Annotated in this window: 35 protein-coding genes (2 of these 35 only partly in view); 15 read left to right on the plus strand and 20 right to left on the minus strand. The window is 75.1% G+C overall.

Annotated features, from left to right (window positions below):
- The 10 genes from AB2U05_RS15430 to AB2U05_RS15475 form a co-directional block, all read left to right on the plus strand.
- Positions 1–133, plus strand: the final stretch of a protein-coding gene (locus AB2U05_RS15430) for an SCO family protein (protein WP_369183481.1). The gene continues 554 nt to the left of window position 1, outside the view; 133 of the gene's 687 nt are visible here — the last part of the coding sequence; the start codon falls outside the window, past its left edge; the stop codon is at positions 131–133.
- The gene (locus AB2U05_RS15435; RefSeq protein WP_052707712.1) at positions 130–648 is read left to right on the plus strand and encodes a copper chaperone PCu(A)C; all 519 of its coding nucleotides are present in this window, start codon (positions 130–132) and stop codon (positions 646–648) included. Before AB2U05_RS15430 ends, AB2U05_RS15435 begins: the two co-directional genes overlap by 4 nt.
- A gap of 13 nt (positions 649–661) precedes the next feature.
- Complete coding sequence (locus AB2U05_RS15440; protein ID WP_369183482.1) at positions 662–2,710, plus strand: FixH family protein; 2,049 nt, start codon at positions 662–664, stop codon at positions 2,708–2,710.
- Between the two features lie 4 nt (positions 2,711–2,714).
- A complete protein-coding gene (efeB, locus tag AB2U05_RS15445; RefSeq protein WP_369183483.1) occupies positions 2,715–3,977 on the plus strand; it encodes an iron uptake transporter deferrochelatase/peroxidase subunit in 1,263 nt (420 codons plus the stop codon).
- 121 nt (positions 3,978–4,098) lie between these two features.
- The gene (pheA, locus tag AB2U05_RS15450; RefSeq protein WP_045703786.1) at positions 4,099–5,034 is read left to right on the plus strand and encodes a prephenate dehydratase; all 936 of its coding nucleotides are present in this window, start codon (positions 4,099–4,101) and stop codon (positions 5,032–5,034) included.
- 515 nt (positions 5,035–5,549) lie between these two features.
- Positions 5,550–6,824 (plus strand): serine--tRNA ligase, encoded by a 1,275-nt coding sequence (serS, locus tag AB2U05_RS15455; protein WP_078860897.1) that lies wholly within the window; start codon positions 5,550–5,552, stop codon positions 6,822–6,824.
- Positions 6,821–7,654: an HAD family hydrolase gene (locus tag AB2U05_RS15460; protein ID WP_369183484.1), complete on the plus strand. Its 834-nt coding sequence runs from the start codon at positions 6,821–6,823 to the stop codon at positions 7,652–7,654. Before serS ends, AB2U05_RS15460 begins: the two co-directional genes overlap by 4 nt.
- 129 nt (positions 7,655–7,783) lie before the next feature.
- Positions 7,784–8,290 (plus strand): nuclear transport factor 2 family protein, encoded by a 507-nt coding sequence (locus tag AB2U05_RS15465; protein WP_045703782.1) that lies wholly within the window; start codon positions 7,784–7,786, stop codon positions 8,288–8,290.
- Between the two features lie 96 nt (positions 8,291–8,386).
- Positions 8,387–9,115 (plus strand): FadR/GntR family transcriptional regulator, encoded by a 729-nt coding sequence (locus tag AB2U05_RS15470; protein ID WP_369183485.1) that lies wholly within the window; start codon positions 8,387–8,389, stop codon positions 9,113–9,115.
- 64 nt (positions 9,116–9,179) lie between these two features.
- Entirely contained in the window at positions 9,180–10,430 is a 1,251-nt protein-coding gene (locus AB2U05_RS15475; protein WP_045703777.1) for an MFS transporter, read from the plus strand.
- On the opposite strand, the gene AB2U05_RS15480 is transcribed toward AB2U05_RS15475, so the two are convergent.
- The 8 genes from AB2U05_RS15480 to AB2U05_RS15515 form a co-directional block, all read right to left on the minus strand.
- Positions 10,431–11,147 carry an ABC transporter permease gene (locus AB2U05_RS15480; protein WP_045703775.1) on the minus strand — a complete coding sequence of 239 codons (717 nt, stop codon included), beginning with the start codon at positions 11,145–11,147 and terminating at the stop codon, positions 10,431–10,433.
- 43 nt (positions 11,148–11,190) lie between these two features.
- The gene (locus AB2U05_RS15485) at positions 11,191–12,108 is read right to left on the minus strand and encodes an ABC transporter ATP-binding protein (RefSeq protein ID WP_045703773.1); all 918 of its coding nucleotides are present in this window, start codon (positions 12,106–12,108) and stop codon (positions 11,191–11,193) included.
- Between the two features lie 9 nt (positions 12,109–12,117).
- The gene (locus AB2U05_RS15490) at positions 12,118–13,014 is read right to left on the minus strand and encodes an ABC transporter permease (protein WP_045703771.1); all 897 of its coding nucleotides are present in this window, start codon (positions 13,012–13,014) and stop codon (positions 12,118–12,120) included.
- A complete protein-coding gene (locus AB2U05_RS15495; RefSeq protein ID WP_045710473.1) occupies positions 12,998–14,005 on the minus strand; it encodes an ABC transporter ATP-binding protein in 1,008 nt (335 codons plus the stop codon). Before AB2U05_RS15495 ends, AB2U05_RS15490 begins: the two co-directional genes overlap by 17 nt.
- Before the next feature lie 96 nt (positions 14,006–14,101).
- Complete coding sequence (locus tag AB2U05_RS15500) at positions 14,102–14,689, minus strand: hypothetical protein (protein WP_369183486.1); 588 nt, start codon at positions 14,687–14,689, stop codon at positions 14,102–14,104.
- 97 nt (positions 14,690–14,786) lie between these two features.
- Complete coding sequence (locus tag AB2U05_RS15505; protein ID WP_369183487.1) at positions 14,787–15,485, minus strand: hypothetical protein; 699 nt, start codon at positions 15,483–15,485, stop codon at positions 14,787–14,789.
- Between the two features lie 94 nt (positions 15,486–15,579).
- Positions 15,580–16,404, minus strand: coding sequence for a hypothetical protein (locus AB2U05_RS15510; RefSeq protein ID WP_369183488.1), 825 nt, complete (start codon positions 16,402–16,404; stop codon positions 15,580–15,582).
- Positions 16,401–16,946: an RNA polymerase sigma factor gene (locus AB2U05_RS15515; protein ID WP_244179031.1), complete on the minus strand. Its 546-nt coding sequence runs from the start codon at positions 16,944–16,946 to the stop codon at positions 16,401–16,403. Before AB2U05_RS15515 ends, AB2U05_RS15510 begins: the two co-directional genes overlap by 4 nt.
- A gap of 86 nt (positions 16,947–17,032) precedes the next feature.
- Between AB2U05_RS15515 and AB2U05_RS15520 the strand changes: the two genes are divergently transcribed.
- The 5 genes from AB2U05_RS15520 (at position 17,033) to AB2U05_RS15540 (ending at position 21,653) form a co-directional block, all read left to right on the plus strand.
- On the plus strand, positions 17,033–17,947 hold the full coding sequence (locus tag AB2U05_RS15520; RefSeq protein WP_045703758.1) for a serine/threonine-protein kinase: 915 nt from the start codon (positions 17,033–17,035) through the stop codon (positions 17,945–17,947).
- Positions 17,948–18,003: 56 nt separating this feature from the next.
- Positions 18,004–18,891 (plus strand): LLM class flavin-dependent oxidoreductase, encoded by an 888-nt coding sequence (locus AB2U05_RS15525; protein ID WP_045703757.1) that lies wholly within the window; start codon positions 18,004–18,006, stop codon positions 18,889–18,891.
- Positions 18,892–19,201: 310 nt separating this feature from the next.
- Positions 19,202–19,414, plus strand: a complete 213-nt coding sequence (locus AB2U05_RS15530) for a hypothetical protein (protein ID WP_045703755.1) — start codon at positions 19,202–19,204, stop codon at positions 19,412–19,414.
- A 50-nt stretch (positions 19,415–19,464) separates the two neighbouring features.
- Positions 19,465–20,808, plus strand: coding sequence for a crotonyl-CoA carboxylase/reductase (gene ccrA, locus AB2U05_RS15535; protein ID WP_045703754.1), 1,344 nt, complete (start codon positions 19,465–19,467; stop codon positions 20,806–20,808).
- A 47-nt stretch (positions 20,809–20,855) separates the two neighbouring features.
- Positions 20,856–21,653 (plus strand): thioesterase II family protein, encoded by a 798-nt coding sequence (locus AB2U05_RS15540; protein WP_369183489.1) that lies wholly within the window; start codon positions 20,856–20,858, stop codon positions 21,651–21,653.
- On the opposite strand, the gene AB2U05_RS15545 is transcribed toward AB2U05_RS15540, so the two are convergent.
- The 12 genes from AB2U05_RS15545 to AB2U05_RS15600 all read right to left on the minus strand — a co-directional run.
- Positions 21,635–22,381 carry a 4'-phosphopantetheinyl transferase gene (locus tag AB2U05_RS15545; protein WP_369183490.1) on the minus strand — a complete coding sequence of 249 codons (747 nt, stop codon included), beginning with the start codon at positions 22,379–22,381 and terminating at the stop codon, positions 21,635–21,637. The two genes, AB2U05_RS15540 and AB2U05_RS15545, sit on opposite strands and share 19 nt — an antisense overlap.
- 126 nt (positions 22,382–22,507) lie before the next feature.
- Complete coding sequence (locus AB2U05_RS15550; RefSeq protein ID WP_369183491.1) at positions 22,508–22,813, minus strand: DUF5302 domain-containing protein; 306 nt, start codon at positions 22,811–22,813, stop codon at positions 22,508–22,510.
- Positions 22,810–24,378, minus strand: coding sequence for an MFS transporter (locus AB2U05_RS15555; RefSeq protein ID WP_369183492.1), 1,569 nt, complete (start codon positions 24,376–24,378; stop codon positions 22,810–22,812). The genes AB2U05_RS15550 and AB2U05_RS15555 overlap by 4 nt, the downstream gene beginning before the upstream one ends.
- 147 nt (positions 24,379–24,525) lie before the next feature.
- Complete coding sequence (locus AB2U05_RS15560; protein WP_369183493.1) at positions 24,526–36,282, minus strand: SDR family NAD(P)-dependent oxidoreductase; 11,757 nt, start codon at positions 36,280–36,282, stop codon at positions 24,526–24,528.
- Positions 36,283–36,353: 71 nt separating this feature from the next.
- Positions 36,354–47,882 (minus strand): SDR family NAD(P)-dependent oxidoreductase, encoded by an 11,529-nt coding sequence (locus AB2U05_RS15565; protein ID WP_369183494.1) that lies wholly within the window; start codon positions 47,880–47,882, stop codon positions 36,354–36,356.
- Between the two features lie 166 nt (positions 47,883–48,048).
- On the minus strand, positions 48,049–49,725 hold the full coding sequence (locus AB2U05_RS15570) for a glycoside hydrolase family 1 protein (protein ID WP_157882240.1): 1,677 nt from the start codon (positions 49,723–49,725) through the stop codon (positions 48,049–48,051).
- Positions 49,726–49,853: 128 nt separating this feature from the next.
- Positions 49,854–51,038, minus strand: a complete 1,185-nt coding sequence (locus AB2U05_RS15575) for a macrolide family glycosyltransferase (RefSeq protein WP_369183495.1) — start codon at positions 51,036–51,038, stop codon at positions 49,854–49,856.
- A gap of 31 nt (positions 51,039–51,069) precedes the next feature.
- Positions 51,070–51,582 (minus strand): DinB family protein, encoded by a 513-nt coding sequence (locus AB2U05_RS15580; protein WP_045702651.1) that lies wholly within the window; start codon positions 51,580–51,582, stop codon positions 51,070–51,072.
- A gap of 81 nt (positions 51,583–51,663) precedes the next feature.
- A complete protein-coding gene (locus AB2U05_RS15585; RefSeq protein ID WP_045702649.1) occupies positions 51,664–52,173 on the minus strand; it encodes an antibiotic biosynthesis monooxygenase in 510 nt (169 codons plus the stop codon).
- Between the two features lie 72 nt (positions 52,174–52,245).
- On the minus strand, positions 52,246–53,535 hold the full coding sequence (locus tag AB2U05_RS15590; RefSeq protein WP_052706777.1) for a cytochrome P450: 1,290 nt from the start codon (positions 53,533–53,535) through the stop codon (positions 52,246–52,248).
- A gap of 12 nt (positions 53,536–53,547) precedes the next feature.
- A complete protein-coding gene (locus AB2U05_RS15595; RefSeq protein WP_045702647.1) occupies positions 53,548–54,396 on the minus strand; it encodes an alpha/beta hydrolase in 849 nt (282 codons plus the stop codon).
- Between the two features lie 17 nt (positions 54,397–54,413).
- Positions 54,414–57,671, minus strand: partial view of an amino acid adenylation domain-containing protein gene (locus AB2U05_RS15600; protein WP_369183496.1) — the 3' end only. The gene runs 8,361 nt beyond the window's last position; 3,258 of the gene's 11,619 nt are visible here — the last part of the coding sequence; its start codon lies beyond the right edge, outside the window; it ends in the stop codon at positions 54,414–54,416.

Raw genomic sequence — 57,671 nt, forward strand, 5'->3', positions numbered from 1 at the left:
CTCCACGCACGGCGCGCAGGTGCTCGCCTTCCTCCCCTCGGACGACAAGGCGCACGTGCTCTACATGAGCGGCACCGAGGAGAAGACCTACGAGCACGACCTGCCGCTGCTCGCCCAGGGGGTCAAGGCGTGACGGCGGCGACGGGCACCCGGCGGTTCCGGCGGACGGCGCTCACCGGCGCGGTGCTGGCGACGGTCCTGGGCGGCGGCGCCATCCTGGCCGCCTGCGGCTCGGGCGGCCAGGGCGGCCAGGGCGGCCAGGCCGCCGCCGAGGCGGGGCCGGCGAAGCTGAGCGTCGCCGACCCCTACATCCCGCTGCCCCCGGCCGGCGGGATGGGCGCCGGCTACCTGACCGTCCGCAACGACGGCGGGCCGGACCAGCTGGTCAAGGTGACCAGCCCGGGCGCGGGGTCGATCACCATGCACCGCTCGACCGCGTCCAGCATGGAGCAGGTGCAGAGCCTGGACGTGCCCGCGCACGGCGCGCTGCAGCTCGCCCGCGGCGGCACCCACCTGATGATCATGGGCTGGCAGAAGGCCCCCGCCCTCGGCGACGAGGTGGAACTCGACCTGACCTTCGCCAAGTCCGGCACCATCGCGGTCAAGGTGCCGGTCAAGGAGCTCACCTACCGCCCCGGCCAGAGTTAGAGGACCCGCCAGCATGGAGAAGGCCGCCCACCGCCGCAGCACCAGGCACCGCAGCGCCCGCCGCCGGATCGCCGGGCTCGTCGGGGCGCTCGGCGCGCTGCTCGCGCTGATGCTCGCCGCCGCCGGCCCGGCCGCCGCGCACGCCACCCTGGAATCCACCGACCCGAAGCAGAACTCGGTGGTCGCCGCCGCCCCGCAGGCCGTCACGCTGACCTTCAGCGAGGAGGTCTCGCTGTCGGGCGACTCCGTCCGGGTCCTCGACCCGGCCGGGAAGGCCGTCGACGCCGGCAACCCCGCGCACGCGGACGGCCGGGGCAACACCGCCCGGGTCGGGCTGAACTCCGGGCTCGCCAACGGCACGTACACCGTCGCCTGGCGGGCCGTCTCGGCGGACTCGCACCCGGTCGGCGGGGCGTTCACCTTCTCCATCGGCGCGCCCTCGGACACCTCGGTCTCCGCCACCGCCCTGCAGGGCGCCGACGCGGACGGCCTGGTCGCCGCGCTGTACGGCACCGGGCGCACCGTCGCGTACGGGGCGTTCGCGCTGCTGGCCGGGGTGGCCGCCTTCGTGCTGATCTGCTGGCCGGGCGGGACGGCCCGGCGGCCGGTGCAGCGGCTGCTGATGACCGGCTGGACGGCGCTGCTGGTCTCCACCGTCGCGGTCCTGATGCTGCGCGGCCCGTACGAGCGCGGCTCGGGGATCGGCCAGGCCTTCGACCTGTCGCTGGTGCGCGCCACCCTGGACGAGCGGATCGGCACCGCGCTGGCCGCCCGGCTGCTGCTGCTCGCCGCGGGCGGGGTGTTCCTGTCGCTGCTGGTCGGCCAGCTGGGGCAGCCGCCCCGGCCGCTGCCGGCCCAGGACGCGGAGGTCCCCGCGGAGGTCCCCGCGGAGGAGGACGCCGAGGCGGCGGAGCTGCGCGAGCTGGAGCGGCGGGCCGCCGAGCGGCCGCAGCGCGAGGCCCGGCTCGGCCTCGGCGTCGCCGGGTCGGTGCTGGCGATCGCCCTCTCGGCGACCTGGGTCGGCGCCGACCACGCCTCGGTGGGCATCCAGGTCGCGCTGGCGCTGCCGTTCGGCATGCTGCACCTGATCGCGATGGCGCTGTGGCTGGGCGGCCTGGCCGCGCTGCTGGTCGCGCTGCGCGAGGGCGTCGGCGCCGAGGTGGTGGACCGCTTCTCGAAGATCGCCTTCGGGGCCGTCGCCGTGCTGGTCGTCACCGGCGTCTACCAGTCCTGGCGCGGCCTGGGCAGCTGGGGCGCGCTGACCGGCACCGACTACGGGCGGCTGCTGCTGGTGAAGACCGGCTGCGTGGTGGCGATGCTCGGCGTCGCCTGGACGTCCCGCTCCTGGCTGGCCCGGCTGCGCTCGGCCCCCGACGAGGCCGCGGAGGTGCGGCCCGTCGAGGCGGAGCGGGCCGAGCTGCCCGAGCCGGTCGCGGTCGCCGCGCACGCCGAGGACCCGGCCCGGCAGGCGCAGCTGGCCCGGCAGCGGGCCGCCCGGGAGAGCGCCGGGCGCGAGCGCGGGCTGACCCCGACCCGGGCCGGGCTGCGCCGCTCGGTGCTGGTGGAGGCGCTGGTCGCGGTGGCGGTGCTGGCGGTCACCACGATGCTCACCAACTCCCCGCCCGGGCGGGTGGCGGGCGAGGTCAAGGCGGCCGGGGCCGCGGCCCCGGCGGCCGGCGCGGGCAGCGCGGGCGGCGCCCCGCAGACCGAGCCGGGCCGCACGGTGGAGCTGAAGCTCCCGTACGACACCAAGGGCCGCACCCCGAACGCCAAGGGCACCGCGACCGTCTCGCTCAACCCGGCCCGGACCGGCTCCAACGAGGTGAAGCTCGCCCTGGACGGCGCGGACGGGCAGCCGGTGGAGGTGCCCGAGGTGCAGCTGGCCTTCACCCTGCCGGACCGCGACCTCGGCCCGCTGCCGGTCGCGCTCACCGCCGCCGGCACCGGCCGCTGGACGGGCACCACGCAGCTGCCGCTGGCCGGCACCTGGGTCGTCTCGGTGCAGATCCGCTCCTCCGACATCGACCAGACCACCCCCACCCAGCAGTTCAGGATCGGCTGACGCGATGGACGACGACACCACCGGCACCGTCATCGGGCGGGCCGGCTTCACCCGGCGGGCGCTGCTCGGCACCGCCGGCGCCGGACTGCTGGCGGGCGCCGGCGCGGGCGTGGCGGTCGCCTACGCCCGGACCGGCGGCGTCGACGAGCCGGCGGGCGGCGCCCTCGGCTCGGCGCGGGTGCCGTTCCACGGGGAGCACCAGGCCGGGATCCTGGAACCGCAGCAGGCCAGGGTCCAGCTGGCCGCCTTCGACCTGGTCGACGGCCTCGGCCGGGACGGGCTGCGCAGCCTGTTCCAGCGCTGGTCGAAGGCCGCCGAGCGGCTGACCGCCGGGGAGCCGGCCGAGGAGTTCGACAACCAGGTCGCCCTGGACGCCGGGCCCTGCTCGCTCACCCTCACGGTCGGCGTCGGCACCCCGCTGTTCGACAAGGCGGGGCTGGCCGACCGCCGCCCGGCCGCGCTCGACCCGCTGCCCGCCTTCCCGGGCGACGCGCTGGACGCGGCCCGCAGCGACGGCGACCTGTTCGTCCAGATCGGCGCGGACGACGCCCTCGTCGCGGTGCACGCGCTGCGGGTGCTGCAGCGGCTGGCGGCCGGGGCGGCGTCCCTGCGCTGGCAGTCGGCCGGCTTCGCCCGCACCCCGGGCGCCACCGCGCGGCCGATGACCGGCCGCAACCTGATGGGCCAGATCGACGGCACCAACAACCCCAGGCCGGGCGAGGACGGCTTCGCCGCCAAGGTGTTCTGCGCGCCCGGCGGCGACCGGCCGGACTGGCTGGCCGGCGGCTCGTACCTGGTGTTCCGCCGCATCCGGATGCTGCTGGACCACTGGGAGGCGCTGCCGGTGGACCGGCAGGAGCGGGTGATCGGACGGCGCAAGGCGGACGGCGCGCCGCTCGGCGCGCCCGCGGGGGCCGGCGAGCACACTCCGGTGGACCTCGCGGCCCAGGGCCCGGACGGCGCGCTGGCGATCCCCGCCGACGCGCACATCCGGGTCGCCGCCCCGGCCGCCAACGGCGGGGCGGCCATGCTGCGGCGCGGCTTCTCGTACCACGACGGGCCGGCGGCGGACGGCTCGCCGGACGCCGGGCTGCTCTTCCTCGCCTTCCAGGCCGATCCGCGCAACGGCTTCACCCCGGTGCAGCGCAAGCTCTCCCGGGGCGACGGGCTCTCCCGCTTCCTGCGGCACGAGGCGAGCGGGCTGTACGCGGTGCTGCCGGGCGTGCCGGCCGGCGGGTACCTGGGGCAGCAGCTCGTCGACGGATAGCACAGCGGCCCCGCTGCTGTCCCGTCCGTTGGGACACCGCGATGGCCCGCGCGCGGAATCGTTAGGGTGACTGCGCGGGCCCGTCCCGCACCTGTCTTCCCCGTTGCCACCGGAGGCGTCAATGTCGGCCACCCGCTACACCTACCTCGGCCCGGCCGGCACCTTCACCGAGGCGGCGCTGCACACCCTGCCGGAGGCGGCGACCCGGGAGCTGGTGCCGCTGTCCTCGGTGGCGCTGGCGCTGGACGCGGTGCGCGGTGGGGAGGCGTCCGGGGCGTTCGTGCCGATCGAGAACTCCGTCGAGGGCGCGGTCACCGCGACCAACGACGAACTCGCCTCCGGCGCACCGCTGATGATCTACCGCGAGGTGCTGCTGCCGATCGCCTTCGCGCTGCTGGTGCGCCCGGGCACCGAGCTGGCCGGGATCAAGACGGTGACCAGTCACCCGGTGGCCCAGCCGCAGGTGCGCCGCTGGCTGGCGGCCAACCTGCCGGACGCCGTCTGGGAGTCGGCGGCCTCCAACGCGGACGGCGCGCGGCTGGTCTCCGAGGGGCGCTACGACGCGGCGTTCGCGGGCGAGTTCGCGGCGCCGATCTACGGGCTGGACCCGCTGGTCAAGGACATCGCGGACGCGAGGAGCGCGACCACCCGGTTCGTCCTGGTCGGCCGCCCGGGGCGGATCTCCTCGGCGACCGGCGCGGACAAGACCTCGATGGTGGTCTGGCTGCCGGACGACCACCCGGGTGCGCTGCTGGAGCTGCTGCAGGAGTTCGCGGTGCGCGGGATCAACCTGATGCGGATCGAGTCCCGGCCGACCGGCGAGGGCCTGGGCAACTACTGCTTCCTGATCGACTGCGAGGGGCACCTGTCCGAGCGGCGGGTGGGCGAGGCGATGATGGGCCTCAAGCGGATCTGCCCGCAGGTGCGCTTCCTCGGCTCCTATCCGCGCGCCGACCGGCAGCCGTCGACCGGACGGCGGCCCGGAACCTCGGACGCCGATTTCACCGCGGCCTCGGACTGGCTCTCCCGCTGCCTGGACGGGCGCGCGGACGCCTGATCGCCTGATCGACACCTGCCGTCTTTCCGGCCTTTTCCGACTGTTTTCGATCGCCCCGATCGGGGCGGGCGGGTGACCGCACCGTCGTCCACAGGGCCCGGCGGGCCCGGGGCCCGCTGTCCACAGGGCCGTCCACTGTCCACAGCCGGAAGTTATCCACAGGTCCGGGCACGAGTCGACAAACCGGTATAGCCATTGCCCAGAACTGGTCGGACCATCGGTTTGCGTCTCAGATATGACTTATCGGACCAGAGTCACCCGGTTGCCTGCAAATCACCCGTGCGAGTGCTTCAATTCCCTCGCCTGAGTGGGTCCATTGAGGTTTGAAACCTCAATTCAGCGGTTCGGGTTGGCGGAGGGTGATCTTCCCCATCGATCCACAGCCCCGGCCCCGGACCTGTGGATAACCCGGATCCACCGGTTTCCCCACAGGAGTTATCCACAGGCGGGGTCGAGTTATCCCCAGGGGAAAACCGGTACCGGTGGAGAAGCGGCCGCCCGGTACGCTAGGCCCTGTGATTGACCTTCGCCTGCTCCGTGAGGACCCTGACCGAGTGCGCGCCTCGCAGCGCGTCCGTGGCGAGGACGTCGACGTCGTCGACGCCCTCCTCTCCGCCGACGAGCGGCGCCGGTCCTCGGGCAGTCGCTTCGACGAACTGCGCAACGAGCAGCGGGTGCTCGGCAAGCAGGTCGCCCAGGCCAAGGGCGACGAGAAGGCCGCCCTCCTGCAGCGCACCAAGGACCTGGCCGCCGAGGTCAAGGCCGCCGACGCCGAGCAGAGCGCCGCCAAGGAGGAGGCCGACCGCCTGCTCCGCTCGCTGGCGAACCTCATCGACCCGGCCGCCCCGGTCGGCGGCGAGGAGGACTTCGTCACCCTCGAGGAGATCGGCACCCCGCGCGACTTCGCCGCCGAGGGCTTCGAGCCCCGCGACCACGTCGAGCTGGGCCAGATCCTCGGCGCGATCGACACCGAGCGCGGCGCCAAGGTCGCCGGCGCCCGCTCCTACTACCTGACCGGCGTCGGCGCCCTGCTGGAGCTCGGCCTCGTCAACATGGCGATCGCCCAGGCCACCGCGGCCGGCTTCGTCCCGATGATCACCCCGACCCTGGTCCGCCCGGCCGCCATGGACGGCACCGGGTTCCTCGGCCAGGCCGCCGAGAACGTCTACCACCTCGCCGAGGACGACCGGTACCTGGTCGGCACCAGCGAGGTGCCGCTCGCGGCGTACCACATGGACGAGATCATCGACGCCGAGAAGCTGCCGCTGCGCTACGCCGGCTACTCGTCCTGCTTCCGCCGCGAGGCCGGCACCTACGGCAAGGACACCCGCGGCATCATCCGCGTCCACCAGTTCGAGAAGGTGGAGATGTTCGTCTACACCACTCCCGAGGACGCGGAGAACGAGCACCGCCGGCTGCTCCAGTGGGAGAAGGACTTCCTCAACGCCCTGGAGCTGCCCTACCGGGTGATCGACGTCGCCTCCGGCGACCTCGGCGCCTCGGCCGCGCGCAAGTTCGACATCGAGGCGTGGATCCCCACCCAGGGCAAGTACCGCGAGGTCACCTCGACCTCCAACACCACCGAGTACCAGGCCCGCCGGCTGTCGATCCGGATGCGCGAGGAGGGCAAGACCCGCCCGCTCGCCACCCTGAACGGCACCCTGGTCGCGATCCCGCGCACCATCGTGGCGATCCTGGAGAACCACCAGCAGGCGGACGGCTCGGTCGTCGTGCCCGAGGCGCTGCGGCCGTTCCTCGGCGGGCGGACCGTCCTCGAGCCGGTCAAGTGACCTCGACCGCACGGCCCGGAGGTGGCGACCTGCCCTACCGGCTGGTCGCCACCGACCTCGACGGCACGCTGCTCACCAGCGCCGAGACCGTCTCCGAGCGCACCCGCGCCGCGCTGGCCACGGCCACCGGCGCGGGCGCGCTGCACATCGTCGTCACCGGCCGCTCCGCCGTCTGGGCCCGGCCGGTCTTCGACGAGATCGGCTACACCGGGATAGCGGTCTGCGGCCAGGGCGCCCAGGTCTACGACGCCGGCGCGCACAAGCTGCTCACCTCGCTCACCCTGGACCGCCGGCTCGCCGCGCTCGCGATCGAGAAGATCGAGGCCGAGACCGGGCCGCTGGCCGTCGCCGCCAACCAGGACGGCCTGGACGGGCAGGTGCTGGCCGGGCCCGGGTACGAGCTGCTGATCGGCTCGGACCTGCCGGTCGTCCGGGTCGAGCGCGGCGAACTGCTCGCCTCCCCGGTCAGCAAGCTCTACGTCCAGCACCCGGGCCTCACCGACGACGCCCTCGCCGAGGCCGCCCGCAGCGCGGCCGGCGGCCTGGTCGGCGCGGTGATGGCCGGCGCGGGCGTGGTGGAGCTGCTGCCGCTCGGCCTGTCGAAGGCCACCGGGCTCGCCGTGGCCGCCCGCCGGCTGGGCGTGCGGGCCGCCGACACCATCGCCTTCGGCGACATGCCCAACGACGTCCCGATGTTCGGCTGGGCCGCGCACGGCGTCGCCATGGCGAACGCGCACGAGGAGCTGCTGGCCGTCGCGGACGAGGTCACCGCGGGCAACGACGAGGACGGCGTCGCGGTCGTCCTGGAGCGGCTCTTCGCGGGGCGCTGAGAGCCGCGGCCGATCGTTGAGCCGAGCTCAACGATCATGACGCAGAAGGGCGTTGATGCCTCCTGCGGCGCGCAGCAGGATCGGAGCTGCCCGGGACACCACCGGATCCGACCCACCGAGGAGAGCCCCATGGACGTCACCCGCGACCGTGCCCTGACCGCCCCCGCCGACGACACCGCCGCCGTCGTCGCCGAACTGCGCGACCGCGCGGAGATCACCGACGCGCTCTACCGCTTCGGCCTCGGGCAGGACCTGAAGGACAGGGAGCTGTTCGCCTCGGCCTTCGCCGCCGACGCCGAGCTGGACTTCCGCCCCGCCGCCGCCAAGTGGGGCGGCGAGCCGCCGCTGATGACCGGGCGGGAGTTCATCGTCGACACCATCCTGGCGATGTTCACCGGCCGGGTCGACACCACCCACCAGGTCACCAACCCGCGGATCGTCGTCGACGGCGACACCGCCCGGCTGACCGCCCTGGTGGAGGCGCAGCACCTGCTCGTCGCCGATCCGGCCACCCACGCGCTGCTGAAGAACCCCTACGACGTGGAGCTGGTCCGCGACGGCGACCGCTGGGTGATCCGGCGGCTGCGCATCGACAACACCTGGTTCACCGGGGACCCCACCGCGATCTTCGGCTGACCCCGGGGCCCCGGCCCGGGGCAGTTGTAGGATGACCGGGCAAGCGGTTGTAGGATGACCGATGACCGACGAGTGGTGTGCGAAGGGAGGCCCGGCATGAGCGGCGAGAACAACCTGCAGGCGGCCGGGCGGCGCTCCCTGGTCGACACCGCGATCGACCAGCTGCGCGAGCAGGTGGTCGACGGGACCTGGCCGGTCGGGTCGCAGATCCCGACCGAGCACGAGCTCGCCGAGCGGCTGCAGGTCGGCCGGAACACCGTGCGGGAGGCGATCCGGGTGCTGGTGCACGCCGGCATGCTGGTCTCCCGGCAGGGCGAGGGGACGTTCGTCCGCTCCACCAGCGACCCCGCCGCCGTGCTGCGCGGCGTCCAGCGCTCCGGCATCCGGGACGTCCTGGAGGTCCGCGCGGCGCTGGAGGCCGAGGGCGCCCGGCTGGCCGCGCTGCGGCACACCCCCGAGGACATCCGGCGGATGCGGGCCGCGCTGGCCCGCGAGGCCGAGGTCTTCGCGAAGCACCCGGAGCGGGCCGGCCGCGAGGCCACCGTCGAGCACGACCTGGAGTTCCACACCGCCGTCGTCGAGGCCGCGCACAACCCGGCGCTGACCGAGGTGTACCGCTACTTCGGCGCCTCCGTGCGCGAGTCGATGACCGCCGCGTTCGGCGACCACGAGATGCCCGAGGCGGTCGTGGCCACCCACGAGGCGCTGGTCGACGCGATCGAGAGCGGCGACCCGGAGCGGGCCGAGACGGCGTGTCGCGCGCTGCTCGCCGAGCCCACCGCGGCCGTCGAGCAGCTGCTCGCGGCCATCGCGGCCCGGAAGTAGGACGGCGCGAGCCTCCCGCCTCCCCGCCCGCCCCTCCCCCGATTCCGGAAAGAACAGCACAACCATGGCCGTCACCCGTGCCCAGCAGCCGGTCGTCCCCGCTCCCGTCCGGCTGCCCGTCCGCTCCCGGCTGGCCCACCCGGCCCTGCTGCTGGCCGGCATCCTGCTGGTCGCCCTGAACATGCGCGCCTGCCTGGCCGCCATCTCGCCGATGGTCGCCGAGATCCAGCGCACCTTCGGCCTGTCCGCCACCGCGAGCGGGCTGATCACCACCGTGCCGGTGCTGTTCCAGGGCGTCGGCGCGCCGCTCACCCCCCGGCTGACCCGCCGCTTCGGCGCGGAGCGGGTGGTGCTGGGCGCGGTGCTGCTGCTGGGCGCGGGCGTGCTGCTGCGGGTGCTGCCCTCGGTGTACGCGCTGTACTTCGGCTGCATGGTGATCGGCGTGGCCATCGCGGTGCTGAACGTGTCGATGCCCGGCCTGGTCAAGCGGGAGTTCCCGGACCGCGCGGCCACCATGACCGGCGTCTACACCACCACCATGCTGGTCGGCGCGACCTTCGCCGCCGCCACGTCCGTCCCGCTGGAGCACGCGCTCGGCGGCGGCTGGCAGGCCTCGCTCGGCGCCTGGTCGCTGCTCGCGCTGGTCGCGGCGGTGGCCTGGCTGCCGCAGGTGCTGCGCTCCCGGCAGGAGCGGGCGGCGACGGCCGCCGCGGCCGCCCCGGCGGCGGGGCCCGGCCGGGCGATCGAGGGGCTGTGGAAGACCCCGATGGCCTGGCAGATCAGCCTGTTCATGGGGATCTCGTCGCTGCTGGTGTACATCGTGGTCGCCTGGATGCCGACCATCCTGGCCGACCACGGCATGGAGCGCGGCAAGGCCGGCCTGGTCTTCGCCTTCTCCAACCTGCTGCAGGGCGTGGGCGCGTTCCTGGTGCCGCTGATGGCCGGCCGGATGACCCGCCAGCGCGGCCTGGCGGTGTCGATGGCGGCGCTGAACGGGATCGGCATCGCGCTGCTGCTGGCCGCGCCGGTCTCCGGCGCCTGGGCGGCGGCGGCCGTCCTCGGGATCGCCCAGGGCGGCTCGCTGGGCCTGGGCCTGGCGTTCATCGTGCTGCGGACCGGCAGCGCGGCCGGTGCCGCCCAGCTGGGCGGGATGTCGCAGGCGATCGGCTACGTGGTCGCGGCGGCGGGCCCGGTCGGGGCCGGTGCGCTGCACCAGCTCACCGGCGGCTGGTCGGCCACCCTGGTGGTGATGCTGGTGCTGTCCGCGGTGGTCGCCGTGGCGGGCTGGGGCGCGGGGCGCAACCGGACCCTGTGATCACTCGTCCGCGGTCAGGGTCAGCCCGGCCAGCTTGACCGAGGCGAGCACCGTCGAGGCGACGGTGACGATCAGCAGCAGCGGGACGGCCGTGCCGAGCGGGACGGCGGAGCCGATCGCCGACTCCCCGGCGACCGACTGGGCCACCGCCCGCCCCCACTGCTGGATGCTCAGCGTCCGGGCGCCGTCGACGTAGTTGCCGACCAGCGCCTCCCAGACCAGCGCGTACCCCAGCCCGGCCACCACCGCGTGCCGGGTGACCACGCCGAGCAGCAGGAACAGCGCGCTGTACGCGGCCCCGGCGACCAGCACCGCCACGGTGTAGCCGAGCGCCAGGCCGTCCCGGGTGCCGTACAGCAGCAGGCCGGCGAACAGGGTCGGGACGGCGGCGAAGGCCCAGGTGGTGCCGATCGCGACGACGAGCTTGGTGGTGACGATCCGCCAGCGCGGCAGCGGCTTGGCGAGCAGGTAGACGATCGAGCCGTCGTCGATCTCGGTGGCGATCACCCCGGTGCCGACCACCAACCCGAGGATCGGCACCAGGGTGCCGAGGTCGAGCTCGCCGAGGATCTTGACGGTCAGGCTCTGCTCGTCGCCGTGCGCGGCGGCCGCGAGGGCGGAGACCGCCAGCAGCAGCGCGGGGACCACCAGCAGCAGGAGGCCGCGGCGGCGGCCCAGCAGGCCGCGTACGGTCAGCCTGGCGACGGTCGGGTTCATGGTCGGTCGGCCCCTTCCCGGGTCCTCGTGGTTGCGGTGTCGGTCACGCCGAGACCAGGTAGGAGAAGACGCTCTCCAGCGACTCGTCCGCCGGGGAGACGGTGTACAGCCGGATGCCGGCCTCCCGGGCGACCCTGGGCAGCAGGGTGGTGAAGCCCTGGAAGTTCACCGCCTGGACGCGCAGCGCGCGCTCCCGCCCGTCCACCTCGATGCCGGCGGTGGAGCCGTCCGCGATGAGCGCGGCGGCGAGACGGCGGTCGTCGCTGGAGCGGACCAGGTAGCGGTGCGGCCGGTCGGTCATCAGCCGGCGGATCCTGCGGAAGTCGCCGGAGGCGGCGTGCCGGCCGGCGACCACGACCTCGATGTGCCGGGCGAGCTGCTCGACCTCCTCAAGGATGTGCGAGGAGAACAGCACCGTCCGGCCGTCCGCGCCGAAGCGGCGCAGCAGGTCCATCAGGTGCAGGCGCTGGCGGGGGTCCATGCCGTTGAAGGGCTCGTCGAGCAGCAGCACGGACGGGTCGTGGACGAGCGCGGAGGCCATCTTGACCCGCTGCTTCATGCCCTTGGAGTAGGTGCCGGTGCGGCGGTCCTTGGCCTCGGCCATCTCGACCAGGTCGAGGGCCCTGCGGGCGGCGGCGCCCGGGTGGGCGAGGCCGTGCAGTTCGGCGTTGGCGAGCACGAACTCCCAGCCGGTCAGGTGGTCGTACATCGACTCGCGTTCCGGGACGAGGCCGATCTGCCGGTACACCTGCTGGTTGCGCCAGATCGGGGTGCCGTCCAGGGCGACCGAGCCGCTGGAGGGGGCGAGGAAGCCGCTCATCATGTGGATGAGCGTCGACTTGCCCGCGCCGTTGGGCCCGAGCAGGCCGGTGATGCCCGGGCCGATCGCCATGGTGACGTCGTTGACCGCGACCACGTTCCCGAACCAGCGGGAGACCGTGTCGATGGTGATGGTGGCCATGGCGCCCTCTCAGATCTTCTCGTAGCGGCGCAGCAGCAGGCGGTACGAGCCGGCCACCAGGGCCACCGCGACGAGCGCGAACACCGCCGTCCCGACACCGCCCGGCGCGTGCCGGCGGTCGAGGCCGCCGCCGAGGTCGAACAGTTCGTTGACCAGGCTCTCCACCAGGCCGTCCGGCGAGATCAGCGCCGTCCACTGCGCGGCGTCGGCGGAGTCGGTGCCCCGGGTGATGCCGACCGCGACCGCGGCCACCGCCGCGCTGACCGCCAGGTAGCCCATGATGGCGGCCACCCCGAAGCCCCGGCGCGGTGTGAACCCGGCGATCGCCAGCGCGACCGAGGTCGGCACCAGCGCGTACAGCAGGGCCGCGGCCAGGCCGTACAGGGCGTGCTCGGTGTTGTCCCCGACGTCCATCCCGCCGAGCAGCGCGCCCGCGTACAGCACCAGCAGCGGGGCCGCCATCAGCAGGAACTGGGCGCAGAACATGGCGGCGAACTTGGCCCGCACGTAGTCGCCGCGGGTGATCGGGCGGGAGAAGTACAGCGGCACGGTGTGGTGGCGCAGGTCCCGGGAGAGCAGCACCGGCGCCTGGGCGGCCAGGAAGATCCAGACCAGCATCCCGACCGAGGAGAGGTAGCCGGCGTACTCGACCCCGAGGTCGTCCAGCTTCGTGGTGAGCGCGAACGCCACGACGATCGCGGCGGGCAGCGTGGTGGCGGCCAGCACCAGCATCGGCAGCACCTTGGCCTTGCCGGAGCGGCCGAGGCCGTACGCGGCGCGCAGGCTCTGGGTGAAGAGCGCGCGGGTGGCGTGGCCGCGGCCGAGGCGGGGGCCCCGGTAGCCGCGGTAGCCGATGTCGTGGATGACGCCGGTGTCGGCGCTCCCGGTCTCAGGAGGCAGCGACATCGTCCGCACCTCCCCTGCTGAAGTCCTGTGCGTCGGTGAAGAGTTCGGCGACCCGGTGGCGGCGCTGCTCCAACCGGACCAGGCCGAGGCCGAGTTCGGCGACGGTGTCGCGGATGGTGTCGTAGGTGCCCTCGCCGGCCAGCCGGACCAGCAGCAGGTGCGAGCCCTCCGCCTGGACGGACAGGCCGGCGGCGGCGAGCCGGCCGCGGACCTCCTCGCCCGGGGCGAGGGTGTGGTCGTCCGGGTGGTCGGTGACCTCGACGGCGAGGACGGCCGTCGCCTCGGTGAAGGAGGCGGTGGAGGAGGAGCGCAGCAGCCTGCCGCCGTCGATGACGACCAGGTGGTCGCAGGTGCGCTCCAGCTCGCCGAGCAGGTGGGTGGTGACCAGCACCGAGATGCCGAAGTCGCTGTGCACGCGGCGGATCAGCGCCAGCATCTCGTCCCGGCCGGCCGGGTCGAGGCCGTTGGTCGGCTCGTCCAGCAGCACCAGCTTCGGGTCGTGCACCAGCGCCTGGGCGAGCTTGACCCGCTGCTTCATGCCGGTCGAGTAGCCGCCCATCGGCCGGTACCGCTCCTCGTACAGGCCGACGTGCCGCAGGGTGTCGGCGGTGCGCTCGCGGGCGGCGGTCGCGGGCAGGCCCGACATCCGGGCCATGTGCACCACGAACTCGGTGGCGGAGACGTCCGGCGGCAGGCAGTCGTGCTCGGGCATGTAGCCGACCTGCTCGCGGATCTCCGGGCCCCGGGTGGCGATGTCCAGGCCCAGCACCTCGCCGCGGCCGGACGTCGCCGGGGCGAGCCCGAGCAGGAGCTTGATCAGGGTGGACTTGCCGGCCCCGTTGGCCCCGACCAGCCCGACCACCCCGGGCAGCACCTCGACGGTGAGCGCGTCGAGGGCGGTGACCCGGGGGTACCTCTTGGTGAGGCCATCGGTCTTGATGACAGCAGTGGACACGCACTCAACGTAACGGCGGTGCGCCGTACGGGGCATGAGCTGGAATGACGAGGGCCGCTAGTGCCCCGGTATGACGTCGGGCCCGCTCCCCCTTAGGGGCTGAACGGGCCCGACGTCACGTGCGTTGCCGGCTCAGGAGCTCGGACGCTCCCACATCTCGGTGACCTTGCCGGAGGCGTCGAACGCCACCTTGTAGTCGCCGCTGGAGCAGGGGTAGAAGCCCTTCTGGTTCCCCGGCGTGGTGATGCACTCGTTGATGTGCTTGGCCAGGTCGGCCGCGTTGACCTCCTTCGGCGGGGCGACGACCGACCGCAGGTGGCCCTTGACGGTGGGCGCGAACTGCGCGGTCTTGGCGGCGCCGACCGGCTCGTGGGCGACGTCGTCGACGCCGCAGGCGTCCTTGGTCTCCTTGTAGGTGAGGGCCGTCGCGGTGGTGCCCTTCTCCACGTTGACCCACTTCTGCCCGGCGGGCAGCGGGTCGCTGGTGCAGAAGCCCTCCGGCTCCCCGCTGGCCCCGGCGGACGGCTTGCCGGACGCCTTGCCGGTCGGCTTGCCCGCGGGCGCGGCCGGGCTGGCGGGAGCGGACGCGGGCGCGGTGGCGGCCGTGGTGGGCGCGCTGCCCTGGCCGTTGTCGGACGGGTCGTCCGGCCCGCAGGCGGCGAGGCCGAACGCGGCGGCGACGACCAGGGCGGCGGCGAGTGGTCTCCTGGAAACAGGCATGGCGAAGCAACCCCCGATTTTCAACACATGATCAGATTCGCTGTGCGGCGGACAGACTAGCGCGTCCCCCCGACACCCTGTCCGCCGCCGCCCCCGCTCAAGAGGAGAGGCGGTTCAGCGCCGCGGTGGCGATGCCCTCGACGGCGGCCGGGGCGTCGGCGGACTGGCCGGTGAGCTCGACGACGGCGACCCTGGTGCCGCTGCGCAGGACCGCGACCCCGCCGCTGGCGCTGCCGTCGCCGTTGTAGGCCGGGTACCAGTGGGCGGTGCCGCCGGCGGCGGTCAGGGTGTGGGCCGCGCCGTAGCGCCAGTGGCCGGCGGGCTCGTCCTGGCAGTCCTGGACGAGCGTGACGAGCTGCTGCTCCCAGGTGGCGGCCGCGGTCTCGGTGGGGGCGCTCGCGGCCGACTCGGTCAGTCCGCCCTTGGTGTCGAAGGTCCAGGTCACGGCCGCGTACGCGGTGGCCTTCTCCTTGGTCAGATCGCGCATCGTCTCCTCGCCGGAGCACGCGGACAGCGCCTGGCGCCCGGTCAGCACGACGGTCGCGCCGACCGGGTTCGGGCCCCGCCGGAAGTCCTCGCTCTGGACGAGGCGGGCGGAGCCCAGTCCGGGCGCGGCGGCCGCGGCCGGGCGGGTGGCGGCCGCGGCGCGGGGCGCGGCGTCGCGCGCGGCCCCGTCCGCGCTGGCCGACTGGGTGCCGACGACGCTGACCGTGATCAGCGAGGCGGCGAAGCAGGCCGCGGCGACGAGCCGGTTGCGGCGGACGGACTTCTGCTGGACGGTCCGGTTCTCGGTCATCTGGTCCCCCTGCTGGTCGGGACGCCTGCTGCGTCCTCGTACAACCGGGGAGATGCCGCCGGGGAAGGGAAAGTTGGAGCCCCGACCCGCTGTTTCACAGCTGTGACAGAGCGGTCCCGACGACCCGGTTCATCGCGGCCGTCCCCAGGCAGGCGGAGACCTCCAGCACTCCGTAGTGGGTGCCGCTGCGCAGCACGGCGATGCCGCCGCAGGGCTCCTTGCCCTCGGGCGCCCTGCCGGTGGTGTTGAGCGATCCCTGGTAGTAGCCCATCCAGCTCGCGGTGACGTCCGGGGCGAGCTGCAGCGTCGTGGTCCGTCCGTAGACCCAGTGCCCCGGCGTGTCCTCCTGGCAGGGCACCTCCTCCAGCAGCAGGCGCTCGGCGTAGTTCTGTGCCAGGGAAGGGCTCTGGGCCTCGGCGGCGACCTCGCGGGCGACCTGGTCGGCGACGGCGTCGGCCAGCGTGGGGTCGCCCGAGCTGGTGCGGGAGCCGGTCATCAGACCGCGGAAGTGGGCACCGCGCCCGCCCAGGGTCTGGCTGAGGCTCTTCTCGCCGGTGCAGGCCGCGTTGGCGTAGGACCCGTCGCCGTACCGGTCGGCGACGTGGATCCGCCCGGGGCCGATGTCCGGGCCGAACGCCGCGGGTGCCAGCAGGTTCGCGGTCGTCACCGGCCCGGCCGCGCCGGTGACGACCGCACCGGTCGGCGAGGCGGAGGCGGTACTGGTGCCGGTGCCGGAGGCCGAGGACGCGGGCGTCGGGACGGACCCGCCGGGCGTCGCGGCGGCGGACGCGCCGGGGGGCGGTGGCAGGACGAACCGGCCGGTCGCCAGCCCGAGCGCGGCGGCCGCCACCAGGGCGGCGACGGCGGACCGCAGCCGGACGACCGCGCGGCCGCCGCCCGCCGCGGGAGCGCCGCTCACGGACCGGTGACCAGGCGCTCGCGCATGAAGCGGCGGGCCTGGTGGATGCGGTCCTTGACCGTGCCCAGCGGGGCGTCCAGCTGCGCGGCCACCTGGACGTAGGTCAGGTCGCCCAGGTCGCGCAGCACGAAGGACTCCACCAGGGCGGGGTGCTGCTGCTCCAGCGCGGCCAGCGCCTCCATCACGTCGAGCCTGGTCCCGGCGATGACGCTGGTGGTGCGCGGGTCGACGGACTCGGGGAGGTCGGCGTGGCTCTCCTCGGCGCGCCGGCGCATCGAGCGGTAGGTGGACCGGGCGGCGTTCGAGGCGATCACCGTCACCCAGCCCAGGAAGGAGCCGTGGCCGCCGTACCCGCCCAGGTGCGTGCTGATGGACAGCAGCGCGTCCTGCGCGGCCTCCTCCGCGTCGGCGTGGTGGGGCAGGAAGCGCGAGCAGCGGCGCAGCACCACCGGCCGCAGCTTGGCCAGCAGGTGCTCCATCGCCCCCGGGTCGCCCGCCTGAGCGGCCGTCACGAGCGCTTCCAGCTCGGCTTCCTCGAACACCCGGATCCCCCGTTCCGTCCCGGCCGGCATCCGGCCCGCCGATCGGGAGTTCCGCGCTCCCTCCGACTCCGGCAGAATGCTGCCACATGCGCAAGCTCGGTCGTTACCTCCTGCTGGAGCGGCTCGGAGCGGGCTCCTTCGCGACGGTCTGGAAGGCCTACGATCCGGAGCTCGACACCGAGGTCGCGGTGAAGGTGCTGGCCGAGAACTGGGCCGCCAACGCCGATGTGCGCGAGCGGTTCCTGACCGAGGCGAGGCTGCTGCGCCGGATCGCCAGCCCGCGGGTGGTCCGGGTGCACGACGTCGGGGTGCAGGAGGACCGGCCCTACTTCGTCATGGACTACGTCCGCGGCGGCACCCTGGCGGACCGGGTCGGGCAGTGCGAGCCGCAGGAGGCGCTGCGGCTGGCCGCGGAGGCCGGCTACGCCGTCCAGGTCCTGCACGAGGCGGGTGTGGTGCACCGCGACGTGAAACCGTCCAACCTGCTGCTCGCCGCCGGCCCCGCGCCCGCCGCGGTGCTGGTGGCGGACCTGGGCAGCGCGAAGCAACTGGCCGACGCGTCCGGGCTGACGGTGACCACGGGCACGCCCGCGTACATGGCACCGGAACAGGCCTTCCAGACCGGCGGGTTCGACGGCAGGGCCGACGTGTACGCGCTGGCCGTCGTGACCTACGAGCTGCTGACCGGGCAGAAGCCGTTCGGCCCGGGCGGACGCGCCGCGTCCCTGCTGACCGACCAGCCGGCCGCCTCGACGCTGCCGGCGCTCCCGGCCGGAGCGGAGCTCCCGCCGAACCTCGCCCTGCTGCTGCGGTCCGCGATGTCCGTCGAGCCGGCGGACCGGCCGGCGACCGCCCAGGCCTTCGCGGACGCGCTGCTGGCGCCCGTCCCGCAGTCCGGGCCGCCCCGGGAAGGCCCCGGGTGGCTGACCCCGCGCGCGGTCGGGCTGGCGTCGGCCGCAGTGTTCACGGCGGCGACCCTGCTGGGCTGGCTGCGGCGCTGACGAGGCCGTCACGTCGCAGGGCCCCGGCCGCGCACGGCTACCGTAGGGTCGGCGGTATGCGACTGAGTACGGTGATCCTTCCCATCCACCGGTGGGGCGAGGGGCAGAAGATCTGGCGGCGGGCCGAGGAGCTCGGGTTCCACGCCGCGTACACGTACGACCACCTGTCCTGGCGGTCGTTCCGCGAGGAGCCGTGGTTCGGGTCCCTGCCGACGCTGACGGCGGCCGCGACGGTGACCGAGCGGCTGCGGCTGGGGACGCTGGTGACCTCGCCGAACTTCCGGCACCCGGTGACGCTGGCCAAGGAGCTGATCACGCTGGACGACGTGTCCGGCGGGCGGGTCACGCTCGGGATCGGGGCCGGCGGGACGGGCTACGACGCGACGGCGATGGGGCAGGAGGCCTGGTCGCCGAAGGAGCGGGCGGACCGGTTCGGCGAGTTCCTGCCGCTGCTCGACGAGCTGCTGCGCAGCGACGCCACGACGCGCGAGGGCACCTACTACTCGGCGGTGGAGGCCCGGAACGTCCCCGGCTGCGTGCAGACCCCGCGGGTGCCGTTCTACGTCGCCGCGACCGGGCCGCGCGGGCTGCGGCTGGCCGCCGAGTACGGGCAGGGCTGGGTGACGTACGGCGACCCGCGCGGGCCGGCGGACGTGCCGGTGGAGCAGGCGCCCGGGGTCGTCGCGCGGCAGATCGAGAAGCTGGCGGCCGCCTGCGAGGCGAAGGGCCGGGACGTCGCGACGCTGGAGAAGGTGCTGCTCCAGGGCTCGACGGCGGAGAAGCCGCTGCGGTCGGTGGACGCCTTCGTCGACTGGGCCGGCACCTACCGGGAGCTGGGGATCACCGAGCTGGTGATCCACTGGCCGGTGCCGGACTCGATCTTCGAGAACGACCTCGCCGTCTTCGAGCGGATCGCCACCGAGGGCCTCGCCCAGCTGGGCTGAGCACCGCCGCCGGGCGGGCCCGCCCCCGCCCGGCGGCCGATAGGCGCTGTCGCGGTCCGCCGCTGCGACCCCGTCACAGAACCAACCACGGTACGGTCCAAGGGATTTGGGGCCGGTCGGGGCGGTGGCGGGAGGGGCGGGCGGGGCCGGCGAGGCGGATGGGGCTATCCGTTCGCTATCGGTGGGCAGTCGCCCGGGCCCCGGCGGGCGAGGGGCGCTCGAAAGGAGGTCGATGGCGGCGGACGGTTGTGTGGTGACCACGAGGACGACAGCAGCCGGTCCTCGACACCACACCACGGAGGATCCCGAGATGTTCACCACCACCAAGAAGCAGCGCAAGGTCGTCGGCGGCGTCGCGGGTGCCGCGCTCGCCGCACTGGTCGGCCTCGGCCTCTCGGTCTCCCCGCTCACCACCGACGACACCCACTGGGGCAACCCCGTCCCGGGCGGCGTGCACGTGACCGCCGATGGCACCACTCCCCCGGTCGTCGTCCCGCACCCGGCCGACACGCACTGGGGCTGATCTTCCGTCAAGGCCCGGCGGACGCGGGCCCGGAGAAGGGACACGGACCGGTGGAACACATCATCAGCACGATCGAGGCCGACACCGCCACCACCGCGGACTTCGCGGCGCTGCCGCTGCCCGAGTCGTACCGGGGCGCGACGGTGCGCCGGGACGAGGCCGGCATGTTCGAGGGGATGGCCTCGCGGGACAAGGACCCGGGCGCGTCGCTGCGGGTCGAGGACGTGCCCACGCCGCCGCTCGGCCCGGGCGAGGCGATCGTCGCGGTGATGGCCAGCGCCGTCAACTACAACACCGTCTGGAGCGCGATCTTCGAGCCGGTGCCGACCTTCGGCTTCCTGGAGCGCTACGGCCGCTCCCGGCCCGACGCCGCGCACCACGACCGGCCGTACCACGTGGTCGGCTCCGACCTGGCCGGCGTCGTGCTGCGCACCGGCCCCGGCGTGACCCGCTGGCGGCCCGGCGACCGGGTGGTGGCGCACTGCCTGTCCGTCGAGCTGGAGTCCGCGGACGGGCACGGCGACACCATGCTCGACCCGGAGCAGCGGATCTGGGGCTACGAGACCAACTACGGCGGCCTCGCCGAGCTCGCCCTGGTCAAGGCCAACCAGCTGATGCCCAAGCCCGAGCACCTGACCTGGGAGGAAGCCGCCTGCTCCGGGCTGGTGAACTCCACCGCCTACCGGCAGCTGGTCTCCCGCAACGGCGCCGGCATGAAGCAGGGCGACGTGGTGCTGGTCTGGGGCGCCGGCGGCGGCCTCGGCTCGTACGCCACCCAGCTCGCCCTGAACGGCGGCGGCATCCCCGTCTGCGTGGTCTCCGGCGAGCGCAAGGCGGCGCTGGTCCGCTCGATGGGCGCCGAGCTGGTGATCGACCGGTCCGCCGAGGGCTACCGGTTCTGGAAGGACGAGCACACGCCGGACCCGCGCGAGTGGAAGCGCCTCGGCGCCCGCATCCGCGACCTCACCGGCGGCGACGACCCCGACATCGTGTTCGAGCACCCCGGCCGGGAGACCTTCGGCGCCAGCGTCTACGTGGCCCGCCGCGGCGGCACCGTGGTGACCTGCGCCTCCACCTCCGGCTTCCAGCACCAGTTCGACAACCGCTACCTGTGGACCTCGCTCAAGCGCGTCGTCGGCACCCACTTCGCGAACTACCGCGAGGCCTGGGAGGCCAACCGCCTGATCAGCCGGGGCATGGTGCACCCGACCCTGTCGGTCACCCACCCGCTGGCCGAGGTCGGCGAGGCCGCCCGCGCGGTGCACCGCAACCTCCACAGCGGCAAGGTCGGCGTGCTCGGCCTCGCCCCGCGCGCCGGGCTCGGCGTGCGCGACCACGAACTGCGCGAGCGGCACCGGCCGGCCATCGACCGGTTCCGCACCGAGGCCGGCTGAGCCCACGTTCCCGAACCCGTAGGACAGTCCCGAGGAGACCCGCCCGCATGACCACCGCCACCGCCGCCGAGGACGCCCTCTGGGCCCGGACCTACCACCCCGCCCCGGCCGGGGCGGGCCAGCTGGTCTGCTTCCCGCACGCCGGCGGCTCGGCCAGCTTCTTCTACCCGCTGTCGGCCGAACTCGCCGCCGCGGCCGAGGTGGTGGCGGTGCAGTACCCCGGCCGGCAGGACCGGCACGGCGAACCGACGCCGTCCGACATCAACGTCCTCGCCGACCTCGTCTACCGGGCGCTGCGGCCCCGGCTCGCCGCCCGGCCGACCACCCTGTTCGGCCACAGCATGGGCTCCGTCGTCGCCTTCGAGGTGGCCCGCCGGATGGAGGCGGACGGCCTGGCGCCGGTGCGCCTGTTCGCCTCCGGCCGGGGCGGCCCGTCGGTGCCGCGCACCGGCACCGTCCACCTGCGCGACGACGCGGGCATCGTCGCCGAACTGGACGGCCTGGCCGGCACGGACGCCGTGCTGCTCGCCGACGAGGACTTCCTGCGGATGGTCATGCCGGCCATCCGCGCCGACTACACCGCCGTCGAGACCTACCGCTGCGGCCCGGACGCCGTGCTGCGCTGCCCGATCACCGCGCTCACCGGCGACAGCGACCCCAAGGCGCCGCACGAGGAGGTGCTGGTGTGGGGCCGGCACACCAGCGGGGACTTCGAGCTGCGGCGGTTCCCGGGCGGCCACTTCTACCTGGTCGACGAGGCCGACGCGGTGACGGACGTCCTGCGGCGGCACCTGGTGACGGCCACGACGGCCACGGATCCGGCCGGTCAGCGCACGGCACCGTAACCTCCGAGCCGGGGCGCCCCGTTCGATGCCCCCTGGGGCGCCCCTACGACCTCCGCCCGCGGCGCGCGGACGGGCGCGAGCGTGACCACCGAGGTCAGCAGCAGCCCGCCGCGCGCCAGCCAGCGGCCGGAGTAGTCCGCACGCAGCCCGAGCTCCCGCTCCAGCGGGGTGAGCAGCAGGTGCGCGCGGAACGTCCCCTCCGGCGTGAAGGTGAGGTCCGCGTCGAAGAAGTCGAGGATGCGCCGGCCCTGCGGGAACCAGGCCTTGTAGACGCTCTCCTTCGCGCTGAACAGCAACCGCCCCCAGTTCACCGGCTGCGGGGCGGTTCGCCGCAGTTCCCGCAGCCGCGCGCACTCGTCGGGCGAGGCGATCGACTCCAGCAGGTCCTCGGGCAGCGGCTCGTCGGGCTCGACGTCGATGCCGAGCGCCAGCACGTCCGCCGTCCGGACCACCGCCGCCGCCCGGTAGTTCGTCGAGTGGGTGATGCTCCCCAGCACCCCGGCGGGCCAGCGCGGCTCGCCCAGCGGCCCCGGCGGCACCGCCACCGGCGGCAGCCCGAGCCGGGCCAGCGCCCGGCGGGCGCACAGCCGCGCGGTGGTGAACTCGCGCCGCCGGGACTCCACCGCCCGGGAGATCTGCGCCGCCTCCTCGGGGTAGAGCGGCCCCTCCAGGCCGTCGTTGAACGCCTCGGCCGAGGCCACCTCGGAGGGCAGGATGTCTGCGATCACGGCACCTCACACACCTTCACGGTTCGAAGAATCGAAGAACGGGGGGACAGGGGGACGGGGGGACGTCGGGGGACGGGGGACGGCGGCGGGCGGGGCCGTGACGGCCCCGCCCGCACCGGCCCGCGCTCAGCCGGTCTTGCGGCGGAAGCTGCGCTTGCGGGCGGCCGGGCCGTGCAGGTCGCCGACCTTGCTGCGGCCGGCCTGCTGCGCCTCGCGGGCCTGCCGGGCGGCGCCGCCGCTCTTCAGGCCGAGCGCGTCCTGGAAGCGGCGCCGCAGGTCGTCCTGCGGGGCGGCGGGCGCGGCGGCGGGGGCGGCGGTGAGCTTGGCGGACTGCTGGATGTTGCCGGTCATGGGGACCTCCGAGGTGGTGAGCGGGCGGAACAGGGGGTGGAAGGCGGACAGCGGGGCGACGGACGTTCTGGACGCGGTCATGCGAGGGCTCCTTGCGAGGGGTCGGCGAGGTCTTCGGGCCTCCGGGCGGGCCCGGGGAGGAAGCGGCTGAGGGCGGCGGTCAGCGCGAAGGCGCCGGCGTTGTACCAGAGCGTCGCGCCGGTCGCCGAGCAGAACCGGTCGATCCGGTCGGGCGCGTCGGCGGCGACGCCCCCGGTCACGGCGAGGAAGATCGCCCCGACCACGGCCACACCGACCGCCGAACCGAACTGGGTGACGGCGTTGACGACCCCGGATCCCGCACCGGAGTCCTGCGGCGGCACCTCGCTGAGCACCACCGAGGCGAGCACCGGCGAGCACAGGCCCATGCCGAAGCCCACCACCAGCTCCGCGCCGGCCACCTGCCACCAGGACAGGCCCGCCCCGGCCGAGCGGACCGCGGCCGTCAGCAGCAGCGAACCGGCCGCCATGACCGCCGCTCCCGCCCCGACGAACAGCCGGCCGCGGCGCGTGCCGTGCCGCCACGCGATCTGGAAGGTGACCGCGATGCCGACCGGCCAGGCCGCCGTCGCCAGCGCCGTCCGCAGCACCGACCAGCCGAGGCCGTACTGCAGGTGGTAGGTGAGGACGAGCGCGAGCGAGCCGATCCCGGTGAAGGCGAGCAGCGTCACCGCCAGCCCGGCCGCGAAGCTGCGCCGGGCGAACAGCGGCGGCGGCACCAGCGCGCTGCCGTCCCGGGCGTGCCGGCGGCGCTGGTGGCGGGCGAACAGCAGGAACAGGACGGGCGCCGCGAGCGCCGGCAGCAGCATCCAGGCCGGCCAGCCCTGCTCGCGGCCCTGCACCAGCGGGTACATCAGCCCGAACGCGGCCGCGGTGAGCAGCGCGACGCCGGGCAGGTCGAGCCGGGGCGGGCCCTCGTGCCGGTTCTCCGGCAGGAGTCCGGCGCCGAGCCCCGTGATCAGCAGCCCGAGCGGCAGGTTGACCAGGAAGATCGCCCGCCAGCCGAGGCCGAACAGGTCGAGCCCGGTCAGCAGTCCGCCGAGCAGCGGGCCGCCGACGCTGCCCAGGGTGAGCGCCGCGCCCAGCACGGCGAAGGCGACCGGCCACTCCTTCGGGCGGAACAGCGTGACGATCACCGACATCACCTGCGGCACCATCAGCGCCGCCGCCACCCCCTGCACCAGGCGGGCGGCGACCAGGAGTTCGGCGTTCGGGGCGAAGCCGCAGGCGGCCGAGGCGAGGGTGAAGCCGGCCACCCCGGCGAGGAACACCCGCTTGCGGCCGTGGATGTCGCCGAGCCGGCCGCCGGTGATGAGGGAGAGCGAGAACGCCAGGGCGTAGCCGGCGAGCGTCCACTGGGCGGTGGCGAAGTCGGCGCCCAGGTCGCGCTGCACGGCGGGGAGGACGACGGTGACGATGTTGACGTCGAGGCTGTCCAGGAACGAGGCGCCGGTGACGACGGCCAGCAGCAGCCAGCGCAGGCGCGGCGGGGCGGGATGCGCCTGCGGCGGATCCGCGGGTTCGGCGGCTTCGGCGGGCTCGGCGGCTTCGGCGGCTTCGGCGGCAGGTGGCGCGGGAAGTGCGGTCTCCTGCACGGTGGTTGACACGACGGGACCTCCCGAGGGGTCGGTGCGGGGACGCCCGGGCGCCGGAGGCCCCGGATCGGGGGCCGTCCGGCGTTCCGGGCGTCGTCGGGTGCGGGATCGGGCGGGTGCGGGGTCGGGCGGGTGCGGGATCGGGCGGGTGCGGACGGGTCAGAGCACGCCGAGGACGGCGTCCAGGGCCTGGTCCATCTCGTCGACGGTCAGCTCCTCGGCCAGCCGGAGCGCGTCCGTGCCGCCGCCCACCGGGGCGGCCTGCGGGGCGCCGGCGAGTTCGAGCAGCCGGCCGAGCAGGCCGCTCTGCCGCAGGTCGGCCGCCGAGATCCGGCCCAGCGCCCAGCGGGCGGCCTGCTCCGGGTCCTGCGGCGGGGCGCTGTCCTCGGGCCGGACGGCGCCGGAGTCCAGGCGGACGTTCAGGAAGTCCGCGATGGCCTGCGGCGTCGGGTAGTCGAAGGCCAGCGTGCTGGGCAGCGGCACCTGCGCGAACGCGGAGAGCCGGTTGCGCAGTTCGACGGCCATCAGCGAGTCCCAGCCGTGGTCGCGCAGCGGCTGCTCGGCCCGGACGGTCGCGGTGTCCGACAGCCCGAGGACGGCGGCCACCTCCTGCCGGACGAGCTCGGTGAGCGAGGCGATCCGCTCCGGGCCGGTCAGGCCGGCCAGCCGCTCGCCCAGCGAGTCGGTGCCCGCCGCCGAGCGGCGCGCCCGGCGCAGCGGGGTGCGCAGCAACGCCCGCAGCAGCGGCGGGAGTTCCGACCCCGCCGCGCGCTGCAGCCGGTCCAGGTCGAGCCGCAGCGGCACCAGGAGCGGCTCCGGCCGGCCGAGTGCCGTGTCGAACAGGGCGAGGCCCTGCTCGACGGTCAGCGGCTGCGCGCCCTGGCGGCGCATCCGGCCCAGTTCGGCGTCGCCGAGGTGGGCGGTCAGCCCGGTGCCGCCCTGCTCCCACAGGCCCCAGGCGAGGCTGGTGCCGGGCAGGCCGCGACGGGTGCGGTGGGCGGCGAGGGCGTCCAGGTAGGCGTTGGCCGCCGCGTAGTTGCTCTGCCCCGGGGAGCCGAGCGTGCCGGCCACCGAGGAGAACAGGACGAACGCGGCCAGGTCCAGCCCGCGGGTGAGCTCGTGCAGGTGGCGGGCGCCGGTGGCCTTCGGGGCCAGGACGCGGCCGAACCGCTCGGCGGTCTGGTTCACCACGACGCCGTCGTCGATCACGGCGGCCAGGTGGACCACGCCGGTCAGCGGGTGGTCGGCGTCGACCGCCGCCAGTGCCGCCGCGACCTGCGCGCGGTCCGCCACGTCGCAGGCCAGCACCCGGACGGTGGCGGCGCCGGCCGCGCGCAGCTCGTCCACCAGCTCGTCCGTCCCGGCCGCGGCCGGGCCGCGGCGCGAGGTCAGCACGAGGTGGCGGACGCCGTGCCCGGTGACCAGCCGGCGGGCCGTCAGGCGGCCCAGCTCGCCGGTGCCGCCGGTGACCAGGACGGTGCCGTCCGGGTCCAGCGGGCGCGGCGAGGTGAGCACCAGCTTGCCGATGTGCCGCCCCTGCGCCATGAAGCGGAACGCGTCCGCCGCCCGGCGCACGTCGTACGCGGCGAACGGCAGCGGGGCGACGACCCGCCGCTCCAGCAGGTCGGCGACGACGGTGAGCATCTCCAGGATGCGGTCCGGTCCGGCGTCCATCAGGTCGAACGCCCGGTAGTGGACGCCCGGGTGGGCGGCCGCGACCTCCGCCGCCCGCCGGATGTCGGTCTTGCCCATCTCCAGGAAGCGGCCGGCGCGCGGCTCCAGCAGCCGCAGCGAGGCGTCGATGAACTCGCCGGTGAGCGAGTTCAGCACGAGGTCGAAGCCGCCGTCCGTCCGCCACCGCGTCTCGAAGCCGGTGTCGCGCGAGGAGGCGATCCGCTCCTGCGGCAGCCCGAGCCGGCGCAGCGTCGCCCACTTGCCGGCGCTCGCCGTGCCCCACACCTCGGCGCCGAAGTGCCGGGCCAGCTGGACGGCGGCCATGCCGACGCCGCCCGCCGCCGCGTGCACCAGCACCCGCTCCCCGGCGGTCAGCCCGCCGAGTTCGAGCAGCCCGTGGTAGGCGGTGAGGAAGGCCAGCGGGACGGTCGCGGCCTCGGCGAAGCCGACGCCGTCCGGGATCCGCACCATCATCCGGCCGTCCGCCCGGACCTCGGTGCCGAAGGTGCCGACCGCGAGGCCCATCACCCGGTCCCCCGGGCGCAGGTGGGCGACGCCCGGTCCGGTCTCCAGGACCACGCCGGCGCACTCCAGGCCCAGCTTGGGGGCGTGCACCATGTCGAGCGCGTTCAGCACGTCCCGGAAGTTCAGGCCGGAGGCGTGCACCCGCAGCCGCACCTCGTGCTCGCCGAGCGGGCCGCCGTCCTCGACCGGGACCAGGGCGAAGGTGTCCAGTCGGCCCTTCTCCCGGATGTCCAGGTGCCAGGCCGCCGCGGCCGGGGGCGGCAGCAGGGTGCCGTCCGCCGACTGCGTCGGGCGCAGGCGCGGGACGAGGACGGCGGCGGCGCGGACGGCCAGTTCGGGCTCGTCCGCGGCGGCCAGGGCCCGGGCGACCTGGTCCGGGTCCCCGTGGGCGTCGGTGGCCTGGTCCGGGTCCAGGTCGAGCAGGCGCAGGCGGTGCTCCGGGTGCTCGGTGCGGACCGAGCGGAGCAGGCCCCACAGCACGGCCTGCTCGGGCGCCGGCACCTCGTCCTCGGGGCGGGCCGGGACGGCGCCCCGGGTCAGCCAGACGACCTCGGTGTCGGCGAAGCGGACGTCGGACACCAGGAGCTTGACCTGCTCCAGGGCTGTGACGGCGGTCCGCTCGGCCGCACCGGCCTCGGCGGTCGCAGCTGTCTCGGACAGGTCGACCAGGATGCGGGCCGGGACGGCCGGGCGGGCGAGCAGGTCCGCCAGGTCGCGGACCGTGGTCAGGCCCAGCCCGGCGGCGACGGGGTGCTCCGAGGAGCCGCCGAGGACGACGGTGTCACCGAGGCCGGCGGCGGCGCCGGTCTCCGGCAGCGGCTGGAACTCCAGCCGGTACAGGTGCTCGGCGCCCGAGGCGGGCCGCACCCGCAGCTGCTCCGCCCGGGCCCGCTGCACCTCCAGCGAGCCCGCCGACAGCACCGGCTCGCCGGCGGCGTCCGTCACCAGCACCCGGGCCGCCAGGCCGTCCGGGGAGGTGAGCTCCACCCGGACCCGCAGCTCGGTGCTGTCCGTCGCGTACAGGGTCACGTCCGACCAGGCGAACGGCAGCAGCACGGTGTCCGGCTCGCCGCTGTCGGAGCCGGAGTCGGAGTCGGCGGTGACGCCGGCCAGGGTGTGCAGCGCGGCGTCGAGCAGCGCCGGGTGGATCGCGTGGCCGTCCGCGCTCAGCCCCTCGGGCAGCACGACCCTGCCGTACGCGACCCGCTCGCCCGACCGGCGGTGCAGCTCGGTCAGGCCCCGGAAGGCCGGACCGTAGCCGAGGCCCTGCTCCGCCAGGCCGTCGTAGAGGCCGTCCAGCGCCACCGGTTCGGCGCCCGGGACGGGCCAGGCGCCCAGCTCGGCGGACTCCGCCGTGGCGTCGCCCCCGGTGTCGGCCAGGCGGCCCTGCGCGTGCAGGGTCCAGGGCGCGTCGGGGGCGGCCGCCTCCGACTGGCTGTGGATCTCCAGCGGGCGGGCCTCGTGCTCGTCCGCCGGGCCGACCTTGACCTGCAGCCTCAGGCCCTCGGTGGCCGGCAGCACCATCGGCTGGGCCAGCGTCAGCTCGGCCACCCCGGCCGCACCCACCTGGTGGGCGGCGGACAGCGCCAGGTCCAGCAGACCCGCGCCCGGCACGAGGAACGCACCGAAGACGGCGTGGTCCGCCAGCCACGGCTGGTCGCCGAGCGACACCCGGCCGCTCAGCAGGTGGCCCTCGCCGCCCGCCAGCGCCGTCACGGCCGCCAGCCACGGGTGCTCGGCCGCGAGCAGCCCGGCGGAACGGGCGTCCCGGCCCGCCCTCGGGGCGTCCAGCCAGTACGGGCGGCGCTGGAAGGCGTAGGTGGGCAGGTTGGCGGGGGTGCCGGCGGCAGTGCTGGTGCCAGGGCCGGTGCCGAGGACGGCCGTCCAGTCGAGGTCCTGGCCGGCGACGTGGAGGGCGCCGGCGGCGGCGAGCAGGGCGGCCGGTTCGTCGTCGGTGGCCCGGAGGGAGGCGGTGAAGACGGCGTCGTCCAGGCAGGCGGCGCCCATCGCGGACAGCACCCCGGACGGCCCGCATTCCAGGAAGCGGCGCACGCCCGCGTCGTGCAGGGTGCGGAGGGCGTCCAGGAAGCGGACGGCCTCGCGGGCCTGGCGCGCCCAGTACCGCGGGGAGCGCACGCCCTCGCCCGGGGCGAGGTCCGCGCCCATCCAGCGGCCGTCCAGGGTGCTGACCAGCGGCACCCGTGGGGCCCGCAGCTCGCACGTCTCGACGACGGCGGTGAACTCGGCCAGCATCGCGTCCATGTGCGGGCTGTGGAAGGCGTGCGACACCTCCAGGCGGCGCACCCGGCGACCGGCGGCGCTCATGGCGGCGAGCAGTTCCTCGACGGCGGCCGTGTCGCCGCTGACCACCGTCTGGGTCGGCGAGTTGACGCCCGCGACCGCGATCCGGCCGGACGACACCTGGGCGAGGGCGGTGAGGACCTCGTCCTCGCCCGCCTCCACGGAGGCCATCGCGCCGCCCGTCTCGCAGCCCTGCATCAGCCGCCCCCGGGCAACGACCAGCCGCGCCGCGTCGTCCAGCGACAGCACACCCGCGACGTGCGCGGCGGCCAGCTCACCGACCGAGTGCCCGGCCACGGCGGCCGGGGACACACCCCACGCCTCCCACACCCGGTACAGCGCCACCTCGACGGCGAACAGGGCGGGCTGGGTGAACTCCGTCCGGTGCACCAGTCCCGCATCCACGCCCTCGGGGTCCGCGAACACGACCTCCTTCAACGGCCGCGCCGCATACCGGTCCAGCACCTCGACGACCTCGTCGAAGGCCGCCCGGAAGAGCGCCGAGGACGCGTACAGACCGGCGGCCATGCCCAGCCGCTGGCTGCCCTGACCGGTGAACAGCACACCGAGGCCCGGGCCGCTCGCGACCGGCAGGCCGACGACCGCACCCGCACCGGGACGGCCCTCGGCCAGGCTCCGCAGAGCGGTGACGGTGTCGGCCGTGGAGGCGGCGACGACGGCGGCGCGGTGTTCGAAGTGGGTGCGGTGCTGGGCGGCGGTCAGGGCGACGTCCGCGAGCGGGGTGCCGGGGTTGGCGTCGAGCCAGTCGGCCCAGCGGGTGGCCTGGGCACGCAGCGCGGCTTCGTCGCGGCCCGAGATCAGGACCGGGCGGGCCTGCGGCTGGGAGTCTTCCGGCTGGAGGGCTTCGGCGGTGGGGGCTTCCTCCAGGATGAGGTGGGCGTTGGTGCCGCTCAGGCCGAAGGACGACACGCCCGCCCGGCGGGGCCGGTCGGCGCGCTGCCAGGGGGTGTTCTGCTGGAGGAGCGCCAGTCCGCTGCCGTCCCACTCGATGTGCGGGCTCGGCTCGTCGGCGTGGAGGGTGCGCGGCAGGGCGCCGTTCTCCAGGGCGAGGACCATCTTGATCACGCCGATGACGCCGGCGGCCGCCTGGGCGTGGCCGATGTTCGACTTCGAGGAGCCGAGGAGCAGCGGGCGGTCGGCGGAACGGTGGGGCCCGAAGACCTCGGCCAGGGCACCCGCCTCGATCGGGTCGCCGAGCGACGTCCCGGTGCCGTGCGCCTCGACGGCGTCGATGTCGGCGGCGGAGAGCCGGGCGGCGGCCAGGGCGTCCTGGATGACGCGCTGCTGGGAGGGGCCGTTGGGGGCGGTGAGGCCCTGGCTGCGGCCGTCCTGGTTGATCGCGCTGCCCTTGATGACCGCGAGAACGCGGTCCCCGTCGCGCTGAGCGGCGGAGAGGCGCTTGAGGACGAGGATGCCGCAGCCCTCGGCCCAGCCCGCGCCGTCCGCGTCGGCACCGAAGCTCTTGCAGCGGCCGTCCGCCGCCATGCCCTTGAGACGGCTGAACTCGACGAAGAGTGCGGGGGTGTTCATGACGGTGACGCCGCCGACCAGCGCGAGCTCGCACTCGCCGGAGCGCAGCGCCTGGGTGGCGAGGTGCACGGCGACGAGCGAGGAGGAGCAGGCAGTATCGACGGTCACGGCCGGGCCCTGGAGCCCGAGCGCGTACGAGACGCGACCGGAGACCACGCTGCTCGCGTTGCCGGTGCTCATGTAGCCGTCCAGGACTTCGAGTTGACGTCCTTCGTGGCTGCCGTAGTCCGAGCTCATGGCGCCGAGGTAGACGCCGGTGCGGGTGCCTTCCAGGCTGCCCGGGCGGATGCCCGCACGCTCCAGCGCCTCCCACGCGGCTTCGAGGACGAGCCGCTGCTGCGGGTCCATCGACTGCGCCTCGCGCGGGCTGATGCCGAAGAACGCGGCGTCGAACTGGTCGACGTCCTCCAGGAATCCGCCCTCGCGGGCGTAGCTCTTGCCCACGGCGTCCGGGTCCGGGTCGAACAGGTCCAGGCCCTGCCAACGCTTGGGGAAGCCGCCGATGGCGTCACCGCCGGAGACCAGCAGCTCCCAGAACCCTTCCGGGGTGTCGATCCCGCCGGGAAGGCGGCAGGCCATCGAGACGACCGCGATCGGGTCGTCCGTCCGGGCGCTGGCGAGGACGCGGGTGGGGGTGAGTGCGGGCTTCGCGGTGCCGAGGTCGAGCCGGTCCAGGATCAGGCCGGCGATCGCGGTGGGGGTCGGGTAGTCGAAGGCGAGGGTGGACGGCAGGGTCAGGCCGGTCTCGGCGGCGAGACGACGGCGCAGTTCGACGGCCATGAGGGAATCGAGGCCGAGCTCCTTGAACACCTGCTGAGCGCCGATGCCGTCCGCGCCACCGACGCCGAGGACGGCCGCCGCCTCGCGGCGGACCAGGTCCAGCAGCGTGCCCTGGCGCTCGGCCGGGCTCAGCGCCGCCAGGCGCTCGCGCAGCGCGGAGGGCGCGGCCGCAGCCGTCCCCGCGCGGCGCAGGCGGGCCCGGACGAGGGACCGCAGCAGCGGCGGCACGTCACCACCGCGCTCCAACTCGCGTCGCACCGAACCCAGTTCGAGACGGACGGGAACGACGTGGGCGAAGGCGGAGCCGAGCGAGGCATCGAGTGCGCGCAGGCCCTGGGCGGGGGTGAGGGCGGCGACGCCCTGGCGGCGCATCCGCTGGAGTTCGGCGTCGCCGAGGTGGGCGGTCAGGCCGGTGCCGGCCTGCTGCCACAGGCCCCAGGACAGGCTCAGGCCCGGCAGACCGTCCGCCCGGCGCCGCGCGGCCAGGGCGTCGACGTAGGCGTTCGCCGCCGCGTAGCCGCTCTGGCCCGCGCTGCCGAGGACACCGGCGGCGGAGGAGAAGAGGACGAACGCGTCCAGGTCCAGGCCCCGGGTGAGCTCGTGCAGGTGACGGGCGCCGATGGCCTTCGGGGCCAGGACGCGGGCGAAGCGCTCGGCGCTCTGGCCGGCGAGCAGGCCGTCGTCCAGGACGGCGGCCAGGTGGAACACCGAACCGAGCGCGCCACCAAGGCCGTTGACGACCGCCGCGATCTGCTCACGGTCCGCGACGTCGCACGCCTCGATCCGCACGCTCTCCGCACCGGCGGCCAGCAGTGCGCCCCGGACATCGGCGGCGCCGGAGGCCGCCTCACCCTGACGAGAGGTCAGCACGAGGTGACGCACACCGTGGTGGCGCACCAGGTGCTCGGCCAGCTCCCGGCCCAGCTCACCGGTGCCGCCGGTGACGAGAACCGTCCGCTCCGGGTCCAGCACGACCCGCTCGGACGCGTCCGCCGCCGACACCCGCACCAGCCTCGGGGCCGTGACCCGGCCGCCGATCACGGCCAACTCCGGCTCACCGTCTGCGAGCAGAGCCCGCGCGATGGTGCCGGCGTCCGCGTTCGTGTCGAGGTCCAGCAGTCGGATCGCCCGGTCCTGGTACTCCGCGCGCACCGTCCGGACGAAGCCCGCCAGCGCGGCCTGCACCGGTTCACCGGCAACGGCGCCGCGCGTCACGAACACCAGCTCGCCAGGCTCGTCCACCAGCCGCTGAACCAGCGCGAGCACGTCCGCCAGCGCCTCGTGGACCGGTCGGCCGGCCCAGCCCGTCAGGTCCACCAGGGTCCGGCCGGGCAGCTCGTCGGCGTCGACGTCGGCGTCGACGAGGTGGTCGATACCCAGCAGGCGCGCCAGGTCGCCGTTCCCGCCGAGGACGGCGCTGCGGCCGGCTTCCGCCGAGGACGGCGACTGCTGCACCTCCTGGTGGTCGACGCGGTAGAGGTGGTCGACGGTGGCGGCCCCGCGGACCTGCTCGGCGGTCGCCTCGCGGATCTGCAGTCCGTCCACGAACGCCACCGGGCCACCGGCCGGGTCCGCCACCCAGATCCGGGCGCTGGTGCCCGACGCGTCCAGGTCGACGCGCACCCGCAGTTCGGTGCCACCGGCCGCGAACAGCTCCACGCCCGTCCACTCGAAGGGCAGGAACACCCGCTGGTCGCCCTCGGCCTCGTCACGGGCACCGACCAGGGTGTGCAGGGCGGCGTCCAGCAGAGCGGGGTGGACACCGTACTCGTCGGCCTTCAGGCCCTCGGGGAGCCGGACGAGGCCGTACGCGGTGCTGCCGTCACGGAACAGCTCGGTCAGGCCCTGGAACGCCGGACCGTAGGCCAAGCCCCGGGCGGCGAAGCGCTCGTAGAAGCCCTCCAGGCTCACGGACTCGGCGTTCACCACCGGCCAGTGGCGAAGAGCGTCGAAGCCTTCCGACTCGCCCTTCTCCTCGGCGAGTTCACCGGAGGCGTGCAGCGTCCAACCGTCCTGCGCGTCCTCGGGACGGCTGTAGAGGGAGACCGGCCGGCGGCCGCTGTCCACACCGCCGACGACGACCTGCAGCCGGACCGGGCCCTCCAGGACCAGCGGCTCGACGAGCGCCAGCTCCTCGACCCGACCCGCGCCGACCTCACGGCCGGCGGCCAGGACCAGATCCAGGATCCCGGTGCCGGGGACGAGCACCGTGCCGAAGGCGGCGTGGTCGCGCAGCCACGGCTGGCCGTTCGGCGCCAACCGCCCGGTGAACAGGTGGCCCTCACCGTCCGCGAGCGCCGTGCCCGCGCCCAGCCACGGGTGGGCGGAGGCTTCGAGGCCCATCGAGCCCGCATCCGCCGAACCCGAACCCACCTCGGTCCAGTAGTGCTCGCGCTGGAACGCGTAGGTGGGGAGGTCGGTGACCAGGTCGCCGCTGTTCCCGAGGACCTTCGTCCAGTCGACGGCCACACCTTGGGTGTGCAACTGGCCGAGGGACTTAAGGAGTTGGTCGAGGCCGCCCTCGTTGCGGGCGAGGGAGCCGACGACCACGCCGCCGTGTTCGGCACTGCCGTCCGTCAGCGGCATGGCCAGCACCGGGTGGGCGCTGACCTCGATGAACACGTTGCGGCCGTCGCCGAGCAGCTGCTCCAGCGCCCGGTCGAAGCGGACCGGCTCCCGCAGGTTCCGGCACCAGTACGCACCGTCCAGCTCGGGACCGTCCAGCACCCGGCCCAGGACGGTGGAGTAGAAGGGAACGGACGCACGGCCGGGCGTCAGGTCGGCGAACTCCTCCGCCAGGCCCGGCAGCAGCGGGTCCATCTGCGCGCTGTGCGAGGCGTAGTCGACGTTCACCCGGCGGCAGAACACATCCTGCTGCGCCAGGTCCGCCACCAGGGCGTCGATGGCCTCGCTCTCACCGCTGACCACGGTCGAGCCGGGCGTGTTCACCGCAGCCACGGAGAGCCGGCCGTCGTAGGCCTTCAGGATCTCCTCGACCTCGGTGACGGGCCGCTCGACCAGCGCCATGCCGCCGAAGCCGGTCACCGCGCGCACGGCCGCCGAGCGGTGGGCAACGACCTTGGCGCCCTGCTCCAGCGACAGCGCACCCGAGACGACGGCCGCGACGACCTCGCCCTGGCTGTGACCGACGACGGCGCTGGGCTCGACGCCCCACGAACGCCACAGCGCCGAGAGCGCCACACCCATCGCGAACAGCGCCGGCTGCACGACATCCACCCGGTCGACGGGCGGGTGATCGCCACCCGCGCCGGCCAGCACGTCCAGGACCGACCAGCCCGTGATCGGACGCAGTGCCGCGTCGCACGCCACGACGGCGTCACGGAACACCGGGGACTGCTCCAGCAGGGCAGCCCCCATGCCGAGCCACTGGCTGCCCTGGCCCGGGTACACGAACACGACCTCGCCGGGGTGACCGGCGACGCCGACGCCCGCCGAGTCACCGGCGGCCAGCGAGCGCAGCTGCGCCACCGCCTCGTCGGCGGAGCCCGCGACGACCACCGCCCGGTGCTCGAAGTGGGTGCGGTGGTGGGCGGCGGTCAGGGCGACGTCCGCCAGCGGGATGCCGGGGTTGGCGTCGAGCCAGTCGGCCCAGCGGGCGGCCTGGGCGCGCAGGGCGGCCTCGTCGCGGCCCGAGATCAGGACCGGGAGGGCGGAGAGGTCGCCCGCACCCTCGCCGGTCGGGGCGGCCGGCGCCTCCGGGGCCTCTTCGAGGATGACGTGGGCGTTGGTGCCGCTGAGGCCGAAGGACGACACGCCCGCGCGACGCGCCCGCTCGCCGCGCTCCCAGCTGGTGGCTTCCTGGAGGAGGGCGAGCCCACTGCCGTCCCACTCGACGTGCGGCGTCGGCTCGTCGGCGTGCAACGTGCGCGGCAGCACACCGTTCTCCATGGCCAGCACCATCTTGATCACGCCGATGACACCGGCCGCCGCCTGGGCGTGGCCGATGTTCGACTTGGACGAGCCCAGCAGCAGCGGGCGGTCGGTGGGCCGGTTCGGCCCGAAGACCTCCGCCAGCGCCCCCGCCTCGATCGGGTCGCCGAGCGACGTCCCGGTGCCGTGCGCCTCGATCGCGTCGATGTCGGCGGCGGAGAGGCGGGCCGCCGCCAGGGCGTCCTGGATGACCCGCTGCTGCGACGGCCCGTTCGGCGCGGTCAGCCCCTGGCTGCGCCCGTCCTGGTTGATCGCGCTGCCCTTGATGACCGCGAGCACCCGGTCCCCGTCGCGCTGAGCGGCGGACAGCCGCTTGAGCACCAGGACCCCGCACCCCTCGGCCCAACCGGCACCGTCCGCACCCGCGCCGAAGCTCTTGCAGCGCCCGTCCGCCGCCATGCCCCGCAGCCGGCTGAACTCGACGAACAGGGAGGGGTTGCTCATCACGGTGACGCCGCCCACCAGCGCCAGCTCGCACTCGCCCGCGCGCAGCGCCTGGACGGCCAGGTGCACGGCGACGAGCGACGACGAGCAGGCGGTGTCCACGGTGACGGCCGGGCCCTGCAGCCCCAGCGCGTAGGAGACGCGGCCGGAGACGACGCTGCTGGCCTTGCCGGTGCTGATGTAGCCGTCGAGCGCGTCGAGGTCCTGGCCGAGGCTGCCGTAGTCGGTGCTCATGGTGCCGAGGTAGACGCCCGCCCGACTGCCTTCCAGGGTCTCCGGGCGGATGCCGGCGCGCTCCAGGGCCTCCCACGAGGCTTCGAGGACGAGCCGCTGCTGCGGGTCCATCGACAGGGCCTCGCGCGGCGAGATGCCGAAGAAGGCGGCGTCGAAGCGTTCGACGTCCGTGAGGAAGCCGCCTTCCCGGGCGTAGCTCTTGCCCACCGCCTCCGGGTCCGGGTCGAACAGGTCCAGGCCCTGCCAGCGCTCCGGGAAGCCGCCGATCGCGTCGCCGCCCGAGGCCAGCAGCTCCCAGAAGCCCTCCGGGGTGTCGATCCCGCCGGGGAGGCGGCAGGCCATCGAGACGACCGCGATCGGCTCGGAGCGTTGCGCCTCCAGCTCGGCCGCGCGCTTCTGGAGGGCCCGGATGGCCGGCAGGGCCTGTTCCATGCGGTCCTGGGCTGAGGTCGTCATGTGGATGTCCTTTCCGCGTGCCCGTCGGTGGGGCTCGGGGTCACGTGAGCGGGAGAGGTGGGGGTTTCGGGTCAGAGCAGGTCGAGCCCGACGCCGCCCAGCAGGGCGTCCAGCTCGGCGTTGAGGTCGTCGACGGACCGTTCCTGGACCATCGGCGGCGCCGGAACCCCGGCCGGGGCGGCCGCCTCCTCCCGCTGGACGAGGTCCACGAGGTCGACGAGCCGTTCCAGCAGTCCGGCGCGGTGGATCTGCTCGGCCGACAGCCGTTCGAGGGCCCAGCCGAGGGTGGCCGCCGGGTCCTGCGCGGCGCCCCGGTCGGCCGCCGGGGGCGGGCCGGTGAGGCCGAGCCGGTCGAGCAGCAGCGCCGCGATCGCCTCGGGGGTCGGGTAGTCGAAGGCGAGGGTGGCGGGCAGGGTGAGCCCGGTCTCGGCGGAGAGCCGGCGGCGCAGTTCGACGGCCATCAGCGAGTCCAGTCCGAGGTCCTTGAGCACCTGCCGGGGGGCGAGCGCGGTGCCGGCCTTGCCGCCGAGGACGGCGCCGATCTCGCGCAGGACGGTGCCCAGCAGCGCCTCGCGCCGTTCGGCCTCGGGCAGGGCGGCCAGCCGGTCCTTCAGGCCGGCCGGCTGTCCGGCGGCGGTGCGGGCGGCGGCCCGGCGGCGGCCGGGGGCCACCAGCCCCCGGAGCACCGAGGCGAGTCGGCCGCCGTCCCCGGCGGCGCGGCGGGCGCCGGCGAGGTCGAGCCGGACGGGCACCAGGTTCTCGGCGTTCTCGGCGGAGTAGCGGTCGAGCGCCGCGCCGAGCAGGCGCAGGCCCTGGTCGACGGGCAGCGGCGCGATGCCCTGGCGCCGCATCCGGGCGAGTTCGGCGCCGCCCAGGTGGGAGGTCATGCCGACCCCGGCCTGCTCCCACAGCCCCCAGGCGAGGCTGGACGCCGTCAGGCCGTCCGCCCGCCGGCGCGCGGCGAGCGCGTCGAGGAAGGTGTTCGCGGCGGCGTAGACGCCCTGGCCGGCGGTGCCGAGGACACCGGCGGCGGAGGAGAAGAGCACGAACGCGTCGAGGTCCAGGCCCCGGGTCAGCTCGTCCAGGTGGAGGGCGCCGGTCGCCTTGGGGGCCATCACCCGAGCGAGTCGGCCCTCGTCCTGGCCCGTGAGGAGGCCGTCGTCCAGGACGCCGGCCAGGTGGCAGACCGCAGTCCACGGCGCATCCGGACCCGCCAGAGCGAGCACCTTCGCCACGTCATCCCGCCGAGTGACATCACACGCCACCACCTGCACACTCTCCGCGCCGGCCGCCAGCAGCGCCTGCGTCGTCTCGGTCGCCCCGGGGGCGTCGGGGCCCTGCCGGGAGGTCAGTACCAGCCGCCGCACGCCGTGCCGGCGGACCAGTTCGGCCGCCACCTGGCGGCCCAGTTCGCCGGTGCCGCCGGTGATCAGGACGGTTCCGTCCGGACGCGGCGTGCGCGGCTCCACGGTCCCGATCGGGACGCGCGCCAGGCGCGGGGCCAGGGCGCGGCCGGCCCGGAGGACCAGCTCGGGCTCGTCCGCGAGGGCGAGCGCGGCCGGGGCCGCGTCCGGGCCGTCCAGGTCGAGCAGGCGGATCGTCCGCTCCGGGTGCTCGGTGCGGGCGGTGCGCAGCAGGCCCCAGAGCGGGGCGTGCGCCAGGCCCGGCAGCCGGTCGCCGTCGACGGCGGCCACGCTGCCGGCGGTCACCCAGACCAGCTCGGCCGCGCCCAACCTCGGCTCGGCGAGCAGCTGTTGGAGGGTGCGCAGCGCCTCCCCCGCCAGTCGGGACGCCTCGGTGGGCTCGGCGGCCCCGGTGGCGTCCACGACGACGACCGCCGGCACGGGCCCGGCAGAAGCCATCCGCGCGAGCAGCGCGGCGACATCGGCCAGCGACTCGGCGCCCAGGCGCGCGGCGAGGGCGCCGCTGCCGCCCAGCACGACGGCCGGACGGGCGGCGGCGGGCGGCGGCGTGGCCGGCAGCGCGACCGGCGGGAACTCCAGCCGGTACAGGTCCCCCGTGCTCCGGGCGGCGGCCAGCTGCTCGGCCGTCGCCTCCCGCAGGTTCAGGCCGCCGACGTGCGCGACCGGGCGGCCGAGCGGGTCGGCGGCCCAGAACTCGATCTGCCGGCCGCCGGCCACCTCGGTCACGTCGATCCGGACGCGCAGTTCGGACGCGCCCGCCAGGTACAGCTGGGCGTCGGTCCACTCGAACGGGAGCAGCGCGGACCCGGCCGGGGTCAGTTCGGCGACGACCGCCTGCAGCACGTGCAGCGCGGTGTCGAGGAGGGCCGGGTGGACGCCGTACTCGTCGGCCTTCAGGCCCTCGGGGAGCCGGACCAGGCCGTACGCGGTGTCGCCGCTGCGGAACAGCTCGGTCAGGCCCTGGAAGGCCGGGCCGTAGGCCAGGCCTCGGGCGGCGAAGCGCTCGTAGAAGCCGTCCAGGCTGACGGGCTCGGCACCGGCGACCGGCCAGTGGCGGAGCGCGTCGAACCCGTCCTGCGCCGACTCGCCCGCCTCGTCGGCGAGTTCACCGGAGGCGTGCAGCGTCCAGCCGTCCTCGACGTCCTCGAGACGGCCGTGGATCGTGAGCGGGCGGCGGCCGCCGGTGCCGGGGGCGCCGACCGCGATCTGCAGCCGGACCGGGCCCTCCAGGACCAGCGGCTCCGACAGGGTCAGCTCGGCGACCCGCGCGGCGCCCACCGACTCCGCGGCGGCCCAGGCGAGTTCGAGCAGGCCGGTGCCGGGGACCAGGACGGTGCCGAAGGCGGCGTGGTCGCGCAGCCACGGCTGGGCGTTCGGCGCCAGCCGACCGGTGAACAGGTGGCCCTCGCCCTCGGCCAGAGCAGTCGCGGCGCCCAGCCAGGGGTGTTCGGACGCCTCCAGGCCCATCGAGCCAGCGTCGGCGGAGGCCGCGGTGGCCTCCGTCCAGTAGCGGTCGCCCTGGAAGGCGTAGGCCGGGAGGTCGGCGACCGGAGAGCCGCCCTCACCGAGGACCTTCGTCCAGTCGATGTCGACGCCCTGGACGTGCAACTGACCGAGAGACTTCAGGAGTTGGTCGAGGCCGCCCTCGTTGCGGGCGAGGGAGCCGACCACCACGCCGCCGTGTTCGGCGCTGCCGTCCGTCAGCGGCATGGACAGCACCGGGTGGGCACTCACCTCGACGAACACGTTCCGGCCGTCACCGAGCAACTGCTCCAGCGCCCGGTCGAAGCGGACCGGCTCCCGCAGGTTGCGGCACCAGTACGCGCCGTCCAGCTCCGGCCCTTCCAGCACCCGGCCGAGGACGGTCGAGTAGAACGGCACCGAGGCGCGCCCCGGCTTCAAGTCAGCGAAGGACGAAGCCAGTTCGGGCAGCAGGGAGTCCATCTGCGCACTGTGCGAGGCGTAGTCCACGTTCACCCGGCGACAGAACACCGCCTGCTGGGCCAGGTCCGCCACCAGGGCGTCGATCGCCTCGCTGTCACCGCTGACCACGGTCGAGCCGGGCGTGTTCACGGCGGCGACGGAGAGCTTGCCGTCGTAGGCGGCGAGCAGGTCCTCCACCTGGCCGACCGGACGCTCGACCAGCGCCATGCCGCCGAAGCCGGTCACGGCCCGCACGGCCGCCGAGCGGAGAGCAACCACCTTGGCGCCCTGCTCCAGCGACAGCGCACCCGAGACGACGGCCGCGACGACCTCGCCCTGGCTGTGACCGACGACGGCGCTGGGCTCGACGCCCCACGAACGCCATAGCGCCGAGAGCGCCACACCCATCGCGAACAGCGCCGGCTGGACCACGTCCACCCGGTCGACGGGCGGGTGATCCCCGCTGCCACCGGCCAGAACCTCCCGGACCGACCAGCCCGTGAACGGCCGCAGCGCCTCGTCACACGCCACGACGGCGTCACGGAACACCGGCGACTGCTCCAGCAGGGCAGCCCCCATCCCCAGCCACTGGCTCCCCTGGCCCGGGTACACGAACACGACCTGACCGGGATGACCGGCGACGCCGACCGGACCGCCGGCGGCGACCTCGCGAAGAGCTGTGGCCGCATCGGCTGCCGTGCCCGCGACCACGACGGCCCGGTGCTCGAAGTGGGTGCGGTGCCGAGCCGCCGTCAGCGCGACATCGGCCAGCGGGACGCCGTCGCGGCCGTCGAGCCAGTCGGCCCACCGCCCGGCCTGCGCCCGCAGCGCGGCCTCGTCCCGCCCGGACACGACCACCGGCACGGCCACCGGAACAGCCACCGGAACAGCCGCGACCGCCGGTGCCTCCTCCAGGATCACGTGCGCGTTCGTCCCGCTGAGCCCGAAGGCCGAGACGCCCGCGCGGCGGACGCGCTCGCCGGGCTCCCAAGGCGTCGCCTCGTCGATGACGCGCACCGGGAGTTCGTCCCAGGCGATGTTCGGGTTGCGCGGCGTGCTGTGGACGGCGGCGGGCAGGGCGCGGTGCCGGAAGGAGGCGAGCACCTTGCAGACGCCGGCGATGCCCGCGGCGGATTCGAGGTGGCCGATGACGGCCTTGGCGGAGCCGAGGCCGAGGGGCCGGTCGGGGGCGCGGTCCTGCCCGTAGACGGCGGCGAGGGCCTGGACCTCGATCGGGTCGCCGAGCGGGGTGCCGGTGCCGTGGCACTCGACGTAGTCGACGTCGGCGGGGGCGAGCCCGGCGGCGTCGAGGGCGGCGCGCAGGACCTTGGCCTGCGAGGTGCCGTTGGGCGCGGTGATGCCGCTGCTGGCGCCGTCGTGGTTGACGGCGGTGGCGCGGACGACGCCGAGGACGGTGCGGCCCTGGGCGAGGGCGTCGGAGAGCCGCATGACCGCGACGACGCCGACGCCCTCGCCGCGCCCGTAGCCGTCCGCGGCGGCGGAGAAGGTCTTGCTGCGGCCGTCCGGGGCGAGGGCGTGGGAGCGGCTGAGGGCGACGAAGGCGCCGGGGTCGGCGAGGACCTGGACGCCGCCGGCGAGGGCCAGTTCGCAGCTGCCGGCGCGCAGCGCCTCGCAGGCGAGGTGCAGCGCGACCAGCGAGGAGGAGCACGCGGTGTCGACGGCGAGGGCGGGGCCCTGGAGGCCGAGGTGGTAGGCGATCCGGCCGGCGTGGAAGCTCTGGAGCTGGCCGGTGAGGGTGTAGGTGTCGCGGTCGGGGCCGGTCCGGTGGTTGCCGTACTCGCTGGTGCCGGCGCCGATGAAGACGCCGGTGGCCGAGTCGCGCAGGTCCTTGGGCCGGATGCCGGCGTGTTCGAGGGCGTGCCAGGCGGTCTGGAGCAGCAGGCGGTGCTGCGGGTCCATCGGCGCGGCCTCGCGCGGGCTGATGCCGAAGAAGGCGGCGTCGAAGGTGGCGACGTCGGCCAGCAGGGCGGCTTCGCGCACGTAGGTGCGGCCTTCGGCGTCGGGGTCCGGGTCGTGGACGGCTTCGATGTCGAAACGGTCGGCGGGGACGGGCGCGAGGGTGTCGCGGCCTTCGGCGAGGACGGTCCACAGGCTGTCGAGGTCGTGGGCGTCGCCGGGCATCCGCAGGCCGACGCCGACGATGGCGATCGGCTCCTCGGACCTGGTCGAAGCAGCCGTCCCGGACACCGGGGCCGCCGCCGAAGGGGCGAGCCGGTCGAGCAGCCAGCCCGCCGCGAGGTTGAGGTTCGGCTGGTCGTAGATCAGCGTCCTGGGGGCGGTGACCCCGGTGCGCTGCTGGATCCGGCGGCTGAAGTCGATCGCCATCATGGAGTCGAAGCCGAGGTCCTTGAACCCCCGGTCGGCTTCCAGCGAGCGGGCGTCCTTCACGCCCAGCACCGCCGCGGCCTCCCCGGCCAGCAGCTCGCGCAGGTGGCCGAGGCGGTCCTGTTCGGGCAGGTGGAGCAGGTCGTGCGCGGCGCCGGTGACGGCGGGGCGCACGGTCCGGGCGGCGGCGGCCTCGGGGACGGCGCGCAGGGCGGGGCCGTCGTAGGTGGCGGCGGCGCGGTCCCAGTCGATCCGGGCGGCGACCAGCGGGCGGTCGGCCGCGAGGGCGGCGTCCAGGCAGGCGAGGGCCCGGTGGGCGGCCATCGGGACGAGGCCGAGGGCGTCGAGGTGGGCGCCGATGCGGCCGTCCGCCATGCCGGACGCGGCCCAGGGGCCCCAGGCGACGGACACGGCCGGCAGGCCGGCGGCGCGGCGGCGCTCGGCGAGGGCGTCGAGGGCGGTGTTCGCCATGGCGTAGTTGGCCTGGCCGGTGTTGCCGAGGGCGCCGACGACGGAGGAGAACAGGACGAAGGCGTCGAGGTCCAGGCCCCGGGTCAGCTCGTCCAGGTGCTGGGCGGCGACGGTCTTGGGGGCGGCGACGGCGGCCAGGGCGGCCGGGTCGAGGTGGTCGAGCAGGCGGTCGTCGAGCACCCCGGCGGCGTGCACGACCACACGCAGCTCCTCGCCGAACTCATCGACGAGCGCGGCCAGTTGGTCGCGGTCGGTGACGTCGCAGCCGGGCTGGGAGACCCGGGCGCCGAGCGCCTCCAGCTCGGCCCGCAGCTCGGCCGCACCCTCGGCGTCGGCGCCGCGCCGGGAGGCGAGGACGAGGTGTCCGACGCCGCGCGCGGCCAGGTGCCGGGCGACGTGGGCGGCCAGCGCGCCGCTGCCGCCGGTGACCAGCGCGGTACCGCTGCTCCGCCAGGCGGGGCGGCCGGGCTCGGGGGTGTGGCGGGTGAGCCGGCGGGCGCGGCGGCCGCTCGGGCGCAGCGCGACCTCCTGCTCGCCGTCGGTGCCGGTGAGGGTGGCGACCAGCTGGTCGCCGTCCACCGCGCCGGAGGCCGGCAGGTCGAGCGTCCCGCCCCACAGCAGCGGGTGTTCGAGGGCGACGACCCGGCCGAGGCCCCAGGCGGCGGCCTGCTGCGGCTCGGGCGCGGTGTCGTGGGCACCGGTCCGGACGGCGCCGGCGGTGACGATCCACAGCGGGGCGCGGACGGTGCCGGCGCCGTGGGCGGTGACCAGGGCCTGGACCAGCGCCAGGGTGCGAACGGTACCGGCGCTGACGGCGGGGTGCTCCGGGTCGGCGGTGGCGTCGAGCGCGGTGAGCGCGAGGACGCCGCGCAGCGCGCCGTCGACCGGCGCGGCGGCGAACTCGGCGAGCGCGTCGGCGAGTTCGGGGCCGGCCGGGAGGTGGTGCACGGTGCCGCCGGCCGCCTCCAGGGCGGCGGCGACGTCGGCGCGCAGGCCGTCCGGGCCGTCGACCAGCAGCCAGTGCCCCTCGGCGGGCCGGTGCCCGGCCTTCGGGGTGTCCAGCGCCTGCCAGTCCTCCTGATACAGCCAGTCGGCGATCTCGGCGGTCTCCGCGCTGCGGTCCCGCCAGGTCCGCAGGTACGGCAGCAGCGGGGCCACGGTGGGGCGCAACTGCTCGGACACGCCGATGAGTTCGGCGACCCGGTCGGCCTCGCCGCTGGCCACCGCCTGCCACAGCTGCCGCTCGCCGGAGTCCTCGGACTTCGGACGGGCGGCGGCGGGGGCGGCGGTCAGCCGGTGCGGCTCGCGCTGGAAGGCGTAGCCGGGCAGGTCGACGGGGGTTCCGGTGCCGAGGACGGCCGTCCAGTCGAGGTCCTGGCCGGCGACGTGGAGGGCGCCGGCGGCGGCGAGCAGGGCGGCCGGTTCGTCGTCGGTGGTGCGGAGGGAGGCGGTGAAGACGGCGTCGTCCAGGCAGGCGGCGCCCATCGCGGACAGCACCCCGGACGGCCCGCACTCCAGGAAGCGGCGCACGCCCGCGCCGTGCAGGGTGCGGAGGGCGTCCAGGAAGCGGACGGCCTCGCGGGCCTGGCGCGCCCAGTACCGCGGGGAGCGCACCCCCTCGCCCGGGGCGAGGTCCGCGCCCATCCAGCGGCCGTCCAGGGTACTGACCAGCGGGACGCGCGGGGCCCGCAGCTCGCACGTCTCGACGACGGCGGTGAACTCGGCCAGCATCGCGTCCATGTGCGGGCTGTGGAAGGCGTGCGACACCTCCAGACGGCGCACCCGGCGACCGGCGGCGCTCATGGCGGCGAGCAGTTCCTCGACGGCGGCCGCGTCGCCGCTGACCACCGTCTGGGTCGGCGAGTTGACGCCCGCGACCGCGATCCGGCCGCCCGACACCCGCGCCAGGGCGGCCAGGACCTCGTCCTCGCCCGCCTCCACGGAGGCCATCGCGCCGCCCGTCTCGCAGCCCTGCATCAGCCGCCCCCGGGCAACCACCAGCCGCGCCGCGTCGTCCAGGGAGAGGACGCCCGCGACGTGCGCGGCGGCCAGCTCGCCGACCGAGTGCCCGGCCACGGCGGCCGGGGACACACCCCACGCCTCCCACACCCGGTACAGCGCCACCTCGACCGCGAACAGGGCGGGCTGGGTGAACTCCGTCCGGTGCAGTCGGGTCGCGTCCGGGCCCTCGGGGTCCGCGAACACGACCTCCTTCAACGGCCGCGCCGCATACCGGTCCAGCACCTCGACGACCTCGTCGAAGGCCGCCCGGAAGAGCGCCGAGGACGCGTACAGCCCACCCGCCATCCCGAGCCGCTGGCTGCCCTGACCGGTGAACAGCACACCCACCCCGCCCGGGACCGGTCGGCCGACGACCGCACCCGCACCGGGACGGCCCTCGGCCACGGCCAGCAGGCCTTCGGCCGCCTCGGCCGCCGAGCGGGCGACGACGACGGCCCGGTGCTCGAAGTGCGTCCGGTGCCGGGCGGCCGTCAGCGCGACGTCCGCGAGGGCGGCGGCCTGCGGGCGCGCCGACAGGTGCCCGGCGAGGCGGGCGGCGTTGGCGGCGAGGGCGGCCTCGGTCCGGCCGGAGACGGCCACCGCGACCGGGGCGGTGGACGCGTCGGCGCGCCCGGCCACGGCCGCCCAGTCGAGCGGGAGGCCTTCCGTCCACAGCAGGCCGGCCAGGTCGGTGAGGGTGTCGAGGGCGGGCCGGTCGCGCCGGCAGGTGGCGGCGACCACCGCGTCCGGGAGCGCCCGGCGCAGCGGGTGCTCGACGACCGGGTGCGGGCCGATCTCGACCACGCAGAGGCGCTGCTCGTCCGCCCCGGTCTCCGCCGCCAGGGCCGCGGCGGTCTCGGCGAGCCGGATCGGCTCGCACATGTTGCGGGCCCAGTACGCGGCGTCCAGCTCGGCGCCGTCCAGCGGGCCGCCGGTCACGGTGGACCACAGCGGCAGCTCGCCCGTCCGGCCCCGGACGCCGTCCAGCAGGCGCTCCAACTCGGGTGCCAGTACAGCGAGTTCCGCGCTGTGCGCGGCGTAGTCGATGGCCACCCGGTGCACCCGCACCCCGGCCTCGGCGAGCTCCTGTTCGAGTGCGGCGACGGCCTCGGTCCGGCCGGAGACGGACACCTGGCCGGGGGCGAGGTGGGCGGCGAGGCTCAGCCCGTCGCGCCCGGCGAGCAGCCGCTCGGCCTCGGCGAGGTCCAGTTCGCCGACCAGCATGGCGCCCCTGCCGGAGGCGTGCCGGGCGATCAGCTCGGACCAGGTGCCGATGATCCGGGCGCCCTGGTCGAGGGTGAGGGCGCCGGCGGTGACGGCCGCGGCGACCTCGCCGATGCTCTGGCCGGCGACGGCGTCGGGGGTGAGGCCCCAGGCGCGCAGCAGCCGGGCGAGGGCGGTCTGCAGGCCGAACAGCACGGGCTGGAGGACGTCGGTGCGGTGCAGGCGGCCGACCGCGGGGTCGGCGGTCAGCTCCTCGATCAGGGACCAGCCGGTGACCGGGCGCAGCGCGCGGTCGGCTTCCTCCAGCGCGGCCCGGAAGACGGGCTGGGCGAGCAGGTCGCGGCCCATGCCGGGCCACTGGGCGCCGTGCCCGGAGAAGACGTAGGCGAGCCGGGGCCGCTCCTCACCCACCCGGGCGGCAGTGGCGGCGCGCAGCGCCTCGGCCAGCTCGCTCGGGTGCGCGGCGGCGGCGAACAGCCGGTGGGCGCCGGTGCCTTCGGCGCTCACCCGGTCGGCCGTGGGCGCACCGGAAACCAGCCGCGCGGCCAACTCGCCGACAGCACTGCCCAGTTCCTCCGACGACTGCGCCGCCAGCGCGGCCACGTACCGCGCCCGCCCCGGGGCCTCCTCCAGCGCGAGGTGGGCATTGGTCCCGCCGAAGCCGAAGGCGCTGACGCCCGCGTAGCGGCGCCGGGCGCCGGCCGGCCAGGGGGTGCGCTCGGTGACGACGGCGAGCCGCTCGCGCGCGAAGTCGATGTGCGGGTTGGGCGCGCGGAAGTGCAGGTTGGCGGGCAGTTCGCCGTGGTGCAGGGCGAGCACGGTCTTGAGCAGGCCGAGGACGCCGGCGGCCGGCTCCAGGTGGCCGAAGTTGGTCTTGGCGGAGCCGATCCGCAGCGGTTCCTCGCGGCCGGGGGCGAAGACGGTGCCGAGGGCGGCGGCTTCGATGGGGTCGCCGAGCGGGGTGCCGGTGCCGTGGGCCTCGACGTAGGAGACGTCCTCGGTGCGGACGCCGGCGCTGCGCCAGGCCTCGCGCACGACGTCGACCTGGGCCTGCGGGTTGGGGGCGGTGAGGCCGTTGGAGGCGCCGTCGTTGTTGACGGCGCTGCCGCGGATGACGGCGTAGACCCGGTCGCCGTCGCGCAGCGCGTCGGAGAGGCGGCGCAGCACGACGATGCCGCAGCCCTCGCCGCGGACGTACCCGTCGGCGTCGGCGTCGAAGGCGCGGCACTGTCCCGCCGGGCTGAGGGCGCCGAGCTTGGTCATGGCGACGTGGGTGTGCGGGTGGAGCATGACGTTGACGCCGCCGGCGAGGGCGAGGTCGGATTCGCCGCTGCGCAGGCTCTGCACGGCGAGGTGGGCGGCGGTGAGCGAGGAGCTGCAGGCGGTGGCGACGGCCATGGCGGGGCCCTGCAGGCCGAGGGCGTAGGCGATCCGGGCGGCGGTGACGGAGCTGTCCCAGCCGGTGGCGGAGTGGGCGGTGATGGTGTCGGCGTCGGCGCCGTTGGCGAGGTGGTACTCCTGCGCCATGGTGCCGAGGAAGACGCCGGTGCGGGTGCCGGTGAGCGCGCCGGGGACGATCCGGGCGTCCTCCAGGGCAGCCCAGGAGACTTCGAGGGCGAGGCGCTGCTGGGGGTCCAGGTGGGCGGCCTCGGCGGGCGGGATCCGGAACAGGTCGGCGTCGAAGCCGTGGACGTCGTCGAGGAAGCCGCCGCGGCGGGTGTTGGTGGTGCCGGGGGTGGCGGGGTCGGCGTCGTACCAGGCGTCGGCGTCCCAGCGGTCGGCGGGGACCTCGCGGACGGCGTCGAGGCCGTCGAGCAGGGCCCGCCAGAGGTCTTCGGGGGTGTCGACGCCGCCGGGCAGCCGGCAGCCGAGGCCGACGACGGCGATCGGCTCGTGGGCGGTGGCGACGGACACGGGGGCGGCGGCGACGGACGGCGCCGCGCCGGCGAGGTAGCGGGCGAAGGCGGGCACGGTGGGGTGCTGCCAGAGGGCGTGCACGGGGATCTTCCGGTCGAGCCGCCTGCCGAGGGCGCTGACCAGGGCGAGCGCCTGGACGGACCGCAGCCCGAGGTCGTGGAACGTGAGGCCGTCGGTCACCGACTCGGGGTGCAGGTCCAGCACCTCGGCGAGGGCGGCGCGCAGCGTGTCGGTGAGGGGCCCGAGAGCCTGCGGCGGGGTGTCGCCGTCGTGCGGTGCCTGGGCGATGCTCATCATTCATCCTCGACGGAATCGGCGGTGGTCGGGCCGGTGGTGGTCGGGCCGGTGGTGGTCGGGCCGGTGGTGCTCACGTCCCCGGGTGTGGCCGGACGGAGGGCGGGGCGCCCACCCGCGGGGGTGGGCGCCCCGGTGACAGGGGGATCTGTCCGAGAAGGCGGGTTCAGTCCCTGCGGCCGTTCGCGGCGGGGACGCCGGCGGCGAGCTTCGGGGTGCCGGCCGGGGTCTGCGACGGGGTCGGCTCCGGGCTGAGCGGGCCGGTGCCGCCGTAGGTCTTGCGCAGGTGCGGGGTGAGGCCGCGGTGGCCGGCGATCTCGCCGTAGACGGCGGCGGCGCTGGTGGGGGTGCGGGCCATGGTGGAGCGGTCGACCGAGTAGAGGCCGAAGTGCGGGCCGTAGCCCTGCAGCCACTCGAAGTTGTCCATCAGGCTCCAGTGGTAGTAGCCGCGGACGTCGACGCCGTCGGCCCGGGCCCGGTCGATGGATTCGAGGGCGCGGACGACGACCTCGGAGCGGCGGTCGCCGGAGTCGGTGGCGATGCCGTTCTCGGTGACCATCAGCGGCAGGCCCGGGTAGCGCGCGGAGAAGTCCTTGAGCACCGGGTAGAGGCCGGTGGGGTCGGTCGCGTAGCCCATGGTGGGGATGACGTACGAGGGGTCGAGCGGCGGCAGGCAGGGCGCGAGGCCGCAGACGTCGACGTTCACGACCGGGAGGGTGGTCGGGCCGGGGGTGGCGCCGGGGTCGGAGACGCCGGTGCGGTCGTACAGCTGGATGCCCAGCCAGTCCATGGTCCCCTTCCACTCGGGGTGCGGCTCGTCGTAGACGCCGTCGTCCTTGGTGGAGAAGGCGCCCTGGCGTATCGAGTCGACGAAGTTCAGCTCGAAGAAGCGGCGGAAGCGGTCGGCGGCGGCGATGTCGGCCGGGTCGGTGCTGACCTTGCCGTTCCGGACCGGGACGTACTGCTTGGCGCTGATGGTGAGGCCGATGTTGGCGGCCGGGCCGGTGCCGTCCGCGGAGACGGTGTCGTACTGCTTGATGGCCTTGTACATGGCGGCGTGCGCGCTGATGAAGTTGCGCAGCGAGACCTGGAACTTGTCCTGGTAGTGGCCGACGAGCTCGGCCTTGCCGGGCGGGCCGGCGCCGAAGGCGTGCGAGAACAGCATGTAGACCATCGGCTCGTTGAGCGTGGCCCAGTCGTCGACCCGGTCGCCGAAGCGCTCGGCGAGGACCTTGGCGTAGTCGGCCATGGCCTGGACGACGAGCGGGCCGCCGGTCGGGTTGTCGAGGCCGCACAGGTTGGTGTCGCTCGGGCCGTTGGCGCAGCCGGGGTCGTCGGGGTTGTCGACCCAGACCGGGTTGGCGAAGTGGTGCAGCGTCACCATCGGGTGGATGCCGTTGGCGCGCAGCTTGTCCAGCAGGTCGCTGTAGTGCTTCAGGGCGGCCTCGTCGAACTGGCCGCGCTTGGGCTCGACCCGGGCCCACTCGATGTTGAGCCGGTACGAGTCGAGGTTCATGTCCTTGATCAGGTCGACGTCGTCCAGCGCCTTGCTGTAGCCGCCGACGCCGTCGCCGACGAACTGGCCGTGGCCGAGGCCGTCCGGCTTGGGCTGCGTCCAGTGGTACCAGTCGGTGTTGGTGTCCTGGTCCTCGATCTGGGTGGCCGAGCTGGAGACGCCGAAGCGGAACGAGCGCTGGCCCTCGGGGCCGGAGGCGGGGCCGAAGTGGGCGAACCTGATCGAGTGGGGCGCTCTCGCCTCCGCGGGGCTGCTGTTCGCCATCAGGGCGGGGGTCAGCAGCACGGCGGTGAGCGCGGCGATACCGAGTCTCTTGGGGCGGATCACGGTCTCTTCCATGGGGAATCGGGGTGAACGCCGCGAGGCCCGTACGCCCGGCGCCCGAGGGGTGGCGCCGGGAGGACGGGCCTCGCGGCCGTGAACGGGAGGGGACGGGGCCGGACGGGGCCCCGGTCTCAGGCGATGCGCTTGAGGTAGCCCTCGATGGCGTCGGCGGCGACGACCGGGCCGTCGGTGGCGCGGATGGCGTCGCGCAGGGCGCCGAGCTTCTCGGCGGTGGCCGGGTCGCCGAGGACGGCGTCGACGGTCTCGCGCAGGGTGGCGGCGGTGGTGGCCTCGCGCGGCAGGTAGCGGCCGAGGCCGAGCTCCTCGACGCGCTCGGCGGTGGCCTGCTGCTCGCTCATCTGCGGGACGACGACCATCGGGACGCCGTGGGCGAGGGCCTCCATGGCGCTGTTCATGCCGCCGTGGGTGACGAACAGGGCGGCCTGGGAGAGCACGTCGAGCTGGTTGACGTGCTGGTGCACCTCGATGTTGGCGGGCAGCTCGCCGAGCGCGGCCGGGTCGGCGTGGTTGCCGATGGCGAGCACGACGCGGTACTCGCTGTCGGCGAAGGCCTCGATGGCGGCCGGGAAGAACTCGGCGAAGCCGGTGAAGGCGGTGCCGAGCGAGATGAACAGCACCGGCTTGCCGCCCGGGTTGGTCCAGCTGCCCTGGAAGGCGGAGCGGTCGCCGAGGCAGGGGCCGGTGAAGACGAAGCGCTCGTCGAAGGTGTCGCCGTCGTAGTGGAACTCGCGCGGCAGGAAGATCAGCGCCAGGTCCTCGATCTTGGTGAAGAACTCGACCGGGCCGACGCCCTCCAGGCCCACGGTCGGCAGGAAGCCGGCCAGCTGGCCCATCATCTCGATGACCTCGGGGGCGACCTCGGAGGCCAGCGGGAAGCGCGACTGGATCGAGAAGACCTCGTTGGAGCCGTACGAGGGGTGCAGGCGCACGGTCGGGATGTTCCACTTGGCGCCGAGGAAGCGGGCCGCCCAGGCCATCTGGTCGTACAGGATGACGTCGGGGCGGTCGTTCTCGTAGACCTCCTCGAAGTGCTTCAGCGTCTCGACGGCCTCGTTGAAGAAGCGCAGACCCTCGGCGGGCAGCGCCTCCGGGGTGTACGGGTGGGTGTAGTAGTCGCCGAACACCGAGGTGTAGACGACGGGTTCGGCGCCGGCGGCCTCGACCGAGCGCTTGAAGTGCTCGGTGACGGTGTAGCTGACGCGGTGGCCGCGGCGGACGAGCGCCTCGACGACCGAGAGGGTCGGGTTGATGTGGCCGACCGCGGGGATGTTGAAGACGGCGATGTGAGCGGACACGTGACGGTCCTTCCGTTGGGCTGGGTGGGTTCTAGAACGGCACGTGCTTGCCGAGGGCGACCCGCAGGGTGCCGATCTGGCCGCAGTGGTACGCGTCGTGCATCTGGATGATCGAGAGCGCCTGGCCGAGGTTCTTGAGGCGGTCGTCGCCGACCGGCTCCAGCGGGGACTCGCGGTCGAGGTCGGCGTCGGTGAGGGTCTCGACGAAGTCGCGCATCCGGGCGTGCACGAGCTTGTACGTGGCGACCATCTCGTCCAGGGACGGGCTGAGCGACCAGTCCTGGTTGTCGTTGCCGGCGAAGAACAGCGAGAACTCCTCGGTCACCAGGGACTCGGTGCCCTGGTGCAGGGTGGAGAAGTAGTCGGTGGCGCAGGTGAGGTGCCCGAGGAACCAGACCAGCGGCTTGTGCGGGGCCGGGGCCACCCGGGCGGTCTCGTCGTCGAAGTCCTCGGCGAGCTGGAGCACCATCTCGTGCGCCAGGTCGTACTGGAAGAGGAAGTACGAGGTCAGCGGGGACGGTCTGGTCTCGGTCGCGATGGTCATCTGTGCTCCTTGGTTGTCCTGACCGGTGGTCAGGACCGGTGGTCAGGACCGGTGGTCAGTACCGGTGGTCAGTACCGGTGGTCAGTCGAGGGATTCGTACGGGCTGACCGGGCCGCGGACGGCGTCCAGGCGGGCCCTGGCCTCGTCGAAGGTGGGGAGCACCGAGGTCTCGTCGACCTCCCAGTTGGTGCCCTCCCAGTCGTACATGAGCTCCTTCACCCGGCGGGCCGCGGCGAGGTGCGGGGTGGAGGTGAGGAAGCCCAGCAGGGCCTCCTCGTCCTCCCAGACGGAGAGCGAGCGGGTGCTGTTCCAGGACTCCTCGGAGATCGCCAGGACCACGCCCAACAGGCCGGGCCGGACGTACAGTTCGGCGAGGATCGCCTGGTTCAGCTCGATCGCGGCCGGCTCGTGGCCGGGCTTGGGCCAGCCGACCGAGGTGGCGATCAGGTGCTTGCCCCGGATCGGCTCCTTCAGCAGGCCGGTGGCCTCGTCGATGACCGGGCCGGCCCAGGGGGCGACCACGGTCAGGTCGGACTCGTCGCCGGCCGCGAAGCCGTGCAGGGAGGTGGGCAGCGGGCGCCGCGCGGTCATCGCCGGGCTCACCGTCCTTTCGGGATCGGGCGGTTCGGGATCGGGAGGTTCGGGATCGGGCGGTTCGGGGCCTCAGGCGGCGCGGCGGACGATCAGCTTCTTGATCTCGGCGACCTGCAGGTGCTGGGCGACCAGCTCCGGGGTGCCGACGAGCTCCAGGTCGCCGAGGACCGGCAGCACCGCGCGCAGGATCGCCCGCAGCTGCAGCCGGGCCAGGTTGGCGCCCAGGCAGACGTGCTCGCCGTAGCCGCCGAAGGAGAAGTGCGGGTTGGCGGTGCGGGTGATGTCGAAGCGGTACGGGTCGGGGAAGGCGTCGCCGTCCCGGTTGGCCGCCGGGTACCACATGACGACGGTCTCGCCCTTGCGGATCACCTGGCCGCGGATCTCGGTGTCCTGGGTGCAGGTGCGGGCGAAGTGGATCGCGATGGAGGTCCAGCGCAGGATCTCCTCCACGGCGCTGTCGATCAGCGCCGGGTTGGCCCGCAGCTTGGCCAGCTCCTCCGGGTGCTCCAGCAGGGCCTGGATGCCGCCGGCGGTGGCGTTGCGGGTGGTGCCGTTGCCGGCCACCAGCAGGTTGAAGACGGTGTACAGGATCTCGTGGAACTTCAGCGGCTCGCCGTTGATCCGGGCCGCGACCAGGCGGCTGAGCACGTCGGTGCCGGTGCCGTCCGAGGCGGCCATCCGCTCCTGGACGAGGGTGGCGACGTACTGGTTGAGCGCGGAGATGTTGCGGACGAACGCGGCCTCGGCGTCCTCGCCCTCCAGCTGGTAGTCCGGGTCGGCCGAACCGACCGTGCCCTCGGTCCAGTTGAAGACGTCGTCCCAGTCCTGGTGCGGCGCGCCGACCATCTCGCAGATCGCGGCGACCGGCAGCCGGGCGGACAGGTGCTTGGCGACGTCGGCCTCGCCGTGGCTCTCCAGGCGGTCCATGAACTGCCGCACGTAGCCGGCGGCCAGCTCCTCGAAGCGGGCCTCCAGGGCGGCCATCGCCTTCGGGGTGAAGCAGGGCGTCATGATCTGCCGGAACTGGCGGTGGCGCGGCGGGTCCATCCAGCTGAGCGCCGGCGGGTCGTCCGGGCTGTGGCCGAACATGGCCGCCCGCTCCTCCAGCTGGCGCTCGAACATGTCGACGGCGTCCGGGGTGTCGACGGTGACGCGCTGGGCGCTGGAGAAGATCTGCGGGTTGCGCGAGACCCAGGCGACGTCCTCGTGCTTGGTCAGCACCCAGAACGGCTCGAAGCCGGGGCGCTGGTACCAGAAGACCGGCGCCTCGCGCCGCAGCAGGTCGAACTCCTCGTAGGGGTAGCCGCGTTCGGCGTACGCCTGCTCGCTGGTGATGTCCAGGGTGTCCAGGGTGAGCATGGTGTGGGGTCCTCAGCTCTGTCGGGGGGTGTGCTCGTGCAGGAAGGCGAGGATTCCGGCGGCGACGGCGGCGTCCGTGGCGCCGTCCAGCAGGACGGCCCGCGGCGCCTCGTGCGCCAGCCGCTTGGCCAGGCCCTCCGGGGTCTGCGGGGCGTCGCCGGGCAGCACCAGCAGCGGGGCCGGGAACTCGGCGATCCAGGCCTCGGGGACGCTGAAGTACGCGGAGCCGTCCGGCCACAGGCCGTCCCGGAAGCGGACCAGCAGGCTGATGTAGTTCTCCCGGCGCACGGCGCCCAGCTCGGCGCGGAACTCCGCGTCGTCGTGCAGGCGCTGGCCGAACGGGCCGGCGGCCGGGTTGTCGGCGAAGCGGCCCGCGCGCTCGGCGGCGGCGAGCACCCCGGCGACGCCCTCGGCGCGCGGCCAGCGCATCGCCTCGTCGAAGGGGCGGTAGAAGGTGCCGAGGGTGTTGCTGTCGTCGCGGCCGGCCGGCCGCAGGCAGACCACCGAGCGGACCCGCTCGGGCGCGTCGTGGGCGAGCCGCCAGGCGTGCACGGCGCCGCTCCCGGCGGCGACCAGGTGGGCCTGCTCGACGCCCAGCTCGTCCAGGACGGCCAGCTGGTCGGCGGCGGTCTGCGCGTAGTCGAAGGGCAGCGCGGGCGCGTGGCTGGCGCCCGCGTGCCGCTGGTCCATCACGATCACCCGGAAGTGCGCGGCGAGTTCGCGGACCGGGTGGTAGGGCTCGGACTCCCAGGAGGCGGCCTCGCTGCTGACCCCGCCGGGGGCGAGCAGCAGCACGGGGAATCCCTCGCCGTGCACCTGGTAGTGGATGCGCGCGCCGTCCGGGCGCAGGATCTCGGGCATTGGTCTCTCCGTGGGGGTCAGTTCGCGGTGCCGGTCGCAGGGGCCGCGAGGGCCGCGAGCGCTTCGTTCAGTTCGGCGGCCATGGCCGCGGGGTTCTCGATCGGGGCGGCGTGGGTGCCGGGCACGCCGCCGCGGGTGTAGGGGCCTTCGGTGAGCGGCCGCCAGGCGTCCAGCGCCTCGGCGGGCAGCACCGGGTCGTCGGTGCCGGCCACCGCGCGCACCGGGATGCGCAGCGGGGCGCGGTCGAGGTGGCGCAGCGCCGCCCGGTGGTTCTCCGCCAGGGTGACGTCGGCGCGCAGCCGGACCAGGTAGTCGGCCAGCAACTCCTCGCTGTCCAGGACCTGTTCGGGCAGCAGACCGGCGAACAGCGCGGCCGCCTCGGCGGTCGGCAGCTCGTCCAGGACGGCGGCGGAGCCGGTGAGCCGGCGCAGCCCCTCGGTGGGTTCGGCCTGCGGCGGGATGCCGCAGGCGGCGACCAGGGCGAGCGGCGGGGCGGCGGGCTGCCCGGCGAGCCGGTGGGCGAGCTCCCAGGCCAGCCAGGAGCCCTGGCTGTGCCCGTAGAGCACGGCCGGGGCGTCCAGCCGGGCGCTGACGGCGGCGGCGACGTGGTCGGCGAGCAGCATCATGTCGGTGACCGGCGGCTCGCCGGAGCGGCCGTCGCGGCCGGGCAGTTGGACGGCGAGGAGTTCGACGTCCGCGGGCAGGTGCCGGGCCAGCGGGATGTGGCCGGCGCTGGTGCCGCCCATGCCGGCCATCGCGAAGATCCGGGCCCGGGGGCGTCCGGCGGCGGGCTTGAGCACCCGCAGCCAGCCGTCCTCGGCCCGGCCCTGCTCGGCCGGTGCGGCGCCGTCCGGCAGCAGCCGCTCCAGCAGGTGGCCGCCGATGCCCCGGCAGCTCCCGGCCCGCACGATGGTGTCGGTGGTGACCGCGAGGCCGGTGCGCCGGGCGAGCTGGCCGCGGATGGTGACGGCCATCAGCGAGTCCATGCCGAGCTGCTGGAGCGGCTGGTCGGCGGGGACGGCCTGCGGGGCGAGGCCGAGGACGGGGGCCGTCTCGGCGGTCACCAGCTCGGTGAGCAGGTGCAGGGCGGCCGTCCGGTCGAGGCCGGCGAGGCGCCGGCGCAGGTCGTGGCCGGCGCCGTCGTCCGCGGCGGCTTCGGCGGGCGTGAGGGCCTGCCGGGCCTGCGGGACGGTGTCGACCAGCGGGCGGGGCCGGGCGGCGGCGTACAGCGGGGCGAAGGTCGCCCAGTCGATGTCCGCGACGCCGGCCGAGGGCAGCCCGGCGGCCAGGACGAGGCCGAGGGCGTGCAGGGCGCGGTCGGCGGCGATCGGCCGGTGGCCGCGCGAGCGGTAGGTCCGCTCGGCCTCGGCGGTCATCATGCCGCCGCCGGCCCAGCCGCCCCAGTGCACCACGGTGGCGGCGAGGCCCCGGGCGTGCCGGTGCCGGGCGAGCGCGTCCAGCGCGGTGTTGGCGGCGCCGTACGCGGCCTGGCCCGCTCCGCCCCACAGGCTGGCGCCGCTGCCGTACAGCAGGAAGGCGTCCAGGGGGCGGTCGGCGAGCAGCTCGTGCAGGTGCCGGGCGCCGCGGGCCTTCCCGGCGAGTTCCTCGTCGGCGGCCTCGGGGGTGAGGTCGTCGACGGCGGTCATCCGGGAGACGCCGGCCAGGTGGGCGACGACGCGCAGCGGTTCGGCGGCGCCCGCGTCGTCGAGGTCGGCGAGCAGCCGGGCCGTCCGCTCGCGGTCGGCGAGGTCGCAGGCCGCGAGGTCGAGGACGGCGCCGTGCTCGGCGAGCTCCTGCCGCAGCGCGTCCAGTTCGGGCGTGCTGCGGGCGGTGCGGGTGGCGAGCACCACCCGGCGGGTGCCGCGCTCGACGAGCCAGCGGGCGAGCTGCCGGCCGAGCGCTCCGGCGCCGCCGGTGATCAGGGCGGTGCCGGAGGTCCGCCAGGCGGGGCCGGTGGTGCCGGCCGGTTCGGCGCGGTGCAGGCGGCGGACGTAGCGGCCCTCGGGGCGCAGCGCGGCCTCGTCCTCGCCGTCGCCGGCGGCGAGGGCGGCGACCAGGGCCGTCTGCCAGCCGTCGTACGGCTGCTCGGGCAGGTCGAGGGTGCCGCCCCAGCGGTCCGGGGCCTCCAGGGTGAGGACCCGGCCGAGGCCGGTGACCAGGGCCTGCGGGTGGTTCGGGGCGTCCTCGCCGTCGAGCGCGGTGGCACCCCGGGTGACGGCCCAGACCGGGGCCGGGCGGCCGGTGTCGCCGACCGCCTGGACGAGGGCGAGCAGCCGGTGGAAGCCGCGCTCGTCGGCGCGGTCGCCGGGGAGGGCGAGCAGGCCGGTGAGCTGCGGCAGGGCGCCGAGGGCGGCCGCGAGGGCGGCGCGGTCCTCGCCGGCCGGGAGCCGGTGGACGGTGGCGCCGGCGGCGGCCAGTGCCTCGGCGAGGCCGGTCGAGGCCTGGGCCCCGGGCGGCTCGATCAGCGCCCAGTGGCCGGTCAGGGTCGCCGGCTGCGGCGAGGGCTCCGCGAGCACGCGCCGCTCGGTGTACAGCCAGTCGGCGACCTCGGCGTCGGCCTGCCGGCCGTCGTGCCAGGCGGCGAGCAGCGGCAGCAGCTCCTCCAGGCCGTCCCGCAATTCCTCGGGGGCGGCGAGCAGTTCGGCGATCCGCTCGGTCTTGCCGTCCGTCACGGCCTGCCAGAACTCGCCGTCACCGCTGTCCACGGCAGCGGCCTTGGCGGCCTTGGGCTCGGCCCAGTACCGCTTGCGCTGGAAGGCGTAGCCGGGCAGCTCGACCTGCGGGCCGGCGCCGTCGAGGGCGGCGGCCCAGTCGACCTCGTACCCGTGGACGTGCAGCACGCCGAGGGTGCGCAGCAGCTGCTCGGGGCCGCCGTGGCCGCGCCGCAGGGTGTCGACGACGACGGCCCCGGCGGCGAGCCCGTTGTCGGTGAGCGCGTGGGCCAGCACCGGGTGCGGGCTGACCTCGACGAACACCTGGTGGCCGGCGTCGAGCAGGGCGCGCTGGGCGAGGTCCAGGCGGACCGGCTCGCGCAGGTTGCGGCACCAGTAGGCGGCGTCCAGGAAGCGGCCGTCGAGCGGGCCGCCGGTGACGGTCGAGTAGAACGGCACGTCACCGGTGCGCGGGTCGAGGTCGGCCAGCTCGGCGGCGAGGCCGGGCAGGATGGCGTCCATCTGGGCGCTGTGCGAGGCGACGGCGGCGTTGAGCTTGCCGCAGATGACGTCCTGGTCGTCGAGGTCGATGAGCAGGTCGTTGATCGCGTCGAGGTCGCCGGA

Source organism: Streptomyces sp. Y1, assembly GCF_041053115.1.
GTDB classification, from domain to species: domain Bacteria; phylum Actinomycetota; class Actinomycetes; order Streptomycetales; family Streptomycetaceae; genus Kitasatospora; species Kitasatospora rubellomurina.

What these genes read in the sequence shown, in the direction of transcription:
- AB2U05_RS15440 (WP_369183482.1), top strand. Translation starts at nt 662, where the DNA reads ATGGAGAAGGCCGCCCACCGCCGCAGCACCAGGCACCGCAGCGCCCGC.
- efeB (WP_369183483.1), top strand. Translation starts at nt 2,715, where the DNA reads ATGGACGACGACACCACCGGCACCGTCATCGGGCGGGCCGGCTTCACC.
- pheA (WP_045703786.1), top strand. Translation starts at nt 4,099, where the DNA reads ATGTCGGCCACCCGCTACACCTACCTCGGCCCGGCCGGCACCTTCACC.
- AB2U05_RS15465 (WP_045703782.1), top strand. Translation starts at nt 7,784, where the DNA reads ATGGACGTCACCCGCGACCGTGCCCTGACCGCCCCCGCCGACGACACC.
- AB2U05_RS15470 (WP_369183485.1), top strand. Translation starts at nt 8,387, where the DNA reads ATGAGCGGCGAGAACAACCTGCAGGCGGCCGGGCGGCGCTCCCTGGTC.
- AB2U05_RS15475 (WP_045703777.1), top strand. Translation starts at nt 9,180, where the DNA reads ATGGCCGTCACCCGTGCCCAGCAGCCGGTCGTCCCCGCTCCCGTCCGG.
- AB2U05_RS15480 (WP_045703775.1), bottom strand. Translation starts at nt 11,147, where the DNA reads ATGAACCCGACCGTCGCCAGGCTGACCGTACGCGGCCTGCTGGGCCGC.
- AB2U05_RS15485 (WP_045703773.1), bottom strand. Translation starts at nt 12,108, where the DNA reads ATGGCCACCATCACCATCGACACGGTCTCCCGCTGGTTCGGGAACGTG.
- AB2U05_RS15490 (WP_045703771.1), bottom strand. Translation starts at nt 13,014, where the DNA reads ATGTCGCTGCCTCCTGAGACCGGGAGCGCCGACACCGGCGTCATCCAC.
- AB2U05_RS15495 (WP_045710473.1), bottom strand. Translation starts at nt 14,005, where the DNA reads ATGCCCCGTACGGCGCACCGCCGTTACGTTGAGTGCGTGTCCACTGCT.
- AB2U05_RS15500 (WP_369183486.1), bottom strand. Translation starts at nt 14,689, where the DNA reads ATGCCTGTTTCCAGGAGACCACTCGCCGCCGCCCTGGTCGTCGCCGCC.
- AB2U05_RS15505 (WP_369183487.1), bottom strand. Translation starts at nt 15,485, where the DNA reads ATGACCGAGAACCGGACCGTCCAGCAGAAGTCCGTCCGCCGCAACCGG.
- AB2U05_RS15520 (WP_045703758.1), top strand. Translation starts at nt 17,033, where the DNA reads ATGCGCAAGCTCGGTCGTTACCTCCTGCTGGAGCGGCTCGGAGCGGGC.
- AB2U05_RS15525 (WP_045703757.1), top strand. Translation starts at nt 18,004, where the DNA reads ATGCGACTGAGTACGGTGATCCTTCCCATCCACCGGTGGGGCGAGGGG.
- AB2U05_RS15530 (WP_045703755.1), top strand. Translation starts at nt 19,202, where the DNA reads ATGTTCACCACCACCAAGAAGCAGCGCAAGGTCGTCGGCGGCGTCGCG.
- AB2U05_RS15540 (WP_369183489.1), top strand. Translation starts at nt 20,856, where the DNA reads ATGACCACCGCCACCGCCGCCGAGGACGCCCTCTGGGCCCGGACCTAC.
- AB2U05_RS15550 (WP_369183491.1), bottom strand. Translation starts at nt 22,813, where the DNA reads ATGACCGCGTCCAGAACGTCCGTCGCCCCGCTGTCCGCCTTCCACCCC.
- AB2U05_RS15560 (WP_369183493.1), bottom strand. Translation starts at nt 36,282, where the DNA reads ATGACGACCTCAGCCCAGGACCGCATGGAACAGGCCCTGCCGGCCATC.
- AB2U05_RS15565 (WP_369183494.1), bottom strand. Translation starts at nt 47,882, where the DNA reads ATGAGCATCGCCCAGGCACCGCACGACGGCGACACCCCGCCGCAGGCT.
- AB2U05_RS15580 (WP_045702651.1), bottom strand. Translation starts at nt 51,582, where the DNA reads ATGACCATCGCGACCGAGACCAGACCGTCCCCGCTGACCTCGTACTTC.
- AB2U05_RS15585 (WP_045702649.1), bottom strand. Translation starts at nt 52,173, where the DNA reads ATGACCGCGCGGCGCCCGCTGCCCACCTCCCTGCACGGCTTCGCGGCC.
- AB2U05_RS15590 (WP_052706777.1), bottom strand. Translation starts at nt 53,535, where the DNA reads ATGCTCACCCTGGACACCCTGGACATCACCAGCGAGCAGGCGTACGCC.
- AB2U05_RS15595 (WP_045702647.1), bottom strand. Translation starts at nt 54,396, where the DNA reads ATGCCCGAGATCCTGCGCCCGGACGGCGCGCGCATCCACTACCAGGTG.